Genomic DNA, 57,671 nt, shown 5'->3' with positions numbered 1-57,671 from the left:
CCCCAATCTGGAGCGCCGCTGGAAGGAGACCGACTCCGCCTGGTCGCGTGAAGATATCGAGCGCTTCATGGCCTCGACGCCCTGCCCCTCCTGTAACGGCTACCGTCTGAAGCCGGAAGCGCTGGCGGTTAAGGTTGGCATGAAGCATGTTGGCGAGATCACGGAAATGTCGATCCGCAAGGCCGATGCCTGGTTCCGCGACATTGACAGCAGCTTTAACGACAAGCAGCGCGAGATTGCCGCCCGCATCCTCAAGGAAATCCGCGAGCGGCTGCAGTTCCTCAATGATGTCGGCCTCGACTATCTGACGCTGGCACGCAATTCCGGCACGCTATCGGGCGGTGAAAGCCAGCGTATCCGTCTTGCTTCGCAGATCGGCTCCGGCCTGACCGGGGTGCTCTACGTGCTGGACGAACCATCCATCGGCCTGCATCAGCGGGACAATGCGCGTCTTCTCGACACGCTGCGCCATCTGCGCGATCTCGGCAATACGGTCATCGTGGTCGAGCATGACGAAGACGCGATCCTGACCGCAGATTATGTGGTCGATATCGGCCCGGCGGCTGGCGTCCATGGCGGCAAGATCATCGCTCAAGGGTCGCCGCAGGATGTGATGTCCAATGCGAACTCGCTGACCGGCAAATATCTGTCAGGCGCGATGGAAGTTGCCGTCCCGGCGGAACGCCGCAAGATTTCGAAATCCAAGCGCATTCGCGTGGTGGGCGCGCGCGGCAATAACCTGAAAAATGTCTCGGCGGATATTCCGCTTGGAACCTTCACCGCCGTCACTGGCGTTTCAGGCGGTGGCAAATCCACCTTCCTGATCGAAACACTGTTCAAGGCCGCCTCGCGCCGCATCATGGGTTCGCGTGAGCATCCGGCAGAGCATGACCGTATCGAGGGGCTGGAATTCCTCGACAAGGTGATCGATATCGATCAGTCGCCGATTGGCCGCACCCCGCGCTCCAATCCGGCAACCTATACCGGTGCCTTCACGCCGATCCGCGACTGGTTCGCGGGTCTGCCCGAAGCCAAGGCGCGCGGCTATCAGCCGGGCCGCTTCTCGTTCAACGTGAAGGGCGGACGCTGCGAGGCTTGCCAGGGCGATGGCGTCATCAAGATTGAGATGCACTTCCTGCCGGATGTCTATGTGACTTGCGACGTCTGTCACGGCAAGCGCTACAACCGCGAAACACTGGAAGTCCTGTTCAAGGGCAAGTCCATCGCCGATGTGCTGGACATGACGGTCGAGGAAGGCGCGGAATTCTTCTCCGCCGTGCCTGCGGTGCGCGACAAGCTTGAAACGCTCGTCAAGGTCGGCCTCGGCTATATCAAGGTTGGCCAGCAGGCGACGACGCTTTCGGGTGGTGAAGCGCAGCGTGTGAAGCTTGCCAAGGAACTGTCGCGCCGCGCAACGGGCCGTACGCTCTATATTCTGGACGAACCGACAACCGGCCTGCACTTCCACGACGTGGCAAAACTTTTGGAAGTGCTGCACGAACTGGTCGAACAGGGCAACACGGTCGTAGTGATCGAGCATAATCTCGAAGTCATCAAGACTGCCGACTGGGTGATCGACCTTGGACCGGAAGGTGGCGATGGCGGCGGCGAGATTGTCGCCGTGGGCCGTCCGGAAGACATCGTGCAGGAGAAGCGCTCCTACACCGGCCACTTCCTCAAGGAATTGCTGGAACGCCGTCCCAAGCGCAGTTCAGAGGCTGCTGAATAAGCGGGAGGCAAAGAAAGTTGTTGGAAGCCGGGCCCAGTGTCCGGCTTTTTGCTATTCAGGTCGGTTTGATCGGTATCGATCAATCATCCACAGGTGAAGGATTTGCGCGGCAATTACCACGATAAACACCGTCCCGACCGATTGGATGGTGTACTTTTCGGGATCATGGTGGGCGGCAGAAATCAGCACGCTTGCCAACAGAACATAGAGCAATGGAATGAAGGCGAGAGCTGGAATTCTCGGAGCTGTCCAGTTTACTTGTCCGGATAATCCCCACTGCATGGGAAGCCGCTCTAGCTCCTTGAACCGGTGGTTAGCAATCACGGCAAGCAGCACACTTATTGTAAAGCCGATTAAAGCAGATGCTAGCATAGGCCTCTCCAGATTGGTGTGACCTTCAAGGTGCCACATCACGACGGTCTGTAGAAGCACTCACTGGTCGCAAAACGAAAAAAGCCCGGCAATGCCGGGCCTTCTCGACAGCCATTCGCGATCATGCCGCGATGGCTGGAAATTTAATGTCACGATCCGTTCGAAGAGCTTTCACTCTCCAGATCATGATTAGCCGTTTACGGCGTCCTTCAGGCCCTTGCCAGCCGAGAACTTCGGCACGTTGCGAGCCGGAATAGCAACTTCCTTGCCGGTCGATGGGTTACGGCCGGTCGAGGCAGCGCGATGCGAAACGGAGAAAACGCCGAAGCCAGGCAGACGGACTTCTTCACCAGCCTTCAGGGCACCGGTAACAGCGGCGAGTACGGCGTCAACAGCAGTACCGGCATCAGCCTTCGTCAAACCGCCCTTTTCCGCAACTGCGGCAACCAATTCGTTCTTGTTCATTGGCATTTCCTTTCTTTATCTACCGGAACGGATAACGTGACCGGATTGGTCGGAGTTTATTCAAATCGGTTCACAAACCAAGCCTGTCAACGTGAAAAAACCCCGGAAAACCGGGGTTAAACACAGAAATGCCGGGCAAATTGCCCGGCATTTCGATTGTTGGTCCTGATAGACACCTTCCAGCGGGGCAATCCGACTGAATCAGAATCGCCCGCCGGAAGCTCATTTCAGGGCATTATCCGTAAGCAAACTGCTTCGCACGTTTGCCGGAAATGCCTTAATGGGCGGTCGAAACCCCTGCTTCTTCCTCGACCGAAGGCACGGTCGCCGGGGTTGCCGGCTCAGTCCATTCAATCGGCTCAGGCTCGCGAACCAGAGCATGCCTGAGGACTTCACCCACGCGAGACACCGGAACGATCTCAAGATTGTTCTTCACATTGTCCGGAATATCCGCCAGATCCTTGGCGTTTTCTTCCGGGATCAGAACCTTCTTGATACCGCCGCGCAGAGCCGCGAGGAGCTTTTCCTTCAAGCCGCCGATTGGCAGGACACGACCGCGCAGGGTGACTTCGCCTGTCATTGCGATGTCCTTGCGAACCGGAATACCGGTCAGCACGGATACGATCGCCGTGACCATGGCGATACCGGCGGACGGACCGTCCTTCGGTGTTGCACCTTCCGGTACGTGCACATGGATGTCGCGCTTGTCGAACAGCGGAGGCTCGATGCCGAAATCGATGGCGCGGGAGCGGACATAGGAAGCCGCTGCAGAGATCGATTCCTTCATCACATCACGGAGGTTACCCGTGACGGTCATGCGGCCCTTGCCGGGCATCATGACACCTTCGATGGTCAGCAATTCGCCGCCAACTTCCGTCCAGGCAAGGCCTGTCACGACGCCAACCTGATCTTCGCCATCGATCTGACCGAAGCGGAAACGCTCGACACCCAGATAGTCGGAGAGGTTCTTGTCAGTGACTTTCACCGACTTCTTCTTCGACTTCAGGATTTCGGTCACAGCCTTACGTGCCAGAGTCATCAGTTCGCGTTCGAGGTTACGCACACCTGCTTCCCGCGTGTAAAGGCGGATAACATTGCGCAGCGCATCGTCCGTAACCGAAAACTCCTTCGGCTGCAGGGCGTGGTCCTTGATTGCCTTCGGCAGCAGGTGCCGCTTGGCGATCTCAAGCTTTTCATCCTCGGTGTAGCCGGCAATACGGATGACTTCCATACGATCCAGCAACGGACCGGGGATGTTCAGCGTATTGGCCGTCGTCACGAACATGACGTTCGACAGATCATATTCGACCTCAAGGTAGTGATCCATGAAGGTCGAGTTCTGTTCAGGATCCAGCACCTCAAGCATGGCCGATGACGGATCGCCGCGGAAATCCTGGCCCATCTTGTCGATTTCATCGAGCAGGAAGAGCGGGTTGGACTTCTTCGCCTTCTTCATCGACTGGATGACCTTGCCGGGCATCGAACCGATATAGGTGCGGCGGTGACCGCGGATTTCAGCCTCGTCACGCACGCCGCCGAGCGACATACGGACATATTCACGGCCGGTAGCCTTGGCAATCGAACGGGCAAGCGAAGTCTTGCCGACGCCGGGAGGTCCGACGAGGCAGAGGATCGGGCCCTTGATCTTGGTCGAGCGAGCCTGCACCGCGAGATACTCGACAATGCGCTCCTTGACCTTTTCCAGACCAAAATGATCGTCACCGAGTACGCCTTCGGCAAAGTTCAGGTCCTGCTTGATCTTCGACTTCTTGCCCCACGGAATGGACAGCAGCCAGTCGAGATAGTTGCGGACGACCGTTGCTTCGGCAGACATCGGGCTCATGCTGCGCAGCTTCTTCAGCTCAGCCTGGGCCTTTTCGCGGGCTTCCTTGGAAAGCTTGGTCTTGTTGATGCGCTCTTCGAGTTCAGCCGCTTCATCGCGACCATCCTCGCCATCGCCAAGCTCCTTCTGGATCGCCTTCATCTGCTCGTTGAGATAGTATTCGCGCTGCGTCTTCTCCATCTGGCGCTTGACGCGGCTGCGAATACGCTTCTCAACCTGAAGAACCGAAATTTCGGCTTCCATGAAGGAAAGTGCCTTCTCAAGACGCTCGCGCACCGAGAGGATCGACAGCATTTCCTGCTTCTCGGGAATCTTGATCGCGAGATGCGAGGCAACCGTGTCGGCAAGCTTGGAATAGTCGTCGATCTGGCTGGCGGCGCCAACCACTTCCGGCGAAATCTTCTTGTTCAGCTTGACGTAGTTTTCGAAGTCGGAAACCACCGAGCGGGCAAGCGCCTCGATCTCGACGGCATCTTCTTCAGGCTCCGGCAAAGCCGCAGCATAGGCCTCGTGATAATCTTCGCGGTCGGTAAACTTGGAAACCTTGGCGCGCGCCGTGCCTTCGACCAGCACCTTGACGGTGCCGTCCGGCAGCTTCAGGAGTTGCAATACGTTGGCAATCGTGCCGATTTCATAAATCGCGTCCGGTGCCGGATCGTCATCGGCAGCGTTTTTCTGGGTGGCAAGCAGAATCTGCTTGTCCACGCCCATCACTTCCTCCAGCGCGCGAATGGACTTTTCGCGGCCGACAAAAAGCGGAACGATCATATGCGGGAAAACGACGATGTCACGCAACGGCAAAACGGCATAGAGCCCGTCCGAACCGCCCGCTTCAGAACCACCCAATGGGGTCTTCTGTTCAGTACCCGTCATAACTCAGTCCTTTCTCAGGTCTTTCAACCTGACTGCCACGTCCGCGCCCCCTTTCATCATGAGGCAGGTCACGAATGTGCTTCGGTCCATACTTGGAGAGCCGAACCCGGCAATTCAATAGCCTGTAGCGGGATGGCTTTCATAGAATCGTCATCTATCCTGCGCTGTACCGTCACTAAGTACAATATCTAGCTTAGGCTGTACCCCGATTGCTGCGCCTGCAATAGTGACAGGATCGGCCCGACGCAAGTCTGCACATGAAAAAGGCCGCTAACGCGGCCTTTTTATGGATTAATTGTCACCGCTTAAGCAGAAACATTACCCTTTTCGTCCTGGCGCTCGGCGTAGATATAGAGCGGACGGGCACTGCCATCCACCACATCGCCGGAAATGACCACTTCCTGCACGCCTTCCAGCGTCGGAAGCTCGAACATCGTGTCGAGCAGGATCTTTTCCATGATCGAACGCAGACCGCGTGCACCCGTCTTGCGCTCAACTGCCTTGTTGGCAATCGCCCGCAGGGCGTCGTCGTGGAAGCTGAGCTCGACGCTTTCCATGTCGAACAGGCGCTGATACTGCTTCACGAGCGCATTCTTCGGCTCGGTCAGGATCTGCACCAGAGCATCGACATCGAGGTCTTCGAGCGTCGCGATCACCGGCAGACGACCGACGAATTCCGGAATGAGGCCGAACTTCAGAAGATCTTCCGGCTCCAGTTCCTTGAAGACATCACCGATACGGCGCTCATCAACCGAACGAACGGTGGCGCCGAAGCCGATGGACGTCTTCTCGCCACGTGCGGAGATGATCTTGTCGAGACCAGCAAAAGCGCCGCCGCAGATGAAGAGGATGTTCGTCGTGTCCACCTGCAGGAACTCCTGCTGCGGATGCTTGCGGCCACCCTGTGGCGGCACGGAAGCAACGGTGCCTTCCATGATCTTCAGAAGCGCTTGCTGGACGCCCTCGCCCGACACGTCGCGCGTGATGGACGGGTTATCCGACTTGCGGCTGATCTTGTCGACTTCGTCGATATAGACGATGCCGCGCTGTGCGCGTTCCACATTGTAATCGGCGGCCTGAAGCAGCTTCAGGATGATGTTCTCGACATCTTCACCGACATAACCTGCTTCCGTCAGTGTCGTCGCATCGGCCATGGTGAATGGCACATCGATGATGCGTGCGAGCGTCTGGGCAAGATAGGTCTTGCCGCAACCCGTCGGGCCGACGAGAAGAATGTTCGACTTCGCAAGCTCGATATCGCTGCTCTTGGACTGATGGGCGAGACGCTTGTAGTGATTGTGTACCGCAACCGACAGAACGCGCTTGGCATCCTTCTGGCCAATGACGTAATCGTCAAGAACGGCCATGATTTCCTGCGGCGTAGGCACGCCCTCGCGCGACTTCACCATCGAGGATTTGTTTTCCTCGCGGATGATGTCCATGCAGAGTTCGACGCACTCGTCGCAGATGAAAACGGTCGGGCCTGCAATCAGCTTGCGCACTTCATGCTGGCTTTTGCCGCAGAACGAGCAATAAAGCGTATTCTTGGAATCGCCGCCGCTGTTGCTGACTTTGCTCATCGCAGTTTCCTTTCAATTGACCGAAATGAACCTTGGGCGTTCATATCGATCGTTTCTTCCGGTTCGGACCCAGTGCTGGAGGAGAAACGCGCCTCCCGCCGGTCACGACAGCAGCAGATACGCGCTACCCGTCGTCTAGGGCCTGTAGTCTCAGGATTCCTGTCACCGTACGGCTCCCCGACCGAAGGAGCCATTTGGCGACTTTTGCAGAAGCTGCACCGCCGAACAAATGAAAAATAAGTTCCCGGCAAAGATTCGGCATAATCTGACCAAGTTTAGCGCCCCGAACCCCAACAGATGCTTAACGCGGCGCGTTAACCATCACGTAGTTGCAAGAATTGGGCCCCTTTTGTGGCAAGGGGCGCTAAAAACAGGTGCGAGCCGGAGATTCCGGCTCTTACTTCGATTCGTCCGCGCCCACGTCGCGCGATTCAACCACCTTGTCGATAAGGCCGAATTCGAGCGCTTCCTGCGCAGTCATGAAATGGTCGCGGTCGAGCGTGCGTTCGATCGTCTCGTAATCGCGGCCCGTGTGCTTGACGTAAATCTCGTTCAGGCGGCGCTTCATCTTGATGATGTCCTGCGCATGACGTTCGATATCCGAGGCCTGTCCCTGGAAACCGCCCGATGGCTGGTGAACCATGATCCGGGCATTCGGCAGCGCATAACGCTGGCCTGTCGCACCGGCGGTCAGGAGCAGCGAGCCCATCGATGCGGCCTGCCCCATGCAAAGCGTGGAAACCGGCGGACGGATGAACTGCATCGTGTCATAGATCGCCATGCCGGAGGTTACGACGCCGCCAGGCGAATTGATGTACATGTTGATCTCTTTCTTCGGGTTTTCTGCCTCGAGAAAGAGAAGCTGTGCGCAAACCAGCATAGACATTCCGTCTTCAACCGGTCCGTTCACGAAGATGATGCGCTCCTTGAGAAGGCGCGAGAAAATATCATAGGCCCGTTCGCCACGGTTGGTCTGCTCAACCACCATCGGGACGAGGTTCATGACGGTTTCGATCGGATCTCTCATTATGGGCCTCTGGATATATTTATGGCGAAGTGAATAGTTTTGAATCGTGAGTGTTCCATACATAGGGCGTTGCGCCCCTGTTCCGCAAGTGGCGCAGCACTTCCCGCCTCACTCCCAATCCGACTCCGGCTTTTCGGGGCGAATGCCGCGCTTCTCGTCCAGAGTTTTGCGCGCCACTTCGGTCAACCGCGCCTTGATGCGAACGGAGCCGTCTTCCAGATCCTCGCGTTGGACATTGCTGCCATGCTGGTAAATCCAGTCGAGAAGATGCAGCTCGAAAGGAGATAGCAAGACATCGACCGGCCCGAGCGAACCCGCTATCCGCGTTTCGATAAGCGAAAGCAACCTGTCAACGCCTTCACCGGTGATGGCTGAAAGAGGGATTGGACGTCCCTCCTCGCTACCGGCGGCTGCAAGGCGCATGGCAGCTTCACGCCCGCTTTCGTCGAGATTGTCGATCTTGTTCCAGATTTCGACGACACGCTTGCGGTCCTGCGGCTCGATGCCCAGCCCGGCAAGAATGCTTTCCACGTCTTCCGCCTGCGCGGCATTGTCCGGATCGGAAATATCGCGGACATGCAGGATCAGATCGGCCTCCACCACTTCTTCAAGGGTGGCACGGAAGGCAGCGACGAGATGGTGCGGCAGGTTCGAAATGAACCCGACCGTATCCGACAGGATAACCGTTTCACCATGCGGAAGGCGAATACGCCGCAATGTCGGATCGAGCGTGGCGAAGAGCATGTCTTCGGCCAACACTTCCGCACCCGTCATACGGTTGAAGAGCGTGGACTTTCCGGCATTGGTATAGCCGACAAGCGCTACAATCGGATGCGGCACCTTGCGCCGCTTCTGACGGTGCAGCGTGCGGGTTCGCACCACCGTTTCGAGCTCGCGCTTGATCTTCAGAATCTTGTCCTGCAGCAAGCGGCGGTCGGCTTCGATCTGGGTTTCACCCGGACCTCCGAGGAAGCCGCCACCACCGCGCTGACGCTCAAGGTGGGTCCAGCTTCTGACCAGACGGCCCTTCTGATAATTCAGATGCGCCAGTTCGACCTGCAGGGCGCCTTCCTTGGTGCGCGCGCGTTCACCGAAAATTTCGAGAATGAGACCGGTCCGGTCGATGACCTTGACGTTCCATTCCTTTTCCAGATTGCGCTGCTGCACAGGTGTCAATGCATGATCGACGATGACCAGCCCAATGGCCTTTTCCTTGACGGTTTCGGCGATGGACTCCACCTTTCCCGCACCCAGCAAGGTCGCAGGTCGCGGATTGGCGACAATCGCAATTTCAGCGTGTTCGATGTCGAGGTTGATTGCCCGGGCAAGCCCGACAGCTTCTTCCAGACGCGCCTCGTTCGAGCGCTGAAATTCGGGACGAGCCCCATCTTCCGCCGACGTGCCCGTATTATACCGCTCCGGCAGGACGGGAACGATGACGGCTGCTCTTGTGGGCTCAGGTTCTGAAAGCTCGAAGGCCTTGTCTGCATCGGCAGATGTCGGCTTCTTATCCTTGAACTTGGACAAATATATTCACTCCGGGACGCGGAAACTGTCGTGGATGCATTTGGACTGAAAAGATCAGGTTAATGCACTATCTGACATTGCAGATAAGTCGCCGCTAAAGCTGTTTCAAATGAAAGACGCCCCGGATTGTTTAAACATGACGAACCGGACAGGCAGAGCGTGTCCGGTTATCATCAGCAGAAACAATAAACTGGAGCAAAACGACTTAAGCCATTGCGCCCCAGTGGAATTCGGAAAGCGTCAGGCTTCTTCGCCTTCGAACATCTGCACAGGCTGGCTTGGCATGATCGTCGAAATCGCATGCTTGTAGACAAGCTGCGAATGACCGTCACGGCGCAGAAGCACGCAGAAATTATCAAACGACGTTACAATGCCGGTCAGTTTCACGCCATTGATAAGAAAAATCGTCAGGGAAATTTTCTGCTTACGTACAGAATTCAGAAAAAGGTCTTGTAGATTTTGCGATCGTTCAGCCATTGTTTTTATTCCTTTAATCGATCAGCAGCCAGCTCGCGATGTGTTAAACGAACACGCGCATGCACATAAATCAAGCACCGGAGCGTGCAAAACCGGGGCTCGACTGCAATTGCTGTGGAAAGACAACTGCTTCGCTATTTAGCTTCGGTTAACAGGATGGGAATCTTTGCGCAACCGTCAATTTCATTAGCCGCCCGGCAAATTCCGAAAGGCAAGTTGGTTCCGCTATCTCAATCGGCCTCGACAAGCTCATCATTTTGTTGCGATTCAAGCAGTGGTCGCACCCGATCCATCGCCCACATGTAAAAACTTCCGGGCTGGAGCGAAACGACTTCCTTGTGCTTCTTATGTATGTGAAAGCCTATAAAATCCGGATGGTTGATCGGCTCGAGACCATAGGCCGGATCATAGATGCGCGTGGCATCCTTGCCGACCCAGTAATAGAAGTTTTCCTGGGGGGCTGCATTCTTGAAAATCCCGTATTTGCGGGCCAAACGCGAAATGCCGTCATTGCCGAATACCGTGATGCCAATCGAGGCGGGCGTCACTTCCTTGCCGATAAGACGATAGTAAAGTGGGCGCAGTTTGCCTCGACGTATGCCCAGCCAGTTCGGTAGCGGATAGGTCGCCGCTACGTAGGTCTCAAATTCGCGAATGATCGGATGATCATGCGGAAGGTAAAGCGCAGACACGCCGACACGGAAGCGATTCTCCCGGGCGAGATACGGTTTGTTCGGATCGGGATGAAACTGCTTCAGAAGATAGACATCCGTATCCAGCCAGACACCCTGCTGGTATTTCATCAGCATAATGCGGAAAATATCGCTGAATTGAACGATAGTCCGTTTGGATCGGAAATTCGGATAGGCTGGATCAAGCCGCTTGAAGGCCGCTTCAGGCAAAATGCTGCTGGCGTCATGCAGTTCAACGCCCGGCGGTACGTTCTCGATCGGGGCGTAAGCGAAGAGCTTTACCCGTTGCCCCGTCATCACCATCGACGCCAGACAAATACAATCAACCTCGCGCAAACGCGACCCGTACCAGAACGTACAGATATCCATCTCAGCCCCTAAGCCCTTACCCGGACAGAAGGCTAACACAAAACCGTGATCAGAAGAACTCCAGACTGACGCGGAACATCTGTTCCACATGCTTTACGGCGTCGGATGTTGCGAAAATGACGACGCGGTCCTTCGGCTTGATCCGCACATCGCCATTTGGACGGATTACCTGTCCGTCACGATAGATAGCTCCGATTCGCAAGCCTTCCGGCAAGTCGAGATCGCGCAATGGTGCGCCAACGAGCGAGGATGTTTCCAGTGCCTCGGCCTCGATCAGTTCGGCCATATCGCGGTAGACACTGTAGACCGCCCGGATGCGGCCCCGGCGCACATGCTGCAGGATTTTCGAGATCGTGACCGCCTTCGGATTGATGTAGGCGTCGATCCCCACCATGTGGGTGAAATCCTGATAGGCGACCGTATTGAGCAGGGCCATGTTGGACTTGCAGCCCAGGCGCTTGGCCATGATGCTCGACAGGATATTGACCTGATCCTGATTGGTGAGCGCGACCATCAGGTCAGCGTCCTGAATATCGGCTTCCTGCAACAGGTTCTGATCCAGCGCGCTGCCGTGCAGGACCATGGTGCGCTTCAACTGATCGGCTATCGCGAAGGCGCGCTCGTGCTCACTTTCGATCATCTTGACGCGCGTGTTCCACTTGCGGTCCTCGATGGCCTTGGCCACGTAGAGACCGATATTGCCGCCGCCTGCGATGACGATGCGGCTGGCTTCCGGTTTCTCGTGCCCGAACAGACCCAATGTGCGCCGGACCTGCTCGCGTGTCGTCACGACATAAGCGAGGTCACCGGCATTCAATTCGTCGGACGAACGCGGGATGAACAGGCTGTCATTGCGCACCACACCGACGACGGTTGCGGCAAGGTCGGGAAACAGATCGGTAAGCTGTTTCAGCGGCGTATTGATGACCGGACATTCCTCCAGACATTCGATGGCGAGGCCGATGATCTTGTCGTCGGCAAAGCGCAGCACGTCTGTTGCGCCTTGCAAGGCGATACGTCGCAGGACCACCTCACCCACTTCCAGTTCCGGCGAGATAATCACGTCAATCGGCAGGTTTTCGCGCAGAAACAGGTCTTGATACTCAGCCTTGAGATAGGATTGAGCGCGAATTCGGGCGATCTTGGTTGGCACATTGAAGACCGAATGGGCGACCTGACAGGCCACCATATTGACTTCGTCGGACAATGTGACGGCAATGATCATGTCTGCTTCGTCGGCGCCAGCCGCCGCGAGCACATCGGGCTGCGAGCCGTGTCCGACAAATCCACGCACATCCAGCGTGTCGCGCACGATCTCGATATGGCGTGCGGATGTGTCAATGACAGAGACGTCGTTTTCCTCGGCGGCAAGCCGCTCGGCGATGCCGTATCCGACCTGCCCTGCTCCGCAAACGATTACCCGCATAGCTACTCCGACCGAGACAAAACTAATATTTAGAGTGGTTCCAGCGTCTCCGCATTAGCTGGACAGCTCTAAGTACTTATACGCCCAGGGACTTTAGTTTGCGATGCAACGCCGAGCGCTCCATGCCAACGAACTCCGCCGTGCGGGAAATATTGCCGCCGAACCGATTGATCTGGGCGATCAGATATTCCTTTTCGAAACGCTCGCGCGCCTCGCGCAGCGGGAGTGCCATGATGTGCTGGTCGGATTCCGTTGGTGCGCGCGGCAGCGTGTCGCCGATTTCAGCCGGCAAAAGATCGGCCGTTACCGGCGCTTCGGGATCATCGCCGCGTGCCAGAATCATCAGGCGTTCGACATTGTTGCGAAGCTGGCGAAGATTGCCAGGCCAGCTATGCGCCTGCAAAACCGCCATGGCATCCGGGCCGATCTTGCGCGGCTTGATGCCTGCCTGTTCGGCAATCTGCTTCATGAAGTAATCGACCAGGGATGGAATATCCTCGCGCCGGGCCGCCAGCGGCGGCACCTGCACCGGAACCACCGACAGACGGTGAAACAGGTCTTCGCGGAACGTGCCTTCCGCAATCATGCCTTCGAGGTTCTGCGCTGTCGAGGAGATGATGCGCACATCCACCTTCACGCGCTTGGTGCCGCCAACGCGCTCGAACTGCTGGTCGACAAGCACACGCAGAATCTTGTTCTGCGTCTCGCGCGGCATATCCGCGACTTCATCGAGATAAAGAATACCGCCATGGGCTTCTTCCAGAGCGCCCACCTTGCGCTCTCCGCCGTCCATCTCTGTGCCGAAGAGTTCGATCTCCATGCGTTCTGGCGTGATGGTCGCGGCATTGACCGTCACAAACGGTCCGCTGGCGCGGCCCGATTGTGCATGAATGGCGCGAGCGGCAAGCTCCTTGCCTGCACCTGACGGACCGGTAATCATGATGCGGCTGTTGGTCGGCGCCACGCGTTCGATGGTCTGGCGCAACTGGTTCATCGCCAGAGATGCACCGATCAATTCCAGATGATCACCGCTGCGCTTGCGAAGATTGGAAACCTCGCGCTTCAGCTTCGAAGTTTCGAGCGCCCGTTCCGCGACGAGGATCAGTCGGTCGGCCTTGAACGGCTTTTCGATGAAATCGTAGGCGCCGCGTCGGATCGCCGAGACCGCCGTTTCAATATTGCCATGACCGGAAATCATCACCACAGGCAGTTCCGGGTGCTGTTTCTTGATTTCATCAAGCAACGCCAGACCGTCCAACCGGCTGCCCTGCAGCCAGATATCCAGAAAAACCAGCCGGGGAACGCGATCATTGATCGCCGCGAGCGCACTGTCCGCGTCGAAAGCCGTGCGGGTTTCATGGCCTTCATCGCTCAGAATGCCTGCAACAAGTTCCCGGATATCCGCTTCGTCATCAACTACAAGAATATCGGCAGCCATATCAAATCACCTGTCCAGCTATGTTCTTTTCATTATTTCCCGCATTGGTGCCAGCTTCGCCGGCAGGTCCCGCGCTCACGCCAGCCTCGCTGGCAGGCGCGTGCGGGAAGACCATGCGTATCATCGCGCCCCGGCCTCCGTGGAAATCCGAAGGCGCGTCATGCAATTCCAGATGTCCGCCATGATCCTCGACGATCTTGCGGACAATCGCGAGACCAAGGCCGGTGCCCTTCTCGCGCGTCGTCATATAGGGTTCGAGCAGCTTCTGGCGGTCGTCGCCCGGCAGGCCCTTGCCATTGTCGATGACATCGACAACCAGTTGCCCGTCCGTCTGATAGGAACGGATCAGGATGTGCCCTTCTTCACGATCTTCCTTCGGAAGCCCGTCAATGGCTTCGCTGGCATTCTTGATGACATTGCCAAACGCCTGCCCGATCAGGCGGCTGTCGAAGGAACCCACTAGCTTGTCCGGGCCGAAATCGTTCTGGAAGCGAATATCGCTGCGGCTGACCTCGATCAGGAACGACGCTTCGCGCAATGCCTCGCGCATATCCATAAGCCGCATTTCCGGCTTCGGCATACGGGCAAAGGCGGAGAATTCATCGACCATGCGCCCGATATCGCCCACCTGGCGAATGATCGTATCCGTGCACTGGTCGAAAACCTCGCGATCCTCGGTAATCACCTTGCCGTAACGGCGGCGAATGCGTTCGGCGGAAAGCTGGATCGGCGTAAGCGGGTTCTTGATCTCGTGCGCAATGCGACGAGCGACATCCGCCCAGGCCGAGGAACGCTGTGCCTGCACCAGATCAGTGATGTCATCCACAGTCACCACATAGGAGTGATCTTCGGATTCTGTATCTTCGACCGTCACCTGCACATTGAAAGTACGCGCTACGCCGCCGCGGGTCATGCTGACCTGCTCACGATGTACCGCACGCCCTGTCGAACGGGCGACCTCGAAAGCCTGCCCGACCTCCGGTGCAATGCTGGTAAGGTTCTTTCCGACGGCATCGTCCGACGTCACGCCGAACATATGCTCTGCGGAACGGTTCAGAATTGAAATGCAGCCATCCGTTTCGATACCGATGACGCCCGCCGTAACACCGGAAAGCACGGCCTCGGAGAAGCGACGGCGTTCGTCAATCTGGTCCTTGGCAGAAAGCAGCTCGTTACGCTGGCTCTTAAGTTCCGCGACCATGTTGTTGAAAGTGCCGGACAATGCGCCAACGTCGCCATCCGAAGCCCGCACCGGAACCGAGATATCGAGATTACCGGCTGCCACGTCATCCGATGCGCCGATCAAAAGCCGGATCGGACGTACCAGCCTGTCGGCAACGGCAATGCCTGTCCATATTGCGGACAGCAGCACGATCAGCGTCAGACCGAAATAGAGCAGCGCAAATGCAATCTGTGTCGGAATGCGGTTCGCATCCATCTCCTGATAGCGCTTGGTATTGGCTTCCATCAGGCGCATGGCGTCGAGTATCTGCGAATCCACGGCGCGAACCGTATAAAGATAGACGTCAGGTATCTCGCGCATCTTGATGATTGCGCCGACAAAATTACTGTTCCCCGGAGGGATGATGACGGGCTTGCCATCCGGCGCCGTCTTCAGGGCATCTTCAGTCGGCGGCGGCAGACGATCCTCGACACCGGTATCGCTTTTGACAACCACTTCGCCATTTTCGCGCACCAGAAACGCACCAAGCAGACCGCGACCGCGCGTCTGTAGCGTCATCAACTGAACGAAGCCGCCACGATCAAGGCTATAAATGGTGCGCTGCGCATCGAGATCCTGCAGCATCGAATAGGAAGTGCTTTGCAGATTGAGCGCGGTTTCGCGGATATAAGCGGTGGTCAGGCTCTGCGATGAACTGACAATGTCACGCGTATTGGTATCGAACCAGCGATCGAGACCCAGATTGAGCGTTACGGATGCAACAATGGCGACCACAATGGCAGGCACCGCCGCGATCAGCGAAAACAGCGCAACGATACGAACATGCAGGCGCGAAGCGGCCTTTCCAAGCCGCCGCGCCATGACAATGCGGTAAACCTCGCGGCAGATCAGCAGGATGAGAAACAAAATCAACGCGACATTGATGATGACCAATGCCAGCGTGACGGTTCGGTCAGGCGTGATCGGGGTGATGCCAATGAGAATGGCAAAGGAAATCGACGCCGTAATCAGCGCTGAAACAACAGTGATGATGCCCGGCAGCGCCAGAAGCCTGCGCCCCTCGCCGCCTTGCGATGATTGTTTCTCGCCGTTCATGTCCGCCGTCAGATTCGCCGTGTTCATGTTAACCATGTTACCCAATAGCGTTGCATCTATGCAACGCATTGTGGCGAAAATGCAACGTTATTCTACACGCAATTGTTGATGCCCCACGGAGAAGGTCACCGAGAACTGAGAATGGAGGTTCATGGAACCGTCAGGACTTTCAATATGAGGTGATTTAACCGCATAAGTGTCCGCAGAGTTCGGGAATCCTCGGACCAGCCAAAACGCTGTACGGAGGGCTTTCGAGCATATGCAGGACAATACGCTGGGATTCTACAATTCAAATGCCATCGTCTATGCAGCCGATGGTGACACTCCCAATCCAAAGCTGTTCGATTTTCTGAAGCGCTGCAAGCCCGGGGGCCGAGTTCTCGAATTAGGAACTGGTTCAGGGACTGATGCACGCGCGATTCTGGATGCGGGATTTCAGCTCGATGCAACAGACGGTTCTGCCGAACTGGCCGCAATCGCTTCGAAGCGACTGGGGCAGCCTGTAAGAACGATGATGTTCGACGAACTTTCCGCGGTCGAGGAATATGATGGTATTTATGCTTGCGCATCACTAACCCATGTTCCCAGAGGCGAGCTTGCCCCCATCATTGAGAAAACTCACGCCGCATTGGTGAAAGGCGGCGTCCTTTGGGCAAGCTTCAAGACCGGTACGGTTGAGGGCCACGACGCACTTGGCCGCTATTACAACTATCTATCAACTGAAGAGCTTCGGACATGCTGGAGCCACAATGTCTTCTGGTCTGGTATTGAGATAGAATGCTGGACTGGTGGTGCTTACGATAAACGCCCCACTGATTGGGCAGCCGTCGTGGCGGTGCGATAGTTTTCTAAGGGTAAGCTAGAAATCGAGTCGTGCCATTGCGAGTGAGTCGACAAACTGTCCGGCTCTTAAGGCATCTTTCTGGCGGATGCCCTCGGCCACGAAACCGAACTTCTCATAGAGGTGGATACGGTAGCATTGTCGACATAAACGGTCAGTTCAAGCCACTTCAGATCGAGCCGGTTGTCTGCGATAGCGAGGGGTATGGCTCCGTCGTCCCCTATGTTGCGGCACGCCAGCGTTTCCGACGATCTCATTATAGATTGCCACAGCCATCTGCATTCACCACGCCGCTGAAGTGCGCGAGATCATCGGCCCAATGAGTTGCTCAACCAGCAGCGCGCAAACAAAATTATCCATGCGCACGCGAGCCAGAGCGGAAAGCTGTCAGTGCAGTTTAAATCTGCCTGTCTGTAGTCTTTTTTATCGGGCAAACATGCTGTTCGATCTCTCGCTGATATCTCCGAGATGTTCGTGGAGCATAGTGATCTGCCCCCCGTTTCGTTCATTCTCGCTCAGCCTTTTCAAGAACTCTGACGGCGCGAGTGAAAAGTGCTGCTGGAAGCTCTTGGCAAACTGGCTGGCATTTGAAAAACCGTATTTGCTAGCAATCGCCTTTATACGCAGCTTCTCATCCTCATTGCGCCTGATCAATTCGTTGCGAGCCAGTTGCAGCCGCTTCTTTCTGATTAATCCAGCAGCACCGCCGTCCGCTTCCAGCAATCGATAAAGATGCGAGCGCGATATGGCGAACCGTTCCAATATCTGGTCTACGCCCATCTTCGGATCGATGATGTTCCGGTTTATGAAATCAAGGACCTGATTGCGAAGCTGTTCGGACGGGGCACTATGAATATTGTCATGATCGTGTTTCACGGTCGATGCGAGCAAGTTTAACAGAACATCGCCGCAAGCAACGCCTTCCTGAAAAGAAAAATCGCCCGCCTCGCGATATGAACTACGAAACAGCCCACCAATCAACTTTCCAAGCGCAGTATTGCTTCGGATGATCGTCCCGTTCAGATGCGATTTTCCGCACACATATTCGAGCTCATCTTTTTCGAGAAACAGAGTTATTGTTGCAGTAGAATTGCTGCATATCCCATCAAAAACAGCAGTCACCGAACCGATGTGAATATCGCCGGGGGCAAGGTTGATCTCGCGCCCATCAAATGTTCCGTAGCACAGTCCACTGACACAAAGTTGGACATAGTAATAGTCATATGTACAGCGCTTGATCCACTCTCTGGTTCTAACGCACCGGTGATTGCCATAGGTTGCGAACATGATTAATCGTTCGCCCAATTGAAGCGAATGGATCGATCCGTCGATGGCGGTTGCGCATTCCGTGGAGGTTTCCAGTGCTTCATAATGCAGAGAAACAAGCTCTCGCCAGTTCTCTGTGCGGTCCTTTTCCGGGAGGTTCTTGTTTGTGATGTAGACGCCTTTTTGCGGCTCATTCGATGACAGATACATCACTCCCCTTCCCGAAAACCCCGCCTGCATTCGCAGGAAAATGTGCAATTTGCATTCACTGTGTCCAGTAAGCGAGTTGAACGCAATAGGTTGGCCCGCCTGGCCTGGTATCTGACGACATAGAAAATTTTCAGTTTCTATTGAAGCGCTGGAAATACTCTAACCATTTGTTCTTACTTGCGGCTCGTTCTGAAAACTACACAGCTCTATTCGAGTTGTGCTCCATCCCCAAGCCGATCTCGTCCCTCGGACACGTCCGGTTGTGATTCAGCCTGATGAAATAGCGTCGACAGGGAACGGGAAGTCCTTATCGAAGGCGTGCAGGCACAGAACCACACAAGATTTGAACAGGACTCAACGCTGACAGATTCCCTGCATCGCAAGTGCAGTTACGACTCTCACGCTATTTTCATGTTTCGAGTCGGATGACGCCGAGGCAAATCGCGCACCAGGCCGGAATGAAACCAGCCATCAAGGTACCTACATGGTACCCATCCCAAAATGTAGTTTTTCAAAATCATTGATTTTTATGGCGCACCCGACAGGATTCGAACCTGTGACCTCTGCCTTCGGAGGGCAGAAATACAGATTTTCCTAAAGTTGATTTAATTTACATCGCATTGATTTTGATACTCATTTTAGTATCCCATGATTTCCCGCTATTGCCACGAATTGCCCATTTATGCTACCTATTTGCTACCTAGGAAGCAAACTGAAGGCAACATCGCATGGCACAGCCAAAGAAGCGGATTGGCATTCGGGACATAACCGCCCTCCCACCGAACTCGGTTATATGGGATAGCACCGTGACAGGTTTCGGGGCGCGACGGCAACGCGGCGAATCCGTCTCTTACATTCTCTTTTTCCGCACCAAGGACGGACGCCAGCACAAGATCACCATCGGGCGGCACGGAGCGCCGTGGACGCCGGATACTGCGAGGGCCGAAGCACAACGCCTCCTCGGCGAAGTAGTCGTGAAAGGTAAAAGTCCGACTGCCGCGCGCCTCTCGGTGCAGACAGTTGCCGAACTATGCGACCAGTACCTCAAGGACGCAGGGTCAACGATGCGTCGTCCGAAGAAAGCCTCAACCCTCGCGACCGATGGAGGCCGCATCGAACGCCATATCAAACCGCTCCTTGGTCGTAAGTCAGTAGCTCAAGTCACCCGCCAAGACATCGAGGATTTCATGAACGATGTGGGGAAGGGAAAAACTGCGAAGATCGAGAAGACAAAAAAACCGAGGGGAAAATCGGTGGTGCGGGGCGGAACCGGCACGGCGAGCCGAACGGTTGGCCTGCTCGGCGGCATCTTCACTTACGCTGTTCGGTTGGGCCTGCGGCCCGACAATCCGGTCCACGGCGTCATCCGGCCAGCGGATGCTCGCAAGATGCGCCGCCTTAACGACGAGGAATATAAAGCGCTGGGCAAGGCGCTGGCCCGTGACGACATGTGGCCCCCGGCGCTGGCAGCAATTCGCTTCCTCACCCTAACGGGATGGAGGCGCAGCGAGGCCAGCCTGCTGCGTTGGGAAGAGGTAAACCTCGAACGCCGCACGGCTACGCTGGGAGATACCAAGACTGGCTTCAGCATCCGTCCGCTTTCCGAAGCAGCTTGTGATACGCTCGGCCCGGCGAAATCCACCGGCGTGGTTTTCATCCCCGCACGAGGCGAAACCTTGGCACTGCAAACGCATTGGGAGAAGCTGAAGCTTCCAGCGGGCATCACCCTCCACACCCTTCGGCACAGCTTCGCAAGCCTTGCTGCTGATCTTGGCTATAGCGAACCGACCATTGGAGCATTGCTCGGTCACAAAAGCACGACGATCACGGCGAGGTACGTTCACTTTGCTGACGCGGTGCTGGTTGCGGCGGCTGATGCCGTGGCCGAAGAAACAGTAAGAAAACTAATGCCCTAGATAGGGCTCGCTGGGAAAATCGCAAAAAATCTATGTGGCAAAACGCGCTAAAGCCGAAGAGGCAATTCAACATTCGCCGCAACGTACGTGTTCGATCGGATGTAGCCTGAGCGGTAAGTATTAAAGTCGGATACGGTTGGCGACGTTGCATTGACGAGTAATTGACGTGATCTCTGATCAGGACTTCATCTCATATTGTCACCACGGCCCTTCGACCAAGCCGAACTAGCCGTGGGCGGCGCTTACCGAATCGCAGAGTTGAAGCAAGAATTAAAGTGAAAAAACTTCAAAAACATTTTTAAGTAGCGCCTCTATATGTGCCGCCACTTCATTCTGACCAAGTTGCAAACTGTTTGGATGACCGGCTCCATTGCGAAGAGTAAGTGCTTGCTCAAGTCGCTGCTTGGTATTCTTTCCAATGATTGAGATAGCGACAAGTCTATTGAGGAAGTCAGCTTCCTTCATCGCCCCGATATCATCTGCCGTTACCGCAGTTTTCCATTTCGCATCCAAACGCTTTGCTTCAGCATTGAACTGCGGAAGGCAGGACTTAACAACTGTCTTTTTTAGGACATCGACCGCTGCAAGCCACGCCATAACTATGGCAGAACGAAAAAGTCGGGCCTCATAACAAGCAATAGCCTCTTCGACAAAACCGCGCGTATCTTTATCAGTGATGTTGGCAAGGTGTTTTCTAAGATCTACTGCAACCTGTGTTGTTGCTGGGTTACTCCACGTTACACCCAGCGCTGGCAACTTGGTCTTCCCCTTCTCGGAAAGTTCATAGCCGCCTTTAATCTGAATGGCCATGCCCTTTGATCGGGCTATTATGCTGGAGATATTCCAGCCGGTCATCTTGCAACCAACTGAATCTGCCTTCGAGCGGATGTCTTTAACGCTTGCCGGATTGGAAAAAGCCGCGAGCGTTAATAGAACACGATCTACTCGTTGCAAGCCGTCTGCTTGAAGCAACAGTTTTAGTTCTGTATCACTCAGCTTCAAGGCGGGCCCTTATTGATGTCTGCTCGGCAGCTGTCAGCGAGTAAGCACTCCCTGTTAGTTCATTCAGCTTTTTGTTGCTCACTAAAGTTTTCAGAGCTTTTGAAATATTGCTGCCCATGCTCGACTTGTAATAGGCCGTAGCGCTTTGCATCGCTTTCAACAGGTCATTTCTCCTGAAGCTTGCCATTCCTTGAGTGAATTGGAGATAAGCTGCGGCGGCGAGAGCTAGTTCTGGTCCACTAGACACCGACAAGCGGGCGGCAATCGTCCCAACGGCCATGTTTAAGTTAGCTACGGAACGATCTTCACTTACGCCAGATGCGGTGATTACGCCGTTATCTGGCGTAGAGCTGAAGGCTGCAACAGGCGTTACCCCAACCAGACTCTCCAAATGGCTAAAAAGGTCTTTTATTGCTTCAGTATCGAACTGAGCATCGCCCTCGTATTCAAATTCGACATCACCCATCTTGATTTTTAGTTTTGAAGCCAATTGTTTGCAACTCCCCTATACCCGTCTGGGAAGTTACTTTGCATTGCGTTAGATGCCAAGAGAAAATCTCGAATATCGGGAGGGGATTTCAAGGAGGTGAAGTCAGGATTCTATCGGTTCAGATAGCTTTACTTCTTGAAACGCGAGCCCGATTGCCACCCGAGCCATACCATCCAAAATGCTTCACAAAATTTGCGAGGGACATGGTCAGGCAGATGGTGGGTGCCATCCGGCGAAACGGCCCCATCGCCGCTCAAAACCTTAAGGGGGTGGGAGGGCCTCGGCCTACCCAGCCTTCTGATCATTGAGCCGATAGCGTCCCTTGGCGACGCGAACGAATAGCGCAACATCGGGCGACTGCTTGTCGGTGCAATGGTCAGCGAGGAATTCGAAATACCGAGGATAGGTCCAGCCGGGTGCAACCCGTCGCACATCTAAGGCGCGAAACGGTTCAACCAATTCACCATTACGCACGGCTTTGCAGACTGCTGAATAAATGTCGGTCCCACCCAGTCCCATATTGGAACGATAAGCAAGGAAGCTCGACAGCGCAATGCTGGGCCATACCGATCTTCGCCCCGCATTCGGCGCATGGCGCGATATTTCATTCGATGGATACAACTACCGACTATCATCGCCGCGCTTGATGGCGGCACCATTCCGTCCCGTTTCCCGATGCATTCTATCCATGGCTAGCCACGCCATCCTACGCCCGAACCCATGCATATGGCTCAACCTCACAGCACCGTATTCGCGCGCAGTATCAATAGGGCAAGCCCTAGCGATTCTCGGAAAAATGCCAACTGATGGTATCACACACATTGGAGTTGACTTTTTGATACGTCAGTATCACAGTCTTATAAAGTTATGTGAGACTATCGGAGTCCGTCATGTCCACCGCCGCAATCGTTGGCTACGCTCGCACATCAACCACCGACCAGAAAGCTGGCCTTGAAGCCCAGCTCCGCGATCTGTCCGCTGCGGGAGCGTCGCGCATATTCCAAGAGGAATTATCCTCTGTGGCTACCAAGCGCCCTGAACTTGAGCGGGCGCTGGATTACGTACGCGAGGGCGACACGCTTATCGTCACCAAGCTTGACCGTCTTGCGCGATCCGTCGCGGACCTCGTGGCGATCACAGAGACGCTTCGCACGAAGGGCGTGGCGCTCCGTATCCTATCGATGAATCTCGACACCGCCACACCGACCGGCAAACTGATGCTGAATTTGCTGGGGTCGATTGCGGAGTTTGAACGGGAATTGATGCTGGAACGGCAACGCGAAGGGATCGCGAAGGCCAAAGCCGAGGGGAAATATAAGGGGCGAGCGCCGACTGCGCGGGCGAAAGCGGAGGATGTGCTACGGTTGAAGGCCGGAGGGATGACGGCGGACGCTATCGCGACGAAGCTGGGGATCGGGCGGGCGAGTGTGTTTAGGATTTTGAAAAACGCGACGTAGGTTTTTTGGTGTGCGGAGCGAACCGCTCCGCACACCGCATGTTTACTATTCTGCCGCGTCTTTTTCCTTGTCACGTAGACGCTTGCTCAATGGACGCGAGCTTGGAAAACACTCTGACAAAATCTTCAGTTGCGCTGCGTCTAATTGATCTAAAACCTCCTTATCGCGCTCGAGGTGTCCGCTCGCGCCAAACTTCTCGATCACCGAGCCAACAATTCGAAGGTGCTTTGTTGCTATTTGGGGTATAATGCTAATGAGGACCCTAGATATTTTTGATTGCTGCTCGCCATCGGCAGCAACATCAGAAATAACGGAAAGTCTTTCCGCGAGGAACTGCTTTGTTTTTTCTCTATTTGTGTGCACAAGAAAATCCCTTACGATTTCAGTTATGAAATCGAAGCTGAATTTCTTACGAAGCTGAACGACATAGTTTAACAATCGATAGCATTGTTCGTCAGTCAGTCCGTCGTCACTGAGAAGTGTTTGAACAACGCTTGTTTGCTCATCCAATGCCGATAACCACATGAAAAGAACTCCGTCGGCTTCCTCACCTACTTCCTGAGGTTCAGCCGACAGTATCTCTTTAGTAACAGCAATGATCTCAGCATTATCCGAAACTTTGGCCATTTTTCCGGCGACGAAACTCACGTCGTCTGAACTTTGTTGCCCTTTAAGCAAACTAACAACATGTGTGGGCGATAGCATGGGCGCTATTAGGTCAATAGTAGCAAGCACCGTTTCTGCATTATGCGGCCACAAAGCAATAGAAGCACTCGCAATTTCTGAATCCAACTCTTCGACGAGGAGCTCTTTATTTGCCAACTCAACGACGGACCTGAAGATATATCCCGCACCCGCAAATGATGGATTACCTTTGATTATTTGAAGAGCACTCTTAGCAATACCTGTCGGATCATAATCGCCAATCTGATCACTTTCCTCAGGCCAGAAACCTATCATGTGTTTATGGAGGACGGAGTTTTGATCTATAGAATTTGCTGTTTGACTGAACAGCTTGTGTAACAAATCCCCGGCTTCTCCATCAGGTGTTGAAACCAGAATATCGCGGCTTACTGGAAATAACCCATCAAGGTACTTCGTATCGTTTCTCATCGCCACAAGGCGGCTACTGAGGTTCTTCCAATGGGATTCAAAAGGCGAGAGCGACCATTCCGACTTGGAGATTCCACGAGCAAAACCGGCATATCCTTTCAATGTATTATCGCTGAGTTGCGTCTTGTTTACAAAAGCGTCCATCTGTTGAACTAAGTCTGTGCGCTCCGAGTCAGTTAATTCCCCAACTCGTGATGAAAGATACGTCAGCGTTTGTTCAGGTAGAGTAAATAATTCATCATCAACTACACCATCAACAAACTCATGCCACACATCATTATGAGTTTCCCTCAGAATATCAGCCGCTCTAACCATATAATCTGCTGTATCAGAGCCCAAAGCCCACGAATACACTAACGGACTTATTGCAGATGCCGTCTTTAAATCGATGTGTTCTCTCCAACTTACCATCAGGTCTAGGAATTTTGCTCCGCCAGCCTTCCAGTCGAGTGGCCAAGCCCCTTCGGCAAGCATGTCTTTGTCTAGGCGTGTTGCGAAAGCACTTAGAAACTCCCGCAACTGAATCGCCGAACTCAGATTGGCGCTACGGTTTGCCTCGATCCATGCCACTGAAACTGCGTCAGAATTTTCAACACTGACGAGCTTCGAAAGTTGTGGCCATAAAAGATTCCGATCTTCCTCCCCATTATTTGCAAGATGGCGGAAAACGGTATTCAATTTCGCGAAAACTTGAGATTTGTCCGCAATCGAATTTGCATCCTTATCAATTGCATCGATGGCAAGACGACTGTACTCACTATTGAGCAGTGGCAGTAGTTGGTCTGGGTACTCATTCACCCACTTTTCGAGTTCGCTAAACGGCAGAGCTTTTTCAGCGTTTGCCGACTGAATTTCGCGAACGATGAGCCACTCTTTCAAAAGAACAGCCGTGTTTTGATTTAGTCCATCACGTTTAAGGACCGATAAAACAAGATCAACAGCTGCTTTAACACTAACGGTAAGCTCGTCAATGTTAGGAGTTTGCCTGTTTGGCAATTGCCAATCCAACTTTTGCTTGATCAGCAGATCACCAGCAAACGCTGCGACCACATCTTGTCGGTCGATTGAAGGAATGGATTCGATGATTTCCTGCGCCGCCTCTGGTCCGACGTTCATTCTGGTTATTTTCGAGGTGCTCATTTGACGGGCCAAAGGCACCATCAAACCTCTCCGCAATTGCGAGGGAATCCGGGGAGCTAAGTCAGCTAATACTCTCGCCGCATTAATACGGCGAGCCTCGGTCTCATCAGATAGCCCCTTAGCGAGTTGCTTGAGAAGCTTTATATGGTCCACCTCTAAATCACTTCGGTCGAGATGATGACCGAATATTTCAAGGACACCTTGCGTATCACCGGACACAAAAGCATCATGAAGTTCTGGCGCGCTGTCACCAAACTTCCGAGAAATTGTGTCTTGCGCCAACAGGAGCAAAGGTTGCAAAGATTTTGGCCATCGCAGATCTTGTAGGCTAGACAAGTACTGACGAAGCCCCCTATATTCTTGTCTTACTTGATTGGGAGATTTATCTGCGTCATTTGATGGCATTAGAAAATCCTTCAGGGCGTATTTTGCACCCGGAGCGAGATTTTCTAAAGATTCATTCTTGAAAATTACTCGGTCAAACTCGCGAATAAGTTCTGGTCTCTTCTGTAATTCATTGTAAAAGTCGGGGAAATCCACTTTTAATGCACACAACGCAGCCAAAGCGAACGGATGATTTGTCACCGCTCCCTCGTACAGTACGCCGGGCAGAACAGAACCTGCTCCATCGCGCTCCCTCAGTACCGCAACCCACCATGACTGAACGAAAGAATTTACTATTTGGACCGCGTTTCTAGGGCTTTCGACTCCAACGTGAATAAGGCGTTCGATCAAATCTTGAACTCGGACCTCTCTGCTCTCCAAATCGGCAACGATGCTGCCTGCCTCACGTAGTTTATTTTCAGCGAACAGACGCATGTCCAGCTTCGGAAATGGCGGGATTTCCAAACGGAATTGAAACAGGCGATCAAGGTAGCGTCTTGCATCATATCGCGTGAACACAGATCCCGGTAACTCTGGATTCAGTTTTCCACGCCCACGGGACAACGCTTCCGCCACTCTATCTTCATCGCACGATATAACGAATACTACACCAAAGTCGTCAGAGGCATTGGCAAGAGGCAGTTCCAAAAAAGTTCTGACAGCATCCAGACCCGAAACCATTTCAGAAGCTGAAAGACGGTCCAAGTCATCTACGAAAATGACCAGTCTTTCTATCGACTTCCCACTTTTGGTCTTCCTGAACGCGTGAATTTGCTCAACAAGAAGGCGTTCATATTCCTCAGAGCTCGTTGTCGGAAACGATATGACAGTCTGATTATTAAAGAGTGTCGGAGATTTTAGCCGTATATCAACAACACACTTTGCAAGAAATCCCGCAACCGCTGTTCCAAAGGCGATACTGGTGGCAACACTCCAACCACCATCTATTCCGAGCCATTTTGCAATAAGGTAGATTGTGGTCATTACGACGATAAAGAGTACGCAAAACAACAACAAAGAGGCAAAGTTCTGAGCCAGCGCTTCTTTGCCCCAATCGCTCAAAGACCGCTTTTTCTGGGCCGTGTCGGTGACTTGCTGATATAAACAGCGTCTAAGTTCTACGTCGTCTCCGCCTAGTTCGATAAAGACATGCCTAAGGAGCGCGCGCTTAATATCTTCTCCACCACCATATCTCCACGCATTGAAGGTTACCGGCTTGAATCGATCTCTCCGTTGTTTTCCTTTGGATGCTGAAGACCCTGAAGCCAATGACGAGAGGTAAAGCTCCTTAATCGAGCTTTTACCTGTCCCCCATGAGCCAAGCAGACCGATACTATATGGAGGCTTATGTGGCCCTTCAATCAGGCTCTCTAGTGCTTTTGCAAAATATTGATGCCCGAAAGCATCCTTGGAAAAATCAGAAATTTCTTTGTCTAAGACGCTCGGCATCGCGATTTTGCTAATCGCGTCTGTATTAGATTGCTCCATTTCAAGCCCTCAGTGAAACCCACTTACCCATTTGTAGCGTAGCAGTTTATGTTGAGGCTTCGCTATTGTGGGCTTGTTTTTCCACAGGTTCGGTCGTCGCGGCTGGCCACGTTTCTTTCCGAAACCTATCCACCCGTTCTCGCGCTGCTTCCAGCCTCTGCGCCAATCGCTTCGCCTTTTCCGTATCTTCACCTTTCGCCACTCCCGGAACAACCCGGCGCGCCTCCACCTTTCGCAGCAGCTTCAACGCCTCCAGCCGCAAATCCGTTGATTGTTCGTCGTCCTCCGCCACCCCGAGCAAATATCGGTGGGTGAGGTCGTAGACCCCTTGCGGCGCTTCATACTCAATAATAGCTTTCGCGGCCTCGACGCACTTGGCCTCTGCCACCTCTGTCGAGGTCATGATTTGCAACAGCGCGGCGAGCGCTGGGCTTAGGATTTCACCCTCGGCCATTCTTTTGCCTCCACATAACGGTTATGAAAGGGACAATGCCCCGGTTTCGGTTAGGGATGAAAATCCCATGTTTGCAATGGGATGGAAGAAATCCTAACCGTTCTAACTGATCTAACTGATAAGGGGATTGAAGGGATTTAGTGTCCTAGGAAGTCTATAAAGTTCGTGTTATAACCGTTATGAACAGTTAGACGGTTAGGACATTGTTTTTATTGTATTTTTTCATTCACCATCGGTTAGGGCCATACCATCCTGTATCACATAGCCTCTAACCGGCTTATCTCCCGCCCAGATCAGCTTCGGCCCCGTCCACCCCAGCCGCCTCATGCAATCAGCCAGCCTCCGGCTATCCCGTCTCGTTACGTTCGGCATCTCCATCGCCAATGCCGATGCGAAAATGCTGCTGGTGGCGATACGAAGCTCGCCTTCGGCCCGCTTAGCAAGCTTCGGTAGGAGCGCGGCGAGCGTATCTTCCCACGGATCGGCCTCAACTCTCTCGGCTTGCCGCTCGGCAGCAACCGTCCACAGATGCTCCGGGATCGTCACCGGGTCGGCTTCGCTGAGCTCAACCGCCGCGGCTTCAGCCCAAAGCTGATCACGTGCTTCACGCAGCGCGGCCAGATCAATCTTTCCCGTCACCACCGGCCAGAACCTTCGGTTTCCGGTCGGGTCTTTCAGGTAATGGTCGTCGTTCGTGGTGCCGATCAGGATGCAGCGACGGGGCACTTCCTCAACCGTTCGGGCATAGGCCGCGCGCGCTCGGTCGTGGGTTTTTGAGATAAACTGCTTTGCCCGCCGCACGTCCGATTGGCCCAGCCCGTCCAATTCCGGCGCTTCGACAATCCACTTTCCCAGCAGCAGTTCTTGATGCTCCTTATAGTTTTGGCGGAAATCGAGGGCGTCGGTGAAATTGTCATCACCTCCGGCCAACACCTTGAGCGCCGATGACTTTCCGCGCCCCTGCGGCCCCTCCAGCACCAGCATTGCATCAAACTTACAGCCGGGACGCCGTACGCGCCGAACCCCGGCAACCAGCACTGCCCAGCCAATGGCCCGCGTCAGTTCGTCATCCGCCGCGCCCAAGTACATCGAAAGCCAAGTGTCCAGCCTCGGCGTTCCATCCCAAACCAGCCCATCAAGATATTCCCGCACCGGATCGAAGGCATTCTGCATCGCAAGCAATCTTGCCGCATCTTCCACGTTTCTCTGGCCGGGATCGAAGTCGAAATTCTCGATCACAACATCGCGCAGCTTCAGCACTGTGTCGGCAAAAGCCTCACCAACGGGCTTATCGTAGCCGTCAATCTCCATCCGCATGTGGAACTTGTCGAACTTCATGCTAATGCCGAGCTTGGTGATCGCCAGTTTTGCGTTCGCCACCGACGGCGCGAAGCCGCCCGGGTTTGCTTGGCGGTTCAGTTCCGCCTGCGCCTTGCCCTTTCGTGCCTGCTTGCGGTCCAAAAATGAACTAAAGGTCTGCACTTCATTCGGCTTCGACGGCACCGGCAGCAAGTCTTTCATAGCCAGATCGTCTGCGGTCAGCAACGCAAGGTCAGTGGCGTCTAGCTCGCGCACCACCTCTGCGGTCACTTCCTTGTCCATCTTCAAAACCTCACCCACGGCCCAGCCTCCGTTCTCGATCAAAAACCACCCGCATTCCTTGGCATAGGCGGTCGTAGGCATCTCCGGCCCGCTTTCCCGGCAAAGCTTCGATCAGTTCCAGAGCCTCCCGGAGCAAATACATGCCCCGGAAAAACTCGTCTTGTGCAACCAGTTCCGGCTGCATCCGCAACCGGTTCCGGGCTTCGTCCAGTGAAATTACGTCAGCAGTCATCACCGTTCACCTCGTTACCTTTCGAAAAAAGAGGACTGGCGGAACGAGACATTAGATACCTCCCGCCAGTCCCGTCGCGGGGGCCATGCCCGCGCCTCAATTCATCCGCGCTGCCACCAACTTCGCGGCCCAGACCTCCAGTTCCTCCACCGCACGATCAGCATCCCGCGCCAACGCTTCCCGGCCCGCCCGCCGATGCCAATCCCGCAATTCCCGCAGCCCTCGAAGTCCTGCCATGAACTGCTTGACCGGATCGGAAGATGCACGCACCTCCGCCACGGCCCTGTGCGCCACCCGCATGGCGTCCCGCCAGCCCGCATCATCCCCGGCTATGAACGCCGCCTCGGCTTCCTCCAGCAGCGCCCCAAACGGAGTCCGCGCCATCACCGTTCCTCCGGTTTCACCGTGCTGGTGAACAGACGGCTTGCGGCCGATTCAACGCCGCCATAGGTCTCCAGCCCATGCGTCGGCGCGCCTCGTTCCGCGCCTCTGTCATAAGCCCCTGTCGCGGTGGAGTCGGCAAAGGCGTTGACGACATTGAGGGCGAGGTCGCTCATCGGCAGATTGCTACGCAGATAGTGCTCCAGCACTTCCCGGTGCCCGACCAGCTTGTGGTCTTGGATGTATCGGGCAACGCGCTCGTGCTCGTCGGGGTAAAGCGCTGCAGATTGCTGATAGCGGTACGCAATCTGGTCCAGTTGCTCGCGGGTGAAGAGGCGGGCACTGGCGGCGTGATAAAAGTCTTCGGATTTCATCGGGCTTGCTCCTTTTCAGCGAGCGCGGCGAGCCACGCCTCTACCTTGGGATAGTTGTACATAATGGACTGAATCTCCGCTGGAGCGTCCGGGAATGCGGCGAAGACTTTCGTCCGCACCGCTTCGCGAGCCTTTAGGCGTTCCATGTCCCGCTTGTGCATCGCGGCACTTTCGCTAATGCCCAACGCCACCGTGTCCGAGCCTTTGTCGTAGGCTGGCACGGTTTGGCCGTTGAGGTGATCCGTGGCCGAAATGCCGGGACCGGCCCGGAAACTTCCGAGCTTGGCCTCCAACCGGGCGCTTTCGATCTTGTCGTCTGAAATGTAATTCATCGCTTTTCGTCTCCGTGGGGTCATGCAGCAGCGGCGCTGCGCAGGGTTTCGCATTCGGTTGTGGTCGTGCCGACTGGTGAGGATTTCGCCTCGGCCCAATCCAAGAGGTCCGCCCATCGATAAAGCGGCGTCCGTCCAAACCGCCGAAACTTTGGCCCGCCACCTCGGCAAGCAAGTTTCGCCAGCGTCGTTGATTTTACGGGATAACCTGCGGCGCTTAGAGCTTCCGCAGCATCCCGCCTAAGTAAAAGCGTTTCCTTTTCCATGATTAACTCCAACTGTATGGCTCACTTGTCTTTCCAATCATTTGAATGCAAACACCATGACTTGTAGGATATACTTAGTCAACAATGTTAACGAGGATCAAAAGCAAGCAACATCAAGCACTTAAAAGCTGGCTTTAACCTCTATTTTGAGGTGGGTGCTTTGGATATATTTGGGAAAGGGGCTGACGATGGCGGCAACTGCGCACATGACTCGACTGGCAAAGGGTGCCTTATGACTCATTGGTCACGGCAATGCGCTTTCAGGTTTATACGGTCCATCCGCGCGGCGTATTGTATGGCCCAAAGACTCGAACGACGGCAAACGTTGAAAAGACTCGTCCGATAAGAAACAGGGTTCAGGTTCGTAAGGCTAATGGCACCGTGCCATTGTATGGCTTTAAGACTCGGACGCTGCTAAGCGCAAAAAGACTCGCCCGAAACGAAAGCGGCTTCAGGTTTATACGGTCCCTTTCCAGCCAAAAGGAGCCATACAGGACTCAGACGCGATTAAGAGTCTGATTAAGAGTCTAAAGACTCTCAGCCGCGTCGCATGGCGTTCCGACTCGCGCGCATGTTTCCGGCTTCGAGTCGAATAGGGGCTAGGCAAACTCGCCCGCAACGCCGGGACGAAACCCGCCGTCGTGCTACCTATTTGCTACCTAGGCCAAATCGATAATTTCGCTAAGTCATTGATTTTTATGGCGCACCCGACAGGATTCGAACCTGTGACCTCTGCCTTCGGAGGGCAGCACTCTATCCAGCTGAGCTACGGGTGCATTGCCGGAAGGCTCGAAGCCTTTTCATGCGCGTTTCTAACTGAACCGCGCATGTGCATCAATGGCTTATTTTGATTAAGCGACGCAAATTTTGTCGTAAATCATGCGTCATGAACGCAATCCCGGAGCCTCCTGCCCCGTCCGCTCCACATATTCCGTATAGCCGCCGCCATATTGATGAATGCCATCCGGTGTCAGTTCCAGAACCCTGTTCGACAAGGCGCCAAGGAAATGCCGGTCGTGCGATACGAACAGCATCGTGCCTTCGTAGGCAGCAAGTGCCTTGATGAGCATTTCCTTCGTGTCGAGATCAAGGTGGTTGGTCGGCTCGTCGAGGACCAGGAAATTTGGCGGATCGAACAGCATGGCCGCCATGACCAGACGCGCCTTTTCACCGCCCGAAAGCACACGGCACTTCTTTTCGATATCGTCGCCGGAGAAACCGAAGCAACCAGCGAGTGCCCGAAGCGGGGCCTGCCCTGCTTTTGGAAAACGCTCTTCCAGCCATTCCAGAATTGTTGCATCGCCGTCGAGCACGTCCATCGCATGCTGCGCGAAATAGCCGAGCTTGACGCTGGCACCGATGTTGACATTGCCCTTGTCCGGTTCGGCAGCGCCTGCAACCAGTTTCAGCAACGTCGATTTTCCTGCGCCGTTGATGCCCATAATACACCAGCGTTCGCGGCGGCGAACCATGAAGTCAAAACCGTCATAGATCGTTCGGCTTCCATAAGTCTTGTGCACGCCCTTCAGGCTCACGACGTCCTCACCCGAACGCGGCGCCGGGGCAAAGTCGAAAGCGACAGTCTGGCGACGGCGTGGCGGCTCCACACGGTCGATCTTCTCCAGCTTCTTCACGCGGCTTTGGACCTGCGAGGCATGGGACGCACGCGCCTTGAAGCGCTCAATGAACTTGATTTCCTTGGCAAGCATGGCCTGCTGGCGTTCAAACTGCGCCTGCTGCTGCTTTTCATTCAGCGCCCGCTGGCCCTCATAGAAGCCATAATCGCCGGAATAGGTGGTGAGCGAGCCGCCGTCGATTTCAATAATCTTGGTCACGATGCGGTTCATGAACTCGCGGTCGTGCGAGGTCATCAGCAACGCACCATCGTAGTTCTTGAGGAATGCTTCCAGCCAGATGAGGCTTTCGAGATCAAGATGGTTGCTTGGTTCGTCGAGCAGCATCACGTCAGGGCGCATCAGCAGAATGCGCGCCAGCGCAACGCGCATTTTCCAGCCGCCGGAGAGCTTGCCGACATCGCCATCCATCATTTCCTGGGTGAAGCTGAGGCCGGCCAGAACTTCGCGCGCACGGCCATCCAGACCATAGCCGTCCAGCTCCTCGTAGCGCGCCTGCACTTCACCGTAGCGTTCGATGATCGCATCCATCTCGTCCATACGATCCGGGTCGACCATCGCGGCTTCCAGCTCGCGGAGTTCTGCCGCAACGACGCTGACGGGGCCTGCACCTTCCATCACTTCCGCAACGGCGGAACACCCGCCCATTTCGCCGACATTCTGGTCGAAATAACCGACCGTCACGCCTTTTTCGACAGAGACCTGTCCCTCGTCCGGCAGTTCATCGCCGGTAATCATGCGAAACAGCGTTGTCTTGCCTGCACCGTTGGGACCGACAAGGCCGATCTTTTCACCGCGATTCAAAGCGGCAGAAGCCTCGATATAGAGAATACGATGGCTGTTGGACTTGCTGATATTGTCGATGCGGATCATGGAACGGGAGGACTTTGTTGGATGGAGTGGAATGCAACGCGGTCGCGTTGCGACCTCCCTATGCCATGACGGCACGGTCAAGTCACCCCGCTTCGCGATTGAAGAGCTGGCGGACGGTTTAAGGAATATTGTGCAACCATTGTTCGGTCGAGAATTTCTCGACCACAAGCTTTTCGGCCGCCACATATTCCTCAGGCGTGATCTTGCTGCTCACGCCGCCATTCAGCGACACGAACATATCCTTCATGCGCTTGATGACTTCTTCGCGCGGCAATCCAGTCTGGCTGCGGACAGGATCGACACGCTTGACAGCGCTTGCCGTGCCCTTGTCGCTCAGCTTCTCACGCCCGATACGCAGGACCTGCACCATCTTCTCGGCATCCATGTCATAGGCCATGGTGACATGGTGAAGGACTGTCCCCTTGGAGAAGCGTTTCTGTGCCGCGCCGCCGATCTTGCCCTTGGAGCTCGAAATATCGTTGAGCGGCTTGTAGAAGGCATCGATGCCGAGTGAATTGAGCGCTTTCAGCACCCAATCATCCAGAAATGCGTAGGAATCGGCAAAGCTCATGTCACGCACGAGTTCACCAGGCGCATAGAGCGAATAGGTTATGGTGCTGCCGGGCTCCACGAACATCGCGCCCCCACCGGTAACGCGACGGACAGTTTCGACGCCGAATTCCCGCGTTGCGTCCATATCGACTTCGTTGCGCAGCGACTGGAACGCGCCGATGATGATGGCAGGGCGCTCCCATTCCCAGAAGCGCAGTGTGGGCGCACGGCGTCCAGCGGCAACTTCCTGCGCCAGAACCTCGTCCAGCGCGAGATGCATGGCAGGCGAAACCGCAGGCATCTCAACAATCTGCCATTCGAAATCCCGCCATGTGCGGGCAACGCCCAGGGCACGCCGGACGGCAATCGCAACTGCTTCCGGGCTGAAGCCGAGCATCATGGCGTCGGGCCGCAGGCCCGCCCTCACCGCGTCTGCAATCTGCTCCGACGACGCATCCGCAGAAAGACCTTCGACAGCGTTACGGATATCCTCCAGCGCTTCGTCCGGCTCCAGGAAAAAGTCACCCGCCACTTGCACATCACTCAGACGCCCGTCACGAACATCCAGATCGACAACGACAAGTTTTCCGCCGTGGACTTTGTATTCGCCGTGCATGGATGCAACCTTCCGAAGAGTGAACGTGAGCGTTTCACTCTCATTTCATGAAAGCTGCGGGAAAGAAAGCCGTTCAGGAGTGGCCGCCGGATTATATTCCGGCTTCAGTCGGCGCGATGCGCTGAACAAGCGAGGTCTGGCGCACTTCCTTGGTCTTGTGGCCAACATACAACCCGGCAGCAATCATGGCCGCCAGAACAACGACAATCGATTTGAAACTGAAAGGCAGATGGTGCATTTCCGATCCTCATTCCTGCCCCAAGCAAACCAGAGCAGGAAATGAATGTCGACCCCGTCTCCTGGGATTTTTAACCACCTCGCAAAATTCCCATTGGGTGTGGCACATTCATCCTCTGTTCAAGATATCGGAACTAAAGCATATTCCACCGATATCAGAGGGACTCATTATGATACCTGCACTCAAGACGACTGTTGCTTCACTATGCCTTGGCGGCCTGGTGGCCGTCCTCTCGCCGCTCGTCACACCGGCCTCCGCGGCCCAGTTGCAGCGCTGCGCAAGCGAGAACGGAGTTTGCCAGCTGCCCTACCCGGCTGAAGTGGTCTATGGCACCGGCGGACAGAATACGTCACGCTTCATCGACCGGCCACAGGTCACCTGCTCGAACCGTGTCTTCGGCGACCCGGCACCGGGCAAAAAGAAAAGCTGTTCCTTCGTGGTTCAGGACCGCTGGGATAGACCGGATCGTCCGGGCCGCCCTGATCGCCCCGGTCGTCCGGATCGTTATGGCGACCGTTACAATGATCGGGACCGCGACTGGACCCGTTGCGCGAATGAAGGCGGGTTCTGCGAATTCTACGGTCGCAAGCGTGTCCGTTACGGCGCAAATGGCCGCTTCACGGAAGGCATCTTCCGCAATGGCGTCCAATGTGACAACCGCGCCTTCGGCGATCCAGCCCGCGGAAAAGCCAAGTCCTGCTACGTGCTCGACTAAACGTCGAACGTCAGAATACAAAAGCCCGGCCCATTCCTTGGTCCGGGCTTTTTAGTTAGTGCAAACTCTATGACTTATCTATAACGATTTGTTTTTATTAACTATTGCTTTCGGTTTTCCCAAAAATGCTATAGCAATTGCGGCCCTTACCCTTTGCTTCATAGAGCGCGATGTCTGCATTGCGGGCCAGCGCTTGCGGCGTAGAACCATCACGCGGTGCGAGAACCGCACCAACGCTTGCCGAGATATCCAGATTGACGCCATGAATGACAAAGGGTTCGCGGAAAGCTTCGACGACCCGCCCTGCCACGGACTCAATGCTTTCCATACAATCTTCATCTGGAAGAATGACCGCAAATTCGTCACCGCCCACACGCACAGGAATGTCGCTTTCCCGCAAGGCAGAACGCAAACGTTGCGCTGCTTCAATCAGAAGCGCGTCGCCCATCAGGTGACCATAAGTGTCATTGACTGCCTTGAACCGATCGAGATCGATCAGTAACGCACCAATCGGCTTTCCCTCTCCCAGGGCTTTTTCGATCAGTGGAACGGCAAGCTCGGTAAGAGCGCCGCGATTATAAAGCTTGGTCAACCGATCAGTCAGCGCAAGGCGCTTGAGAGCGTTGGAATCATCGCTCAAAAATTTGTTGGTCCTTTGCAGGCGCAGCAGCCCGCTGGCAACGCGGGCGAAGTCCTCGAGCTTGGCTCGCTCCGCATCGGAGATTTTTCGTGGCTTGCTATCGACAATACATAGTGAGCCGACGGTCAATCCGGCATCGATAGACACCGGTGCTCCGGCATAGAAACGGAAACGAGGCTCCCCGGTCACATAGGGCATCGAACAGAACAAATCGTTCTCAACCATATCTTCGATCACGAAGAGCTTGCCGCTTTCCACGACGAAGGTGCATGCGGTCAGTTCGCGCGGACAACTGCTGACCTTTTCGCCTGCGTTGGCCGCGACACGCTGCCAGTCCTCATCGATAATGTTGAGAGCAGACGTGCTGACGCCAAAGACCTCTTTCACAAGCGATACGAGCGTATCCAGCTCAGGCAGTCCGATGTTGGAGACGGAAACGAGGCTGCGGACGCTTTCAAGTCGCTCGACTTCATTTGCAGGAACAGAAAAAGGCTTCTTGTCTGTCATCGAACTATAGGTATCCGCATTCATCATTTTCACCGTCATCCATGCTCCCTTCCCAAGCTATAGATAGTGATGAGCATCTCGACAGCAAGCCAGGCTTGCCCGGACAGGCAGAGTTCGAACAGGTTTTCGTCAGGCGGAAGAGCGAAAGTTAAGCGGGTGTTTCACTATAAAACACATAAAGGCGGCGACCGGATGGGTCGCCGCCTCTGTCGCTAGAAACATGGACTGGAGGTCATCATAGTTCTACGACAATACGTGTGCCCGAGCAGGCACAGTTAGCCAGAGTATTAGAACGAGCGCTGGAAGCGGATCTTGCCCTGCCAGGCGTCTTTGCCGTCCATGCTCGTGTTCTTGTCCTGCCACTTGGTGTAGGAAACTTCAGGCGTGATGGTGAAGCCAGGAACCATCTGGTAGGCAATGTTTGCCGTTGCAGCGAAGGTTTCGCTGTCGTCATAAGCGGCCTGTACGTTGAAGGTTGCCTTGCTGGTTGCCTTATAGGCTCCACCGCCCCAGACTGCCCAGTCACCGCCCCAGGTACCGTAGAACGAGTCGACGATACGAACGCGATAACCGCCCGACGTGCCGTAATGGTCGTCATTGGACTTGTAAGCGCCCTGCAGCCAGACCGAGAACTGATCGGTGATATTGACATCGCCGCGGACCTTTCCGGCCCATTCCTCGTTACGGGCGTCGTAGGCGACGACACCGGCGATCTTGCCCCAGCTCTGCTCATACTTCAGACCACCGACGACATGCGGCATGTAGTCCTTGATGGTGACATCTACGTTGGAGTCGGAGTTGCCGCCTTCTTCGAACGAAACAATGGCCGAGAAGCCGTTTCCGCCCTTGAAGGTATAGCTGATGAGGTTGGTGCGGTAACCGCCAGCGAGGATCACGTCATCGCTGATGACGTTGCCGAGATAGCCGGTGAAGGTGACGAAGGCCGATTCATCAAGACCAACGCGCAGACCGCCGAGCTGGATGTAAGCATAACGCAGGGAGGTGCTGGTAGAGCCGCCATTATAATTGTCGGCCTTGCCGTTGCCGTCACCCGTCCAGTCGTAACGCAGTTCGCTATAGGTCTTCAGCGTGCCGAGATCCGTTTCGGAGGCGGTCGAGAAACGCAGGCTGACGCGGGCCAGCTTGTTCCAGGTGTCGCGCTCCAGCTGGGCCGGGGTGCGAGCATAGTTGTTGTCGCCGCCGCTAGCGTCATAGCGAACATAGCCATGAATGCGCAGGCAGGTTTCCGTTCCCGGAATGTAGAAATAGCCAGCACCATATGCGTCGCATACGCGGACATATTCAACGGCTTCCGGCTCGGGCGCCACGATAGCATCGGCTGCTTGCGCGCCAGAAATCGCTACGAGCGATGCTGCCGAACCGAGAAGAACTTTTCTGATATTCATTAATGCGTCTCCAGTAGATGAGTTAGACGTCATCGCTATATTTATTCACGATAATTTGAGCAATGTTTATTCGATGTATGTTTTGTGAATTATTTATATGTGATATAAAAGTTACTTCACATATATTTTATATATACTTCAATAATCGGAAATTTGGCAAAGCAAATCCCGTCATCGTCGCAACATGCAACGAATCCACAATATCGGATATTTTCTTATTCTGCCCCTTATGCCCGTCCAGTCCGCGCAAAAAGCGGACGCCTTCGCCTATCCAGCAACGGTGAAGGTTTTATAACAGCAACAATAAATATACGTCGCAACGCCGGTGATTGCCGATATTTTCCACTCGGGCGTCGAACGCCGCAAAGCGTGACTCGTCAATTCAAATGCATGGAATGTTGATTCGTCATTGTGGACCTGACGAAGTGGTTTTCCTCCGTCATTCTCCCGCACAATAAAGAAAACGAAGGCAGCAGGGGTAATACAATGGTTCTATTCTCTATTGTCATAGGCGTGCTGACGTCTGCGGTGGTAATCGCCGCGTGCATCATGCTTTGGAGATATGAACGTCCCTGAATTTGCCGCGAAGAGAGTGCGCAGCGACCGGCCAACTTCAACGGTCAAATCCCATAACGGCGCGACCTGTTTCGCTACTCTGAAACATCTTTTATCAATTCGCTTCAAAATATTTTCATTTGCCTTCAGGCGTATTGCATTGCCAAGATTAGGCTCAAATCCAGTTCGCTGATATGTTCCGTCTGCTGTCAGACCTTCAGCCACTCCCTTTGCGAACATTTGTAGCTTTGCATTTTTCAATATTGGCTTATGCCCATCACCATAAGGATACGCTATGATGAGATCAGAAGACGCTCTGTTGCTGAATGCTATTAGCGCCCAGGCCGACCGGGCTGAATTGATTATGCCCAAGACCCTCTCGCTGAATCCGATTGCCGAACGTCTACACGACGAGTTCCCGCACCGATCCACTGCCGAAATAGAAACTCAGTGCCGGGTTGTCTGGCAGGATCGTTATCTGTTCTGGAATTGATATCGCCTTCACAACAGCTTTTGGCGCAGGCGCATCGCAGTCGTTACCCCGCTTCGGCGGGGTTTTTGTTAAGACAATAAGGCAATGGCTGCGCGCGACAAGGCGGACGTCTACGACCCGCTTACTTCGTTCTTCTTTTTCTTTTTATCTTCGTCGTAATGCCACTTGATGGCGAAGAACATGGCCGCGCCCAACACGACAACCTTGAATGCTACGAAGAATACAGGAATCCATTCCATTTTCTGAATATTTCCATACCGCTATCAATCGTGAGGAGCTTTACCCCAGAAGTGCTGATTCAGCATCCTCTTTTTTGTTCCAATAGCGTTTTGAAAGTCAGGCATCGCTGGGCCGTCATTACGTCTGCGGACCATTGTGCGCGTGTGACGGCAACTGACGAAGCAACACGTTTCAATCATTGCCAGGTTCAGTGATTAGAGAAATACGGGATATCGTTGAATGGTGGGCGTGACAGGGATTGAACCTGTGACCCCTCCCGTGTGAAGGGAGTGCTCTCCCGCTGAGCTACACGCCCGATGAGCCAAGCTCGATCAAGGTGGTGCGGATATACTGGCCAGCGGCTGCATAAGTCAAGCGTCTCGCAAGCCTGTTTCCAAAGAGATTTCTATCTTTCCCAAGATAGCTCTTACCCCAAAAGAAAAACGGCAACCACCCATCGATGATTGCCGTTCTGTTTTGATGCGGAAGGGATTTCAGAGCGCTGCGATACGCGAGCTCTCGGTCTTGTCGAATGCTTTCTGCAATCCGGAATCACGGTCGTAGACGTCGCCGTAGTAATGGACCTTCCCGTCCGCTGCCGGCCATGCGGTGAAATAGGAAATAAAGACCGGCACGGGTTCCTTGACCTTGATGCCGCGCTCATTCTTTCCGAAATATTTTTCGAGATCCGCCACCGATGTTCCCATAACTGCCGCCGCCATATCGCGTGGGCGCTCCAGACGGATACAGCCATGGCTCAGGGCACGCATGTCGCGGCTGAAATAGGATTTGGCCGGTGTGTCGTGCATGTAGATATCATGCGTGTTCGGGAACAGGATCTTGAGTTCACCCAGTGCGTTGTCGAGGCTCGGCTTCTGGCGGATGCCGACATGGGCCTTGCCTGCGGCAACCGCGCTCCAGTTCACAGCGCTTGCTGAAACCTTCTTGCCGTCCGCGTAGACTTCATAGCCATTGCGGTCGAGATAGCTCGTATCGCGCATGACCTTGGGCAGCATCTCATTCAGGATGATCGAACGCGGCACGCCCCAGGACGGATTGAAAACGACTGTCTGAACCTTGTTGTAGAAGAAGTAGGTTTGATGGGTCGGCGAGCCGATGACCACATTCATGGCCAGTTTTTCTTTTCCGTCCTCGAAATATTCGGCACGGTAGGCTGGCTGATTGACCATCACGTAGCGCGTGCCAAAATCATGCGGCAGCCAACGCAGACGCTCCATGGAATAAAGGATGCGGTCGCGCTTGATGGATGACTGTTCGCCCTGAAGGGCTGAAACTGTATTGCGGCCAATGATACCGTCGGGTGTGCCACCGGAAAGCTTCTGGTAGTCCTTGATGGCTGCAACCAGTTCCGGATCGTAGACGTCGCCGCTCGCATGGGCATCCAGCACTTGCTTGTGCTCTGCCAGATAGCTGGCGGGCGCGTGTCTCGAAATCAGCGCAACCACTTTGCTAAGCTGGTCATTGGTATCGCCCGGCTTGATGATGCCATTCAGCGAGATGCGGACCGGTTCGGCAGACGGCGGCTCGGTATTCGCCAATTCGCGCTTCAATGCCGCATATTGTTCATTGCTCGGCTGGAAACCATGCAGATAGGCAGCCGGATCGTTTTCCGATGCCAGTTTTTCGAGAACAGCTTTCGGATCGACGCGGTTGCGCGGCAGATCGTGGAAGCCGCTGAGGCGGTCGGCTATGACACGTCCTTCACCTGCATCGATGGCATAGCGCAGCGCACGGGCAGACATGCGAATTTCAAACTCGGCAAGCTTCTGCTGGCGTTCGGCTTCCGCGGTAGTGTCGAAGCTGTCAGCCGGAATCGTGACTGCATATTCATCGGGATTGAGCCCGTCCTCATCGGCGCGGGCAAAGAAGGCCGCGACATTCTTGGCACGGTCGAGCACCTTGTCATCGGCCGACCACATGAAGGAACGCTGACTTGAGTAATAATCGACGATTGCCTGAGCGATCTCTTTCTCGGCTTTGACGTTGACGGATTTCAGATAATTCGTCGCCGCATCGAATGCCCGCTCGCCGGGTGTTTCTTCCCGAAGCTGTGGACGGATCGGCGACATGCCCGATGTCAGCGGGTCGACGGTGGAGGGTTCGGTGGCCGCAGTTACCTGCATATCGAGCGCGCTGAAATCGATATTGACCAGAGCATCCGGCTTATAGTCGTAAATCTGCGGTCCCTTCACGGTCACGCGCTGGACTGGCGGGATGCTGCCCACGGCAGCACGGGGAGCAGAGACAGCATTCGGCGCGGCAGGAGCGCGGGGAGCGACTTGCGGCTGGACAGGCTGGGCTGGTTGCACCTGCTGCTGGCGACGCTGCTGGAAAAGTTCCATCAGCGAATTTGCGGCCTGAGCCTGCGCCGTGGGGAGAAACACCGAAGCTGCCAGAGCTATCGCGGCTGCGCGGCGGATATTTTGTCCGCGCGCGGCGCTGCTCTTCTGATCCATCTGCGAGTGTCTGGAAAACTGCATTTCAAACCGCCAAAGTTGATGCGTTCGCTCAAAAGCGAATCCGTCCGAATCTCACCCGTAGAATTTACCAATCTCGTATAGAAACTTTTAACGCTATTGTTTCCTGAAGCAATTTTCTGATTTGCGTTTATCACAATTGTTTGAGGCATCTTCTCGGGAGGCAAACCCGGAATGCCTTAATGAACAATGTGACGCAGTGGCATCCACCCCGCATCGCGCTAAAAGCCCCACAGACTATGGTTCCAAAGCTCTTCTTCGGAACTTCGATCAACATATCGCGCGAGCCGGAAACAATGACGATCTCCGGCTGGCGTAGCTGGCAAGCAAGCGAGGTACCGCGATGGCAGAAGCAAGCGCCGCCGATCTTTTCCCTCTTGGTGAAGACGACACCCCTTACCGCAAGCTGACTTCCGATCATGTCTCTGTCGATACGTTCAAGGGACAGGAAGTCCTGACCGTCGATCCGGAAGGGCTTCGCCTGCTTTCGGAAGCGGCCTTTGCCGATATCAACCATCTGCTGCGCCCCGGCCACCTGCAACAGCTTGCCCATATCCTCGAAGACCCGGAAGCAACGGACAATGACCGTTTCGTCGCCTACGATCTTCTGAAGAACGCCAATATCGCCGCTGGCGGTGTTTTGCCGATGTGTCAGGATACCGGAACGGCCATCATCATGGGCAAGAAGGGCCGTCGCGTCTGGACCGAAGGCGGTGACGCTGACGCACTGGGAGCCGGTGTACTGGACGCCTACAACAAGAAGAACCTGCGTTATTCGCAGCTGGCGCCGCTTTCGATGTTCGAGGAAAAGAACACCAAGAACAATCTGCCTGCGCAGATCGACATCTATGAAGAGGGCGAAGACGCCTACAAGTTCCTCTTCGTCGCCAAGGGCGGCGGTTCGGCGAACAAGACATTCCTCTATCAGGGAACGCCTTCTCTTCTGACGCATGACCGCATGATCGACTTCCTCAAGGACAAGATCCTGAGCCTTGGTACAGCCGCCTGCCCGCCTTACCATCTGGCAATCGTCATCGGCGGCACTTCGGCTGAAATGAACCTGAAGACTGTCAAGCTCGCCTCGACGCGTTATCTGGACAGCCTGCCTACCGAGGGTTCCGAAACCGGACATGCTTTCCGTGACCTCGAAATGGAAGCTGAAATCCATAGACTGACGCAATCTCTCGGCGTCGGCGCCCAATTCGGCGGCAAATATTTTTGCCATGACGTCCGCGTTATTCGCCTGCCGCGCCATGGCGCTTCGCTGCCAATCGGCATCGGTGTTTCCTGCTCTGCGGATCGTCAGGCCAAGGGCAAGATCACCAAGGACGGCATCTTTCTGGAAAAGCTGGAAACCAACCCGGCCAAGTACATGCCGGATATCGACGAGGAAAAACTGTCGACGCATGTGGTCAAGATCGACCTCAACCAGCCGATGCAGGACATTCTCAAGGAATTGTCGAAACATCCGGTCAAGACGCGCCTGTCGCTCTCCGGTCCAATCATCGTGGCGCGCGATCTGGCCCATGCCAAAATTCGCGAGCGGCTTGAAAACGGCGAAGCCATGCCGGACTATTTCAAGAACCACCCGATCTATTATGCAGGCCCGGCCAAGACGCCTGCTGGCTATGCCTCCGGCTCATTCGGACCGACCACGGCAGGCCGCATGGATTCCTATGTGGACCAGTTCCAGTCCTTCGGCGGTTCCATGGTGATGCTCGCCAAGGGCAACCGTTCGCGTCAGGTGCGCGAAGCCTGCGGTCAGCATGGCGGGTTCTATCTGGGTTCCATCGGCGGTCCGGCCGCCCGTCTGGCACAGGATTGCATCAAGAAGGTCGAGGTCGTCGAATATCCGGAACTCGGCATGGAAGCGATCTGGCGTATCGAAGTGGAAGATTTCCCGGCCTTCATCGTCATTGATGACAAGGGCAATGACTTCTTCAAGGAACTCAATCTGGGTTAAAGCATTTCCAGCAAAAGTGCGAAGCGGTTTTGCGTAGGATAATGCGACGAAACAAACACTTAGAGCGCAGATCTGATTGAATCAGATTTGCGCTCTAAGCAAATAAAAGGGCGGCGCAAGCCGCCCTTTCTGTTTCAGGCATTTGTGCCGCCATCGATGGTGAGCGTTGCTCCGGATACGAAACGCCCTTCAGGGCTGGCAAGCCAGGCCACCAGACTTGCAATATCATCAGGCGAACCGAAACTGCCGGTTGCGATAAGCTCACGTTGCTGTTCGGCATGTTCTCCAGCAGCAGGATTCATATCCGTATCGGTGGAGCCGGGTTGAACGACATTGACCGTGACGCCCTTTGGACCAAGGTCGCGCGCCAGACCTTTTGTCAAACCGATCAGCGCCGCCTTGCTTGCCGCATAAAGGCTGATGCCCGGCCACGGCACGCTTTCGGCGAGGTTTGAGCCGATGGTTATGACGCGTCCACCAGCACCGAGGTGTGGTGTGGCCGCTGAAACGGCGGCAAAGACAGCCCGGAAGTTCACAGCCATAACCTCATCGAAGTCGGCAAGTGTGACCTCTTCCAGCGGGGCCGCATGCCAGATGCCAGCACTGTTGACCAGTATATCCAGACGACCGAAATCCTTGACCGCTTTCTCGATTGCCGCCGCAATCTGGCTCGCGTCGCGATTGTCGGCCTGGAGCGCCAAAGCCTTGCCACCATTGGCTACGATTTCGGAAGCCACAGCTTCAGCTTTTTCCTTGCCGTTCACATAAGTGACGACAATTGCCGCGCCATCTTTCGCGAGCCGTCGTGCAATCGCTGCACCGATGCCGCGACTTCCACCGGTGATGAAGGCAACCTTTCCGTTCAAAGCTTCCGCTGACATGCCATTTCCTTTCTGTATCGATTGATACACAATTGCTGACAGGCTTGCACAGAACCGTCAAGCGATTTATTTAATGATCGATACAGAAAGGTTCAGACGTGGCAGAAAAAGGGCGGCCCCGCAGCTTCGACCGCGAAACAGCGCTTCGTGCTGCGATGCTTATATTCTGGGAAAAAGGCTTCGACGGATCGTCGCTGGCCGATCTGACGACGGCTATGCGCATCAATGCGCCAAGCCTCTACGCGGCATTCGGTAGCAAGGAAGAACTCTATCTTCAAGCCCTTACCCTGTACGCTGGTCAAATCGGTGTTGAAATCTGGTCGACACTGGATGAAACGGCTGATGTTCGCGCAGCTTTCCAGCGCTTTCTGCTTGCCACGATAGATGCCTATTGTGAGGATTCCGTGCCGCGGGGCTGCATGATTGCGCTGGATGCGCTGCATCGGACGCAGTCAAGCGACAAGGTTTGCAGCGTGCTGCGCAATCGCCGCCAGACCAATATCGAAACCCTGAAAAAGCGGCTCGAGCGCGGCATTCGTGATGGAGATATTGCTGCATCCGTCAATTGCGAAGCAGTCGCAACCTTTTACGCGACAGTCCAGAACGGCATGTCCATTCTAGCGCGCGATGGCGGAACGCGCCAAGACCTTACAGCAACAGCATTGGGCGCCATGGCTGCCTGGGAGAAACTGGTTTTCCCCAACGCATAATCAGGCAACCAGCCTTAACCTCGGGGTATCATCAAGATAATCCGCCACGAGCGATGCCACTTCGGCGCTCGCGATGATGCGGCGATGCCCAAGACCATCCGCCCAGTGCACATTGACATGAGAGCCTGCCTTACCGGCCATTTCCGCGCAGATGGCCGGCACTTCCTTGTCGTCATGCGCGTGGACAACCAGCGTTGGAATGGTCATGCGCCGCAAATGAACATCGGTGTCGAAATCCGTGATCGGGCGCGCCGCGATATAACGGACTTGTTCCTTCATTGCGTTGCGCACATCATGACCGAGCCCAAGCACTTTGCCGAAACCGTCAAAGACGCCTGCCATGGAGTGCGGGGAAGCAATGGTCACCAGCTTTGCCGGGCGATGTGACTGGTAGCACCCGAGAGAACCCGCTGCAGCATTGACGATGACCGCCCCACCGAATGAGTGGCCGATCATCGCATCGAACGGGCCATACTGGCGCCACGCAACATCGACGGAGGCGATGGCCTGTATCATGTTGAGGGTGCGGCCTGCCGATGCGCCATGCCCTGGCAGATCGATGGCAACAACCCGTTCGCCACGCGCAACAAGCTCGCGAACGATCGTCATCATATCCGCAGTGCGTGATCCCCAGCCATGGACGACGAGCGACGTTCTTCCCACATAGCTGTCCGGTTCGAACAGATAGGTGGCTATAAGTCCACGATCTATAATCAGATCGAGCCGCTTTGCCTGGTTGAGTTCATTGCTCGCCTGCTCAAGCCGCGCGGCATAGGCCTTGGTCTTCGGCTTTCGGCTTGGCGTTCGACAGAAAATCCTGAATGCGGCGCGGCCTGCCTTGTCGGCATCAATGCGCCCGAGCACACCCAGGCCGAATCGCGTAACCTGCAAAGAAAAGGACGTCATGACAGGGCCTCAATTATGTTCAATCCTGAACAAATAATTGTACAAGAATGAACAAAATGCAAGACAAGACTCAAAAACTGCCGTGGGACAATCCGCGCTTCAAGAACTGGATTGCCGTTGCGCGTGCTGGCAAGGCGGTGGAACGCGCCCTCGCCCAGGGGCTGGCGACCTTCGATCTCAAGATCGCCGATCTCGATGTGCTGATGAATATTTATCGTCATCCCGGTGAATCCCAGCACGATCTTGCGCGGCGCATTCTCGTCGGGCGTTCAAACATCACCATGTTGCTGCCGAAGCTCGAAAAGCGCGGCTTGCTGGTGCGCGAGGGCGACCCGGCAGACAAGCGCGTGATGCGACTGACGCTAACCGCCAAGGGCGAAAAGCTTCTGGGACATGCGCTGACGATCTATACCGACCTGATCGACCGCGTCATGGCGCAATCGACGAACGCGCAGTGCAATGCGATGGGCGATGTGATGCGTCGCATATCGGAAATGCTGGAGAAAGAATGACTGGCAGGCGGGATCAACGATCCCGCTTCAGACCTTTTTCGGCGAGCTCATCGAGATAGGTTTGCCACAAGCTGTCTTTCTCCGTGCCGAGCTTGTGAAGATAGGTCCACGAAAACAGGCCGGTATCATGCATATCGTCGAACGTTATGCGGACGGCGTAATTGCCGACTGGCTCCATCTTCATGATTTCGACATTTCGCTTGCCACCGACTGTTATGCGCTGTTCCGGCGAATGCCCCTGCACTTCTGCCGAAGGCGACAGAACACGCAACAGCTCGGCGGTCAGCTCGAATTTCTGGCCATCGTCGAACGCCACAGTCAGCAGTTTGCGATCGTGCGAAACACGCAACTCAGTCGGCCAGACCTCACTCATCACCATTCTCCAGCTTGGTTCTTTGCCAGCTTTTGATAGGCCCCGCGTTAAAATATCGCAATAGTGGCGGGTATTATTGAAAGAGCTTCGCGCGCGTGAAACTGGACATTGAGGCTCGCAGATCCTATTTCTAGTCAGACGACGCGGATATTCCTCCGCATCCTGTGGAAACAACGGCTTAATGATGTACACTAACCAAGCCCGGCCACTTGTTTCCCCGACTGGACCCATGATTGATCCTTTCGGGCGTGCCATTACCTATCTTCGCGTTTCAGTGACGGATCGCTGTGATTTCCGCTGCACCTATTGCATGGCGGAACATATGACGTTCCTGCCCAAGAAGGACCTGCTGACGCTTGAGGAACTGGACCGGCTCTGCACCGCCTTTATCGAAAAGGGTGTCAGGAAACTGCGCCTGACCGGTGGCGAACCATTGGTGCGCAAGAATATCATGCACCTGATCCGGCAGCTTTCGCGCCATCTGAAATCAGGCGCGCTGGATGAATTGACTCTCACCACGAACGGATCGCAGCTTTCGCGCTTTGCCGAAGAACTTGCGGAATGCGGGATACGACGTATCAACGTCTCGCTGGATACGCTCGATCCAGAAAAATTTCATCAGATTACCCGCTGGGGCGACCTTGCTCGCGTTCTTGAAGGCATCGAAGCTGCACAGCGCGCCGGCATCAGCGTCAAGATCAATGCAGTCGCGTTGAAGGATTTCAACGACCATGAGATTCCCGAGCTGATCCGCTGGGCGCATGGCCGCGGCATGGATATGACGCTCATCGAAACGATGCCCATGGGTGAAATCGAGTTTGACCGCACCGATCAGTATCTGCCGCTCTCGCAGATGCGCGAGGACCTCTCGCAGCAATTCACGCTATCCGACATTCCTTACCGCACTGGCGGCCCTGCACGCTATGTGACGATTGCCGAAACGGGTGGCCGGCTCGGTTTCATCACGCCGATGACGCATAATTTCTGCGAAAGCTGCAACCGTGTCCGGCTTACCTGCACCGGCATGCTCTATATGTGCCTCGGCCAGAATGACGATGCCGATCTGCACAAAGCCCTCAGGGAAACGGAAAGCGACCTGCTGCTCAACCAGGCCATTGACGAAGCTATTTCGCGCAAGCCGAAAGGCCATGATTTTATCATTGACCGCGATCACAATCGCCCTGCGGTCGCTCGCCACATGAGTCTTACCGGCGGCTGAGCTGTTTATACTTAAAAAAGCCGACGGCCTGAAATAATTGTCGCGAGATCGACTTTAAAACGGTATGCAGTTGCATGGCTTAGTGCCTAAACTGGATTCTGTATCGTGCCGCAGTCAGCAAATTTTCGCGCAAGTATTTTCATGCTTCTCGCCATGGGGACTTTTACCGTCGGCGATACGATCACAAAATACCTCTTGACCGAGATGAACAGCGGACAGTACATGCTGATCCGAGGCATATTCGCAACGGTTCTGATCGGCTTGCTGGCCTGGCGCCATGGCGCATTGCGCAGTCTTTCGCTTGAAAAGATGACCGTCTTGCGTGTTGCGGGGGAAGTTGTCGCCACAATCACCTATATTTATTCCCTCGGTCATCTCTCACAGGCATTCTGTTCGGCTGTCTTTCAGGCAACGCCGCTCGTCGTGACGCTGGGAGCAGCACTGTTCCTCAAGGAAAAAGTGGGCTGGCGTCGCTGGTCCTGTATTCTTGTCGGCCTTGTCGGGGTTCTCATCATCATCCGACCGGGAACAGATGGCGCTGCAAGTCTTGTTGCCATTGCAGTCCTTCTTGCCAGCGTAGGTTTTGCCGCCACGCGGGACATTGCCACCCGCCGCGTGCCCAAGCACGTGCCTACGCTCTTTCTCTCCACCGTGACGTCGATTGCCATAACGCTGACCGGCGGTGCGCTGACCGCTCCTTTAGGCGGGTGGCAGCCTGTTGGAATAACCGTAATTGGTGCTGCAGCCGTCGCGGCAGTTCTCCTTCTCGTCGGATATCACTTCATCATTCTTGCCATGCGCGAGGGTGAGGTGTCGTTCGTGTCACCGTTCCGCTATTCCAGCCTGCTATGGGCAATCGGCCTCAGCACGCTGGTTTTTGGCGAAGCGCCTGACATGTATACGATAGCGGGATCGATTCTGGTGGTCGGGAGCGGCGTCTATATGGTTTATCGCGAGAATGTGCTGAAGAAGCGGGAGCGCAACAAGAGCACGCTTGCGACGATCCCGACCGGCGTGGAACCATCATGATTGCAGGGGCCATCATCGCCGGAGGACTTTCAAGCCGCATGCAGGAAGGCGGCGTTGCAGGTGACAAATTCCTTCAGCCTCTCGGCAATACTGGCACCATCATTTCCCATGTCGTCAGAAGGGTCAAACCGCAGGTCGACACTCTGGTCATCAATGCGAATAGCGATGATCCCCGCCTGACTGATCTCGGCGTGTCGGTGATCAAGGACCTGCCCACGAAGCACGGCGGTCCGCTGGTCGGTATTCTGACTGCGTTGACGCAGGCGCAGGGAGCCTCGCTACTGCTGACGACAGCTGCGGATACGCCATTCCTGCCCCATGACCTCACTGGCCGCCTTCTTTCACGTCGGAGCGAAACCGGAGCGCGCGTCGTTCTCGCCAGTTCCCGTAACCGGGTCCATCCGATTTTTGGCCTGTGGGAAACTGGGCTGGCCGACAAACTCGCGACCTGGCTCGCCAGTACCAGCAGGGCCAGCGTCTTCGCATTTGCCGAGCAGATCGGGTTTGAGACCGTCGATTTTCCGCTTGCCTTCGTTGGCGATAGCCCGGAAACATATGATCCGTTCTTCAACATCAACCGGCCCGACGACCTCGTCGCCGCCCGAATACTGGCTGAGGCAATGGAATGAACCAGAAATTGTTCGGCATCACAGGCTGGAAAAACTCCGGCAAGACGACGATGACCGAACGTCTGGTGGCATGTCTCACGGCCCGCGGATACCGCATCGCCACCATCAAGCACGCCCATCATAATTTCGACATCGACCATGAAGGCACCGATTCCTGGCGTCATCGAAAGGCCGGAGCAGCAGAGGTGGCTATCGTCTCGTCGCAACGCTACGCAATCATGCACGAAGGCTTGGGCGAGGAAGAGCCTTCTCTGTGGGAGATTGCGGCCAAGCTGGTGCCTTGCGATCTGATTCTTGTCGAAGGCTACAAACGCGAGACGCACAAGAAAATCGAACTGCGTCGCGACGCTGGCCATGCCGGACCACCGCTCTCGACCGACGATCCTGCCATTGTCGCCATTGCCAGCGACCAGCCCCAACCCGGCGAAAACGTGCCGGTGTTCGGCATTGACGATATCGAGCAAATAGCCGATTTCATCGAAGGTGAAATGCGTCTTTGAGAGACTCCCTATAATTATCCTATTTTACGACACAATTCCCCATACTCTGGCAAAGCTCTGCTGAAAACGCCGAGAAATCCACCCTTGCGACACACAATTTAATTACGCAGACCATCTTGCCAATCGTCTCAAAATGGTGGGAATATCGTTGTCAGATTTGATGGTGGGGATGGAAGCGCGAAAAAATATTGCGCATGATCGGTTCAACCATCTATTGGTAGTGGCCGGGGGAAACCACTACCAAACGTGCAATTTAAAGTTTCACGGTCGTGACTACCCCTTAAGCGGCTGAACCAGAAGAAATAATCAGGGAACCAGCCAGAACAAAACGAGAGGACTAAAAATGCGCGTATTGAAGCGTATCGCCGCTGCGGCATCTGTTGCTGCGCTGGCAATCACAATCGGCAGCATGACTGCCGGTGTTGCAAATGCAGAAGAGCCGCTCAAGCTCAAGATCGGCACCGAAGGCGCCTATCCTCCCTTCAACTTCATCAAGCCGGACGGCACCCTCTCGGGCTTCGACGTCGATATTGCCAAGGCGCTTTGCGATGAAATGAAGGCGCAGTGCGAATTCGTTACCCAGGAATGGGACGGCGCTATTCCCGCCCTTCAGGCTGGCAAGTTCGATGCCTTCATCGCCTCCATGTCCATCACGGACGAGCGCAAGAAGCAGGTCGACTTCTCCAACAAATATTACAACACGCCTCCCGGCATTGCCGCTCCGAAGGACACCGACATCAAGGGTGTGACCAAGGAAGACCTCGCTGGCAAGACCATCGGCGTTCAGGTTTCCACGACGCACGCCAACTATTCGGAAAAGACCTTTACCGACAGCACGATCAAGGCTTATCCGACCGCTGAGGAATACCGTCTCGATCTCGCCAATGGTCGTCTCGACGCTGTCAACGACGATAGCGTGACGCTGGCCGAATGGCTGAAGACGCCTGATGGCGCATGCTGCAAGATGGTCGGCACCTTCCCGCCGGTTATCGAAATCCATGGTCCGGGCGCTGGCGTTGCGTTCAAGAAGGGCCGTCCGGAGCTGGTTGAAAAGTTCAACGCGGCCATCAAGGCGATCCGCGCGAACGGCAAGTACAAGGAAGTCAACGACAAGTACTTTGACTTCGATGCCTACGGCGCCGAAAATTAATCAAAACTGACACCTATGCGCCGGTTTGCTTTCCCGCAAATCGGCGCAAAACATTTGTACGGGCATGCCGCACAAAGCCTTGCCGGGCCAGTTCTCGCAGGCGATAAAAACATAGGCAAATGCCTTAAGGAAAAAGAATAGGCGCATGGAACACTACGCCACTTTGTTGAGTTTCGGTCCCGACGGTTGGGGCGCAAGTATTGCCTGGGGCCTTCTGGTTACCGTCTCGCTGGCTCTCGCAACACTTCCCGTCGGTCTTGCTTTGGGTTTTCTGGTTGCCATCGGCAAACAATCCAGCGAACCATCGATCAGGCTCGCTTCAAACATATACACCACAATCTTCCGTGGCTTGCCCGAGCTTCTAACCCTCTTTCTCGTTTATTTCGGCGCATCGCTCGGCCTTCAGCGGCTTTTGAGTCTGTTTGGCATTGAGGCCAATGTCGAAATCAATGCGTTCGGCGCGGGTATGGTCGCGCTGGGTTTCGTCTTCTCGTCCTATTCGAGTGAAGTCTTCCTTTCGGCATTCCGTGCGATCCCGCGCGGGCAATATGAAGGCGGATATGCGGTTGGCCTGTCGCACTGGCAGACCATGCGCAAGGTCATCCTGCCCCAATTGATCCGCATCGCCCTGCCCGGCCTTGCCAATCTGTGGCTGGTTTTGCTCAAGGATACGTCGCTGGTTTCGGTCATTACTTTGTCCGATATTCTGCGGCAGACCTCCATTGCGGCACGTGTGACCAAGGAACCGTTTCTGTTCTTCGGCATAGCCTGCCTGCTCTATCTGGTTCTCGCAATCATCTCCTCCTACTTCATCAATCGCATTGCCCGCTGGGCCGATGCGGGCGCCAACCGTTCGCGAGGTGCATGATATGAGCCAGACGGTCTCCAATACGACTATTCCCGCTATGGCTCCGCCGCCAGTGGTCAGGCAATGGACGCGGATGCGCGTTGCCGGCCATATCATCGTCGCTCTCTGGTTTCTTCTGTTCGCTGGCCTTGCGATCTATCTCTACAATGCGTGGCGTATCGATCTGTTTGAAACCTATGGGCCACGCTACTGGTCCGGGCTTCTGATAACGCTGAAACTGGTTGCCGTATCGATTGTCATAGGCGCCCTGCTCTCGCTGCCGATCACGGCTGCGCGCATGTCCAATAATCGATGGCTGCGCGGAATAGCTTTCGGCTATGTCTATTTCTTCCGCGGTACGCCGCTGCTGGCGCAGACATTCCTTATCTATTACGGCTTTGGCACTTTCCGTCCGTTTCTTGAAAGCATCGGGCTCTGGGTGTTTTTCCGTGATGCGTGGAATTGCGCCATTCTGGCGTTTTCGCTCAACACGGCGGCCTATCAGGCTGAAATCCTGCGCGGCGCTATCCAGAGCGTGGCGCTGGGCCAATGGGAAGGCGCTGCGGCACTTGGTATTTCCAAGCGCGTAACCTTCTGGAAGGTTATTCTTCCGCAGGCACTTATCGTGGCATTGCGTCCTTACGGCAATGAAATCATCCTGATGATCAAGGGTTCGGCTATTGTGGCTATCATCACCGTGCTTGATCTGATGGGTGAAACGCGCCGTGCCTATTCTCGGACATTCGACTTCCAAACTTATCTCTGGGCTGCGGTCATCTATTTGCTGATCGTTGAATGCCTGCGGCACGTTTGGGATTTCCTCGAACGAAGGCTGACCCGCCATCTCATTCGTTAGAGATCACTAAACCGGCATAAAACCAAAATATCGCCCCCGGCAGCCTTGCAGCTTCCGGGGGCGATCTGTTTAGAATGCAGCTTCCAACAGTAAGGTAACAGGTTGAGTCATGCTGAAAATCTGGGGTCGTATCAATTCCACAAATGTGAAGAAGGCGCTCTGGACAGCGCGCGAACTCAATCTCGACTATGAACAGATCAATGTCGGTGGCCAGTTCGGCGGACTGAAAGACCCGGCCTATCTCGCCCGTAATCCGAATGGGCTGATCCCCTTGCTGGAAGATGGCGACACGGTGCTGTGGGAATCCAACACTATCACGCGTTATCTTGCAGCAGCTTACGGCAAGGGGACGCTGTGGATCGAAGACCCGGCCAAACGTGCGCAGGCCGAAAAGTGGATGGATTGGGCGTCCTCATCCTTCTACACCAATTTCAGCAACGTGATGAAACACCTGATACGATTGCCAGAAGCCGAACGCGATCCAGTCCTTCTGGAACAAAGTCTCCAGGGTCTTGCGCAATCGATGCAGATTGCCAATGAAGGCTTGAAGGAAGCGCCGTGGTTTTCGGGCGAGAACTTCGGCATCGGTGATATTCCCACCGGATGCTATGCCTATGCCTGGTTTGAGTTTCCGATTGAGCGCCCTTCTCTTCCGCACCTTGAAGACTGGTATGGCCGTCTCAAGCAGCGCCCAGCCTATCAGGCGGCCGTTATGACGCCTCTCACCTGATTTCCAGAATTATCCAGAGGAATGAACGAATGACGACACCCGCTAAAGTCGCCTTTCTGGGCCTGGGTGTCATGGGTTATCCCATGGCAGCTCACCTCAAGAACAAGGGCGGTCACGATGTCACGGTTTATAACCGCACGACGGCAAAGGCCGAAAAATGGGCCAAGGAATTCGGTGGCAGCTTTGCCGCGACACCTGCCGAAGCCGTGCGCGATGCAGACTTTGTCTTCGCCTGCGTTGGCAATGACGACGATCTCCGTTCTGTGACCATCGGCCCGGATGGCGCCTTCTCAACCATGAAGAAGGACGCTATTTTCATCGACAACACGACCGCATCTGCGGAAGTCGCTCGCGAACTGGATGCCGAAGCGCAAAAGCTCGGTTTCCATTTCATCGACGCCCCCGTCTCCGGCGGGCAGGCTGGCGCTGAGAACGGTGTGCTGACTGTCATGGTTGGCGCACCGAAAGCCGTGTTTGAGCGTGCCCGGCCAATTATCGATGCTTATGCGCGCATGGTTGGCCTCATGGGGCCAGTCGGCTCTGGCCAGCTTTCCAAGATGGTCAACCAGATTTGCATCGCCGGTCTCGTTCAAGGGCTGGCCGAAGGTATTCACTTCGGCAAGAAAGCCGGCCTCGACATCGAAAAACTGATTTCGGTGATCTCGAAAGGCGCGGCTGGCTCTTGGCAGATGGAAAACCGGTCCGGCACCATGAATCAGGGCAAATATGATTTCGGCTTTGCCGTTGACTGGATGCGCAAGGACCTTGGCATCTGCCTTGAGGAAGCCGACCGCAATGGCGCGCTTTTGCCGGTTACGGCACTGGTGGACCAGTTCTACAAGGAAGTGCAGAAGATCGGCGGCAACCGCTGGGACACATCTTCCTTGCTTGCCCGACTTGAACAGTCCTGAGACAAGCTATTGCCAACAAAAAAAGCCCGGCAATGCCGGGCTTTTTCATGTCTTGTATGTCGAGCTTAGAACTTGACCTTCGCAGTGAGCGAAAGGGCGCTGACCAGATCGTTACCGAAATCGCCGGTGGTGATCGAATCCCTCAACTCACCCGAACCGAGCCAACCGATAGCGCCAGCCAAACGTACGTCGACAACGTCATTCGGCTTGTAGTTCGCGCCCAAACCGAACAGCCAAACATCGGTCTGAGAGGTCCAGCCAGTGCTGGTGCCGCGATCCCAGGTTACAGTTGCCGCACCCGACCATTGTTCGTTGAACTTGTGACCGACACCGCCGGAAACCGTCCAGCCATCCTGGTAGTACAGATCGAGTGAAGTGACCTTTTCGCCATCCCGCAAACCACGATTGCCGTTAGAAACGAAGGTTGCCTGCTGAATGCTCTTCCAGTCTGTCCATTTAACGGAACCGAAAGCGAGCCAATCAGGTGCAATACCGGTCTGGAACTTGAATTCGACTGACTGAGGAGCAGCGATATCACTGGTCACATTCAAGGGGATGCCCTGTCCTGTGAGCGGATTCAGCATGAGATTGCTGATCGTGCCGTCGAGATTGTACTTGACCTCAGACTGATAGACGAGAGATGCCCGCATGGCATATTCAGGAATTTCATAGGCCGCGCCCAGACGCCAGCCAACCGAACCATCTTCCACATCAAGTGTCGCGACGCGGAAATTACCCTTGAATGGAGTTGTTGGTGGGATCAAACGGGTCTGATAGCCCTTCAGTTCCTGATAGCTGACGCCACCCAGAATTCTGAAGTAGGATTTTTCGCTGACGGCAAACCGATATGAACAGTTCAGGCCAAAGTCGCGTGACGAAATTTTCTGCTCGATTGCAGTGAACGCGCGAAGCGTGTTGACACCCACATCGGTCTCGATGCCCCATGGCTCGCGGTACTGGGCCGCACAGGCCAGATCGTCGGTCAAATCAAACTTGGCAGATACCTTTGGCACCCAATAGGTTTTCGCTTCGTCGACAGAAGTTGACCAAGGCTGCCCTTTATCCGATCCGTAAGGGATGACCGGTGACGTCGGAACACCTGGATTTGCGCGAATATTTTTTAGTTTGCGCTGAGGCATAACAACCGTCGCGCCAGCTTCGACGGCAGTCCCCTTCTCGAAAAGAATATCAAAATCCTGCGAGCTACGCTCGAAGCCACCTGCATTGGCAGCAACCGCGCTTCCGAGGAGAGCTGCGACCATTCCTGCCATTTTCACGCGCTGTACACTCATAAATGTCCTCCCACACAGCAACGGATTAACGTTGACGAAAACGTAAATCAGGAAGGATTCAGGCCGCAAGTCGCATTAATTTGGATTAGTGCACTCGAACTTTCGACGCATCTGTCAAAAATGACTAAAACATCGATTATATCGTCGTTTCATTAGTAAAATTAGACCAAGCACATGGCAAAATATGCGTAAATCGGCCAATTTTCGGCCTCTTTTTCGCCTTGTTGCGAAAGCGCAACATTGCTCAAAAACAATCGAAACAGCAGTTCGATCAACTGCTCCGGCGGTTGAAACGCTCCAAAATTCACCTACTGCGCAGAAAAACACCCGGCAGTGAAATGCACTGCCGGGTGTCTGATTCGAGCAAGAATCGTTTTCTTACGTTAGGTCAATTCAGCCTGCATCACGGATGCGTGACTCTGCTGTCGCCACTCGCTGCGCGGCTTCCTTCAGCTCAACCAGTCGCTCGCGTTCTGCTTCAACGACTTCTTCGCGCGCATTCGCAACGAATTTCTCGTTGGAGAGCTTCTTCTCGATACGGTCCATTTCGGCGGCAATCTTGCCAGCTTCCTTGGCGAGGCGTGCAGATTCGGCCTTGAGGTCGATCAAATTGCCGAGCGGGATACAAATGGTCGCCTCACCCAGCAGCATCTGTGCCGAACCCTTGGGCGCCTGCGCTTCAAACGAAACACTCTCGACGCGTGCAAGACGTTTGATCGCTGCATCGTGACGGGCAAAACGATCAACGCTTGCCGCATTGGCATCCAGCACGACAACCGGAGCAATTGCACTTGCCGGAACGTTCATTTCTGCGCGAACTGAACGAATTCCGGTGACGAGATCAACCAGCCAGTTGATATCGGCCGCTGCTTCCTCGTCCTCGAACGACAGTTCCGGCCAGGCTGCAAGCGCCAGCACCGTATCGCGCTTCTGCCCCTCGCCTGCGGTCAAGGTCCAGAGCTCTTCCGTCATGAAAGGCATGAAGGGATGCAGGAGCTTGTAGATCTGATCGAGGCAATAGGCTGCCGTAGCCTGAGCTTCAGCCTTCGCAGCCTCATCGTCGCCCATGAATATCGGCTTCAGCAATTCCAGATACCAATCGCAGAACTGGTTCCAGACAAAGCGGTAGCCAGCGCCTGCAGCTTCGTTGAAGCGGTAGGCGTCGATGCCTTC

52 protein-coding genes, 2 tRNA genes and 1 pseudogene (2 of these 55 cut by a window edge) are annotated in these 57,671 nt (G+C 54.9%); 18 read left to right on the top strand and 37 right to left on the bottom strand.

The window, feature by feature from the left end; genetic code table 11:
- Positions 1 to 1,729 carry the 3' portion of an excinuclease ABC subunit UvrA gene (gene uvrA / locus F9K94_RS02290; protein WP_151643412.1) on the top strand. It extends 1,196 nt beyond the left edge of the window, so the window shows 1,729 of its 2,925 coding nt (coding positions 1,197–2,925); its start codon lies beyond the left edge, outside the window; it ends in the stop codon at positions 1,727 to 1,729.
- A gap of 51 nt (positions 1,730 to 1,780) precedes the next feature.
- Here the strand turns inward: uvrA and F9K94_RS02285 are convergent, their stop codons facing one another.
- The 12 genes and pseudogenes from F9K94_RS02285 to F9K94_RS02230 all read right to left on the bottom strand — a co-directional run bounded on the left by F9K94_RS02285 (position 1,781) and on the right by F9K94_RS02230 (position 16,165).
- Complete coding sequence (locus F9K94_RS02285; protein WP_151643410.1) at positions 1,781 to 2,101, bottom strand: hypothetical protein; 321 nt, start codon at positions 2,099 to 2,101, stop codon at positions 1,781 to 1,783.
- A 189-nt stretch (positions 2,102 to 2,290) separates the two neighbouring features.
- A complete protein-coding gene (locus F9K94_RS02280; RefSeq protein ID WP_006470422.1) occupies positions 2,291 to 2,566 on the bottom strand; it encodes an HU family DNA-binding protein in 276 nt (91 codons plus the stop codon).
- Positions 2,567 to 2,843: 277 nt separating this feature from the next.
- Entirely contained in the window at positions 2,844 to 5,282 is a 2,439-nt protein-coding gene (lon, locus tag F9K94_RS02275; protein ID WP_061346341.1) for an endopeptidase La, read from the bottom strand.
- A gap of 305 nt (positions 5,283 to 5,587) precedes the next feature.
- Positions 5,588 to 6,862, bottom strand: a complete 1,275-nt coding sequence (gene clpX / locus F9K94_RS02270; RefSeq protein WP_061346342.1) for an ATP-dependent Clp protease ATP-binding subunit ClpX — start codon at positions 6,860 to 6,862, stop codon at positions 5,588 to 5,590.
- A gap of 397 nt (positions 6,863 to 7,259) precedes the next feature.
- Positions 7,260 to 7,889 (bottom strand): ATP-dependent Clp endopeptidase proteolytic subunit ClpP, encoded by a 630-nt coding sequence (gene clpP / locus F9K94_RS02265; RefSeq protein ID WP_010660144.1) that lies wholly within the window; start codon positions 7,887 to 7,889, stop codon positions 7,260 to 7,262.
- Between the two features lie 108 nt (positions 7,890 to 7,997).
- On the bottom strand, positions 7,998 to 9,416 hold the full coding sequence (hflX, locus tag F9K94_RS02260) for a GTPase HflX (protein WP_151643408.1): 1,419 nt from the start codon (positions 9,414 to 9,416) through the stop codon (positions 7,998 to 8,000).
- 240 nt (positions 9,417 to 9,656) lie between these two features.
- Entirely contained in the window at positions 9,657 to 9,893 is a 237-nt protein-coding gene (hfq, locus tag F9K94_RS02255; protein ID WP_002964239.1) for an RNA chaperone Hfq, read from the bottom strand.
- Positions 9,894 to 9,898: 5 nt separating this feature from the next.
- Positions 9,899 to 10,108 (bottom strand): annotated as a pseudogene (locus F9K94_RS24635) (hypothetical protein).
- Positions 10,109 to 10,123: 15 nt separating this feature from the next.
- On the bottom strand, positions 10,124 to 10,954 hold the full coding sequence (locus tag F9K94_RS02245) for a glycosyltransferase family 32 protein (RefSeq protein ID WP_151643406.1): 831 nt from the start codon (positions 10,952 to 10,954) through the stop codon (positions 10,124 to 10,126).
- Positions 10,955 to 11,003: 49 nt separating this feature from the next.
- On the bottom strand, positions 11,004 to 12,380 hold the full coding sequence (gene trkA / locus F9K94_RS02240; RefSeq protein ID WP_061346345.1) for a Trk system potassium transporter TrkA: 1,377 nt from the start codon (positions 12,378 to 12,380) through the stop codon (positions 11,004 to 11,006).
- Between the two features lie 76 nt (positions 12,381 to 12,456).
- Positions 12,457 to 13,818: a nitrogen assimilation response regulator NtrX gene (gene ntrX / locus F9K94_RS02235; protein ID WP_061346346.1), complete on the bottom strand. Its 1,362-nt coding sequence runs from the start codon at positions 13,816 to 13,818 to the stop codon at positions 12,457 to 12,459.
- Between the two features lies 1 nt (position 13,819).
- A complete protein-coding gene (locus F9K94_RS02230; RefSeq protein WP_151643404.1) occupies positions 13,820 to 16,165 on the bottom strand; it encodes a sensor histidine kinase NtrY-like in 2,346 nt (781 codons plus the stop codon).
- A 190-nt stretch (positions 16,166 to 16,355) separates the two neighbouring features.
- Between F9K94_RS02230 and F9K94_RS02225 the strand changes: the two genes are divergently transcribed.
- On the top strand, positions 16,356 to 16,940 hold the full coding sequence (locus tag F9K94_RS02225) for a class I SAM-dependent methyltransferase (protein ID WP_061346348.1): 585 nt from the start codon (positions 16,356 to 16,358) through the stop codon (positions 16,938 to 16,940).
- A 420-nt stretch (positions 16,941 to 17,360) separates the two neighbouring features.
- On the opposite strand, the gene F9K94_RS02215 is transcribed toward F9K94_RS02225, so the two are convergent.
- Positions 17,361 to 18,413 carry a helix-turn-helix domain-containing protein gene (locus F9K94_RS02215; protein ID WP_192799428.1) on the bottom strand — a complete coding sequence of 351 codons (1,053 nt, stop codon included), beginning with the start codon at positions 18,411 to 18,413 and terminating at the stop codon, positions 17,361 to 17,363.
- 728 nt (positions 18,414 to 19,141) lie between these two features.
- Between F9K94_RS02215 and F9K94_RS02210 the strand changes: the two genes are divergently transcribed.
- A complete protein-coding gene (locus F9K94_RS02210; RefSeq protein ID WP_151643400.1) occupies positions 19,142 to 20,329 on the top strand; it encodes a tyrosine-type recombinase/integrase in 1,188 nt (395 codons plus the stop codon).
- 270 nt (positions 20,330 to 20,599) lie between these two features.
- Here F9K94_RS02210 and F9K94_RS02205 read toward each other — a convergent pair whose 3' ends face one another.
- The 3 genes from F9K94_RS02205 to F9K94_RS02195 form a co-directional block, all read right to left on the bottom strand.
- The gene (locus F9K94_RS02205) at positions 20,600 to 21,331 is read right to left on the bottom strand and encodes a hypothetical protein (protein ID WP_192799427.1); all 732 of its coding nucleotides are present in this window, start codon (positions 21,329 to 21,331) and stop codon (positions 20,600 to 20,602) included.
- Positions 21,318 to 21,821, bottom strand: coding sequence for a hypothetical protein (locus F9K94_RS02200; RefSeq protein WP_151643398.1), 504 nt, complete (start codon positions 21,819 to 21,821; stop codon positions 21,318 to 21,320). The genes F9K94_RS02205 and F9K94_RS02200 overlap by 14 nt, the downstream gene beginning before the upstream one ends.
- Before the next feature lie 285 nt (positions 21,822 to 22,106).
- Positions 22,107 to 22,442 carry a hypothetical protein gene (locus F9K94_RS02195; RefSeq protein WP_235920559.1) on the bottom strand — a complete coding sequence of 112 codons (336 nt, stop codon included), beginning with the start codon at positions 22,440 to 22,442 and terminating at the stop codon, positions 22,107 to 22,109.
- Positions 22,443 to 22,711: 269 nt separating this feature from the next.
- On the opposite strand from F9K94_RS02195, the gene F9K94_RS02190 reads away from it, so the two are divergent.
- Complete coding sequence (locus F9K94_RS02190) at positions 22,712 to 23,278, top strand: recombinase family protein (protein ID WP_151643396.1); 567 nt, start codon at positions 22,712 to 22,714, stop codon at positions 23,276 to 23,278.
- 45 nt (positions 23,279 to 23,323) lie between these two features.
- On the opposite strand, the gene F9K94_RS02185 is transcribed toward F9K94_RS02190, so the two are convergent.
- From F9K94_RS02185 to F9K94_RS24355, 10 genes are all read right to left on the bottom strand, one after another.
- Positions 23,324 to 27,403, bottom strand: a complete 4,080-nt coding sequence (locus tag F9K94_RS02185) for a KAP family P-loop NTPase fold protein (protein ID WP_151643394.1) — start codon at positions 27,401 to 27,403, stop codon at positions 23,324 to 23,326.
- 46 nt (positions 27,404 to 27,449) lie between these two features.
- Positions 27,450 to 27,857 carry a hypothetical protein gene (locus F9K94_RS02180; protein WP_192799426.1) on the bottom strand — a complete coding sequence of 136 codons (408 nt, stop codon included), beginning with the start codon at positions 27,855 to 27,857 and terminating at the stop codon, positions 27,450 to 27,452.
- Between the two features lie 222 nt (positions 27,858 to 28,079).
- Entirely contained in the window at positions 28,080 to 29,540 is a 1,461-nt protein-coding gene (locus F9K94_RS02175) for a virulence-associated E family protein (protein WP_151643392.1), read from the bottom strand.
- A 247-nt stretch (positions 29,541 to 29,787) separates the two neighbouring features.
- A complete protein-coding gene (locus F9K94_RS02170) occupies positions 29,788 to 30,075 on the bottom strand; it encodes a hypothetical protein (protein ID WP_151643390.1) in 288 nt (95 codons plus the stop codon).
- Complete coding sequence (locus F9K94_RS02165; RefSeq protein WP_151643388.1) at positions 30,075 to 30,446, bottom strand: hypothetical protein; 372 nt, start codon at positions 30,444 to 30,446, stop codon at positions 30,075 to 30,077. Before F9K94_RS02165 ends, F9K94_RS02170 begins: the two co-directional genes overlap by 1 nt.
- Positions 30,443 to 30,778, bottom strand: coding sequence for a hypothetical protein (locus F9K94_RS02160; RefSeq protein ID WP_151643386.1), 336 nt, complete (start codon positions 30,776 to 30,778; stop codon positions 30,443 to 30,445). The genes F9K94_RS02165 and F9K94_RS02160 overlap by 4 nt, the downstream gene beginning before the upstream one ends.
- A 965-nt stretch (positions 30,779 to 31,743) precedes the next feature.
- A tRNA-Arg gene (locus tag F9K94_RS02150) sits at positions 31,744 to 31,820 on the bottom strand.
- Between the two features lie 108 nt (positions 31,821 to 31,928).
- The gene (gene abc-f / locus F9K94_RS02145; protein ID WP_151643382.1) at positions 31,929 to 33,551 is read right to left on the bottom strand and encodes a ribosomal protection-like ABC-F family protein; all 1,623 of its coding nucleotides are present in this window, start codon (positions 33,549 to 33,551) and stop codon (positions 31,929 to 31,931) included.
- A 118-nt stretch (positions 33,552 to 33,669) separates the two neighbouring features.
- Positions 33,670 to 34,719 (bottom strand): lipoate--protein ligase family protein, encoded by a 1,050-nt coding sequence (locus F9K94_RS02140; protein ID WP_151643380.1) that lies wholly within the window; start codon positions 34,717 to 34,719, stop codon positions 33,670 to 33,672.
- A gap of 91 nt (positions 34,720 to 34,810) precedes the next feature.
- Entirely contained in the window at positions 34,811 to 34,957 is a 147-nt protein-coding gene (locus tag F9K94_RS24355) for a hypothetical protein (protein WP_155723812.1), read from the bottom strand.
- A 169-nt stretch (positions 34,958 to 35,126) separates the two neighbouring features.
- Here F9K94_RS24355 and F9K94_RS02135 point away from each other — a divergent pair, with 169 nt between their 5' ends.
- On the top strand, positions 35,127 to 35,672 hold the full coding sequence (locus tag F9K94_RS02135; RefSeq protein WP_151643378.1) for a hypothetical protein: 546 nt from the start codon (positions 35,127 to 35,129) through the stop codon (positions 35,670 to 35,672).
- A gap of 97 nt (positions 35,673 to 35,769) precedes the next feature.
- On the opposite strand, the gene F9K94_RS02130 is transcribed toward F9K94_RS02135, so the two are convergent.
- The 3 genes from F9K94_RS02130 to F9K94_RS02120 form a co-directional block, all read right to left on the bottom strand.
- Positions 35,770 to 36,858: a sensor domain-containing diguanylate cyclase gene (locus tag F9K94_RS02130; RefSeq protein ID WP_151643376.1), complete on the bottom strand. Its 1,089-nt coding sequence runs from the start codon at positions 36,856 to 36,858 to the stop codon at positions 35,770 to 35,772.
- A gap of 248 nt (positions 36,859 to 37,106) precedes the next feature.
- Positions 37,107 to 38,225 carry a porin gene (locus tag F9K94_RS02125; RefSeq protein ID WP_151643374.1) on the bottom strand — a complete coding sequence of 373 codons (1,119 nt, stop codon included), beginning with the start codon at positions 38,223 to 38,225 and terminating at the stop codon, positions 37,107 to 37,109.
- A gap of 492 nt (positions 38,226 to 38,717) precedes the next feature.
- Complete coding sequence (locus tag F9K94_RS02120) at positions 38,718 to 39,041, bottom strand: hypothetical protein (protein WP_151643373.1); 324 nt, start codon at positions 39,039 to 39,041, stop codon at positions 38,718 to 38,720.
- 34 nt (positions 39,042 to 39,075) lie between these two features.
- On the opposite strand from F9K94_RS02120, the gene F9K94_RS02115 reads away from it, so the two are divergent.
- Positions 39,076 to 39,273 carry a hypothetical protein gene (locus F9K94_RS02115; protein WP_061346357.1) on the top strand — a complete coding sequence of 66 codons (198 nt, stop codon included), beginning with the start codon at positions 39,076 to 39,078 and terminating at the stop codon, positions 39,271 to 39,273.
- A 110-nt stretch (positions 39,274 to 39,383) separates the two neighbouring features.
- On the opposite strand, the gene F9K94_RS24805 is transcribed toward F9K94_RS02115, so the two are convergent.
- From F9K94_RS24805 to F9K94_RS02105, 3 genes are all read right to left on the bottom strand, one after another.
- Positions 39,384 to 39,512: a hypothetical protein gene (locus tag F9K94_RS24805; RefSeq protein ID WP_255362344.1), complete on the bottom strand. Its 129-nt coding sequence runs from the start codon at positions 39,510 to 39,512 to the stop codon at positions 39,384 to 39,386.
- A gap of 221 nt (positions 39,513 to 39,733) precedes the next feature.
- Positions 39,734 to 39,808, bottom strand: a tRNA-Val gene (locus F9K94_RS02110).
- Positions 39,809 to 39,986: 178 nt separating this feature from the next.
- The gene (locus tag F9K94_RS02105) at positions 39,987 to 41,969 is read right to left on the bottom strand and encodes a L,D-transpeptidase family protein (RefSeq protein ID WP_407922028.1); all 1,983 of its coding nucleotides are present in this window, start codon (positions 41,967 to 41,969) and stop codon (positions 39,987 to 39,989) included.
- A gap of 364 nt (positions 41,970 to 42,333) precedes the next feature.
- Here F9K94_RS02105 and F9K94_RS02100 point away from each other — a divergent pair, with 364 nt between their 5' ends.
- A complete protein-coding gene (locus tag F9K94_RS02100; protein ID WP_151643369.1) occupies positions 42,334 to 43,953 on the top strand; it encodes a fumarate hydratase in 1,620 nt (539 codons plus the stop codon).
- 134 nt (positions 43,954 to 44,087) lie between these two features.
- Here the strand turns inward: F9K94_RS02100 and F9K94_RS02095 are convergent, their stop codons facing one another.
- Complete coding sequence (locus F9K94_RS02095; protein WP_151643367.1) at positions 44,088 to 44,834, bottom strand: SDR family NAD(P)-dependent oxidoreductase; 747 nt, start codon at positions 44,832 to 44,834, stop codon at positions 44,088 to 44,090.
- Positions 44,835 to 44,932: 98 nt separating this feature from the next.
- Between F9K94_RS02095 and F9K94_RS02090 the strand changes: the two genes are divergently transcribed.
- Positions 44,933 to 45,544, top strand: coding sequence for a TetR/AcrR family transcriptional regulator (locus F9K94_RS02090; protein ID WP_151643365.1), 612 nt, complete (start codon positions 44,933 to 44,935; stop codon positions 45,542 to 45,544).
- On the opposite strand, the gene F9K94_RS02085 is transcribed toward F9K94_RS02090, so the two are convergent.
- Positions 45,545 to 46,450, bottom strand: coding sequence for an alpha/beta fold hydrolase (locus F9K94_RS02085; RefSeq protein ID WP_151643363.1), 906 nt, complete (start codon positions 46,448 to 46,450; stop codon positions 45,545 to 45,547).
- A gap of 47 nt (positions 46,451 to 46,497) precedes the next feature.
- Between F9K94_RS02085 and F9K94_RS02080 the strand changes: the two genes are divergently transcribed.
- Complete coding sequence (locus F9K94_RS02080) at positions 46,498 to 46,962, top strand: MarR family winged helix-turn-helix transcriptional regulator (protein ID WP_125334263.1); 465 nt, start codon at positions 46,498 to 46,500, stop codon at positions 46,960 to 46,962.
- A 13-nt stretch (positions 46,963 to 46,975) separates the two neighbouring features.
- Here F9K94_RS02080 and F9K94_RS02075 read toward each other — a convergent pair whose 3' ends face one another.
- Positions 46,976 to 47,335 (bottom strand): gamma-butyrobetaine hydroxylase-like domain-containing protein, encoded by a 360-nt coding sequence (locus F9K94_RS02075; protein WP_061346364.1) that lies wholly within the window; start codon positions 47,333 to 47,335, stop codon positions 46,976 to 46,978.
- 229 nt (positions 47,336 to 47,564) lie between these two features.
- Between F9K94_RS02075 and moaA the strand changes: the two genes are divergently transcribed.
- From moaA to F9K94_RS02030, 9 genes are all read left to right on the top strand, one after another.
- Entirely contained in the window at positions 47,565 to 48,554 is a 990-nt protein-coding gene (moaA, locus tag F9K94_RS02070; RefSeq protein WP_235920558.1) for a GTP 3',8-cyclase MoaA, read from the top strand.
- Between the two features lie 141 nt (positions 48,555 to 48,695).
- Positions 48,696 to 49,583, top strand: coding sequence for a DMT family transporter (locus F9K94_RS02065; protein ID WP_151644098.1), 888 nt, complete (start codon positions 48,696 to 48,698; stop codon positions 49,581 to 49,583).
- Positions 49,580 to 50,212, top strand: coding sequence for a molybdenum cofactor guanylyltransferase (gene mobA / locus F9K94_RS02060; RefSeq protein ID WP_151643361.1), 633 nt, complete (start codon positions 49,580 to 49,582; stop codon positions 50,210 to 50,212). Before F9K94_RS02065 ends, mobA begins: the two co-directional genes overlap by 4 nt.
- Complete coding sequence (mobB, locus tag F9K94_RS02055) at positions 50,209 to 50,712, top strand: molybdopterin-guanine dinucleotide biosynthesis protein B (RefSeq protein WP_151643359.1); 504 nt, start codon at positions 50,209 to 50,211, stop codon at positions 50,710 to 50,712. The genes mobA and mobB overlap by 4 nt, the downstream gene beginning before the upstream one ends.
- A gap of 343 nt (positions 50,713 to 51,055) precedes the next feature.
- Positions 51,056 to 51,862 (top strand): ABC transporter substrate-binding protein, encoded by an 807-nt coding sequence (locus F9K94_RS02050; protein WP_061346369.1) that lies wholly within the window; start codon positions 51,056 to 51,058, stop codon positions 51,860 to 51,862.
- Positions 51,863 to 52,007: 145 nt separating this feature from the next.
- Complete coding sequence (locus F9K94_RS02045; protein ID WP_151643357.1) at positions 52,008 to 52,730, top strand: ABC transporter permease; 723 nt, start codon at positions 52,008 to 52,010, stop codon at positions 52,728 to 52,730.
- A 1-nt stretch (position 52,731) separates the two neighbouring features.
- Positions 52,732 to 53,565: an ABC transporter permease gene (locus F9K94_RS02040; RefSeq protein WP_151643355.1), complete on the top strand. Its 834-nt coding sequence runs from the start codon at positions 52,732 to 52,734 to the stop codon at positions 53,563 to 53,565.
- 109 nt (positions 53,566 to 53,674) lie between these two features.
- Entirely contained in the window at positions 53,675 to 54,295 is a 621-nt protein-coding gene (locus F9K94_RS02035; protein WP_151643353.1) for a glutathione S-transferase family protein, read from the top strand.
- A 29-nt stretch (positions 54,296 to 54,324) separates the two neighbouring features.
- The gene (locus F9K94_RS02030; RefSeq protein WP_151643351.1) at positions 54,325 to 55,206 is read left to right on the top strand and encodes an NAD(P)-dependent oxidoreductase; all 882 of its coding nucleotides are present in this window, start codon (positions 54,325 to 54,327) and stop codon (positions 55,204 to 55,206) included.
- Positions 55,207 to 55,271: 65 nt separating this feature from the next.
- Here the strand turns inward: F9K94_RS02030 and F9K94_RS02025 are convergent, their stop codons facing one another.
- Positions 55,272 to 56,345 carry an OmpP1/FadL family transporter gene (locus tag F9K94_RS02025; protein WP_268906952.1) on the bottom strand — a complete coding sequence of 358 codons (1,074 nt, stop codon included), beginning with the start codon at positions 56,343 to 56,345 and terminating at the stop codon, positions 55,272 to 55,274.
- A gap of 546 nt (positions 56,346 to 56,891) precedes the next feature.
- A protein-coding gene (locus tag F9K94_RS02020) for a valine--tRNA ligase (RefSeq protein WP_151643347.1) crosses the window boundary here: on the bottom strand, positions 56,892 to 57,671 show its 3' portion. The gene runs 1,953 nt beyond the window's last position; only the last 780 of its 2,733 coding nucleotides appear in the window; its start codon lies off the right edge, out of view; the stop codon is at positions 56,892 to 56,894.

This window comes from Brucella tritici, assembly GCF_008932285.1.
In the GTDB taxonomy this organism is placed as follows: domain Bacteria; phylum Pseudomonadota; class Alphaproteobacteria; order Rhizobiales; family Rhizobiaceae; genus Brucella; species Brucella tritici.
The sequence above is the reverse complement of the archived record's forward strand: the minus strand, read 5'-3'. Positions and strand labels throughout refer to the sequence as shown.

Bases quoted from the DNA above. Each gene is read 5' to 3' on its own strand.
- F9K94_RS02115 (WP_061346357.1), top strand. From the start codon at position 39,076: ATGATGAGATCAGAAGACGCTCTGTTGCTGAATGCTATTAGCGCCCAG.
- trkA (WP_061346345.1), bottom strand. From the start codon at position 12,380: ATGCGGGTAATCGTTTGCGGAGCAGGGCAGGTCGGATACGGCATCGCC.
- F9K94_RS02050 (WP_061346369.1), top strand. From the start codon at position 51,056: ATGCGCGTATTGAAGCGTATCGCCGCTGCGGCATCTGTTGCTGCGCTG.
- F9K94_RS24355 (WP_155723812.1), bottom strand. From the start codon at position 34,957: ATGCACCATCTGCCTTTCAGTTTCAAATCGATTGTCGTTGTTCTGGCG.
- F9K94_RS02165 (WP_151643388.1), bottom strand. From the start codon at position 30,446: ATGAAATCCGAAGACTTTTATCACGCCGCCAGTGCCCGCCTCTTCACC.
- hfq (WP_002964239.1), bottom strand. From the start codon at position 9,893: ATGGCTGAACGATCGCAAAATCTACAAGACCTTTTTCTGAATTCTGTA.
- F9K94_RS02030 (WP_151643351.1), top strand. From the start codon at position 54,325: ATGACGACACCCGCTAAAGTCGCCTTTCTGGGCCTGGGTGTCATGGGT.
- F9K94_RS02075 (WP_061346364.1), bottom strand. From the start codon at position 47,335: ATGAGTGAGGTCTGGCCGACTGAGTTGCGTGTTTCGCACGATCGCAAA.
- F9K94_RS02095 (WP_151643367.1), bottom strand. From the start codon at position 44,834: ATGTCAGCGGAAGCTTTGAACGGAAAGGTTGCCTTCATCACCGGTGGA.
- ntrX (WP_061346346.1), bottom strand. From the start codon at position 13,818: ATGGCTGCCGATATTCTTGTAGTTGATGACGAAGCGGATATCCGGGAA.
- F9K94_RS02245 (WP_151643406.1), bottom strand. From the start codon at position 10,954: ATGGATATCTGTACGTTCTGGTACGGGTCGCGTTTGCGCGAGGTTGAT.
- F9K94_RS02125 (WP_151643374.1), bottom strand. From the start codon at position 38,225: ATGAATATCAGAAAAGTTCTTCTCGGTTCGGCAGCATCGCTCGTAGCG.
- mobB (WP_151643359.1), top strand. From the start codon at position 50,209: ATGAACCAGAAATTGTTCGGCATCACAGGCTGGAAAAACTCCGGCAAG.
- F9K94_RS02225 (WP_061346348.1), top strand. From the start codon at position 16,356: ATGCAGGACAATACGCTGGGATTCTACAATTCAAATGCCATCGTCTAT.
- F9K94_RS02105 (WP_407922028.1), bottom strand. From the start codon at position 41,969: ATGGATCAGAAGAGCAGCGCCGCGCGCGGACAAAATATCCGCCGCGCA.
- F9K94_RS02215 (WP_192799428.1), bottom strand. From the start codon at position 18,413: ATGTATCTGTCATCGAATGAGCCGCAAAAAGGCGTCTACATCACAAAC.
- F9K94_RS02035 (WP_151643353.1), top strand. From the start codon at position 53,675: ATGCTGAAAATCTGGGGTCGTATCAATTCCACAAATGTGAAGAAGGCG.
- clpP (WP_010660144.1), bottom strand. From the start codon at position 7,889: ATGAGAGATCCGATCGAAACCGTCATGAACCTCGTCCCGATGGTGGTT.
- F9K94_RS02065 (WP_151644098.1), top strand. From the start codon at position 48,696: ATGCTTCTCGCCATGGGGACTTTTACCGTCGGCGATACGATCACAAAA.
- clpX (WP_061346342.1), bottom strand. From the start codon at position 6,862: ATGAGCAAAGTCAGCAACAGCGGCGGCGATTCCAAGAATACGCTTTAT.
- F9K94_RS02135 (WP_151643378.1), top strand. From the start codon at position 35,127: ATGATACCTGCACTCAAGACGACTGTTGCTTCACTATGCCTTGGCGGC.
- F9K94_RS02045 (WP_151643357.1), top strand. From the start codon at position 52,008: ATGGAACACTACGCCACTTTGTTGAGTTTCGGTCCCGACGGTTGGGGC.
- F9K94_RS02040 (WP_151643355.1), top strand. From the start codon at position 52,732: ATGAGCCAGACGGTCTCCAATACGACTATTCCCGCTATGGCTCCGCCG.
- F9K94_RS02185 (WP_151643394.1), bottom strand. From the start codon at position 27,403: ATGGAGCAATCTAATACAGACGCGATTAGCAAAATCGCGATGCCGAGC.
- F9K94_RS02130 (WP_151643376.1), bottom strand. From the start codon at position 36,858: ATGACGGTGAAAATGATGAATGCGGATACCTATAGTTCGATGACAGAC.
- abc-f (WP_151643382.1), bottom strand. From the start codon at position 33,551: ATGATCCGCATCGACAATATCAGCAAGTCCAACAGCCATCGTATTCTC.
- moaA (WP_235920558.1), top strand. From the start codon at position 47,565: ATGATTGATCCTTTCGGGCGTGCCATTACCTATCTTCGCGTTTCAGTG.
- F9K94_RS02080 (WP_125334263.1), top strand. From the start codon at position 46,498: ATGAACAAAATGCAAGACAAGACTCAAAAACTGCCGTGGGACAATCCG.
- mobA (WP_151643361.1), top strand. From the start codon at position 49,580: ATGATTGCAGGGGCCATCATCGCCGGAGGACTTTCAAGCCGCATGCAG.
- F9K94_RS24805 (WP_255362344.1), bottom strand. From the start codon at position 39,512: ATGGAATGGATTCCTGTATTCTTCGTAGCATTCAAGGTTGTCGTGTTG.
- F9K94_RS02025 (WP_268906952.1), bottom strand. From the start codon at position 56,345: ATGCCTCAGCGCAAACTAAAAAATATTCGCGCAAATCCAGGTGTTCCG.
- F9K94_RS02280 (WP_006470422.1), bottom strand. From the start codon at position 2,566: ATGAACAAGAACGAATTGGTTGCCGCAGTTGCGGAAAAGGGCGGTTTG.
- F9K94_RS02180 (WP_192799426.1), bottom strand. From the start codon at position 27,857: ATGGCCGAGGGTGAAATCCTAAGCCCAGCGCTCGCCGCGCTGTTGCAA.
- F9K94_RS02085 (WP_151643363.1), bottom strand. From the start codon at position 46,450: ATGACGTCCTTTTCTTTGCAGGTTACGCGATTCGGCCTGGGTGTGCTC.
- F9K94_RS02230 (WP_151643404.1), bottom strand. From the start codon at position 16,165: ATGCGTTGCATAGATGCAACGCTATTGGGTAACATGGTTAACATGAAC.
- lon (WP_061346341.1), bottom strand. From the start codon at position 5,282: ATGACGGGTACTGAACAGAAGACCCCATTGGGTGGTTCTGAAGCGGGC.
- F9K94_RS02100 (WP_151643369.1), top strand. From the start codon at position 42,334: ATGGCAGAAGCAAGCGCCGCCGATCTTTTCCCTCTTGGTGAAGACGAC.
- F9K94_RS02285 (WP_151643410.1), bottom strand. From the start codon at position 2,101: ATGCTAGCATCTGCTTTAATCGGCTTTACAATAAGTGTGCTGCTTGCC.
- F9K94_RS02190 (WP_151643396.1), top strand. From the start codon at position 22,712: ATGTCCACCGCCGCAATCGTTGGCTACGCTCGCACATCAACCACCGAC.
- F9K94_RS02170 (WP_151643390.1), bottom strand. From the start codon at position 30,075: ATGGCGCGGACTCCGTTTGGGGCGCTGCTGGAGGAAGCCGAGGCGGCG.
- F9K94_RS02140 (WP_151643380.1), bottom strand. From the start codon at position 34,719: ATGCACGGCGAATACAAAGTCCACGGCGGAAAACTTGTCGTTGTCGAT.
- F9K94_RS02175 (WP_151643392.1), bottom strand. From the start codon at position 29,540: ATGCCTACGACCGCCTATGCCAAGGAATGCGGGTGGTTTTTGATCGAG.
- F9K94_RS02160 (WP_151643386.1), bottom strand. From the start codon at position 30,778: ATGAATTACATTTCAGACGACAAGATCGAAAGCGCCCGGTTGGAGGCC.
- F9K94_RS02210 (WP_151643400.1), top strand. From the start codon at position 19,142: ATGGCACAGCCAAAGAAGCGGATTGGCATTCGGGACATAACCGCCCTC.